49 protein-coding genes, 2 tRNA genes and 1 pseudogene (2 of these 52 only partly in view) are annotated in these 55,729 nt (G+C 68.7%); 24 read left to right on the forward strand and 28 right to left on the reverse strand.

All coding sequences use genetic code 11. The annotated features are described in order from the left end of the window. The 7 genes from cckA to AC2YHT_RS00585 all read right to left on the reverse strand — a co-directional run. Positions 1–858, reverse strand: the 5' portion of a protein-coding gene (gene cckA, locus AC2YHT_RS00555; RefSeq protein ID WP_487287674.1) for a cell cycle histidine kinase CckA. Its footprint begins 1,206 nt before the window's first position; the window shows 858 of its 2,064 coding nt (coding positions 1–858); its start codon is at positions 856–858; its stop codon lies off the left edge, out of view. 173 nt (positions 859–1,031) lie between these two features. Further along, positions 1,032–2,114: a flagellar biosynthesis protein FlhB gene (gene flhB / locus AC2YHT_RS00560; RefSeq protein WP_110120871.1), complete on the reverse strand. Its 1,083-nt coding sequence runs from the start codon at positions 2,112–2,114 to the stop codon at positions 1,032–1,034. A 9-nt stretch (positions 2,115–2,123) separates the two neighbouring features. Beyond that, positions 2,124–2,879, reverse strand: coding sequence for a flagellar biosynthetic protein FliR (fliR, locus tag AC2YHT_RS00565; protein WP_110120872.1), 756 nt, complete (start codon positions 2,877–2,879; stop codon positions 2,124–2,126). Positions 2,880–2,892: 13 nt separating this feature from the next. Next, positions 2,893–3,156, reverse strand: coding sequence for a flagellar biosynthesis protein FliQ (gene fliQ, locus AC2YHT_RS00570; protein ID WP_110120873.1), 264 nt, complete (start codon positions 3,154–3,156; stop codon positions 2,893–2,895). 546 nt (positions 3,157–3,702) lie between these two features. Beyond that, the gene (locus AC2YHT_RS00575) at positions 3,703–5,376 is read right to left on the reverse strand and encodes an alkaline phosphatase family protein (protein WP_487287675.1); all 1,674 of its coding nucleotides are present in this window, start codon (positions 5,374–5,376) and stop codon (positions 3,703–3,705) included. A gap of 58 nt (positions 5,377–5,434) precedes the next feature. Beyond that, positions 5,435–6,979, reverse strand: coding sequence for a glycine betaine ABC transporter substrate-binding protein (locus tag AC2YHT_RS00580; RefSeq protein ID WP_487287676.1), 1,545 nt, complete (start codon positions 6,977–6,979; stop codon positions 5,435–5,437). Next, positions 6,972–7,748, reverse strand: a complete 777-nt coding sequence (locus tag AC2YHT_RS00585; protein WP_487287677.1) for an ATP-binding cassette domain-containing protein — start codon at positions 7,746–7,748, stop codon at positions 6,972–6,974. The genes AC2YHT_RS00580 and AC2YHT_RS00585 overlap by 8 nt, the downstream gene beginning before the upstream one ends. Before the next feature lie 110 nt (positions 7,749–7,858). Here AC2YHT_RS00585 and AC2YHT_RS00590 point away from each other — a divergent pair, with 110 nt between their 5' ends. Continuing rightward, positions 7,859–8,032 carry a hypothetical protein gene (locus AC2YHT_RS00590; RefSeq protein ID WP_487287678.1) on the forward strand — a complete coding sequence of 58 codons (174 nt, stop codon included), beginning with the start codon at positions 7,859–7,861 and terminating at the stop codon, positions 8,030–8,032. A 188-nt stretch (positions 8,033–8,220) separates the two neighbouring features. Here the strand turns inward: AC2YHT_RS00590 and fliE are convergent, their stop codons facing one another. Genes fliE through flgB form a run of 3 tightly spaced genes read right to left on the reverse strand, consistent with a single transcriptional unit; the run spans position 8,221 to position 9,412 of the window. After that, positions 8,221–8,526 (reverse strand): flagellar hook-basal body complex protein FliE, encoded by a 306-nt coding sequence (fliE, locus tag AC2YHT_RS00595; protein ID WP_110120875.1) that lies wholly within the window; start codon positions 8,524–8,526, stop codon positions 8,221–8,223. An 11-nt stretch (positions 8,527–8,537) separates the two neighbouring features. Further along, the gene (gene flgC / locus AC2YHT_RS00600) at positions 8,538–8,957 is read right to left on the reverse strand and encodes a flagellar basal body rod protein FlgC (RefSeq protein WP_110120876.1); all 420 of its coding nucleotides are present in this window, start codon (positions 8,955–8,957) and stop codon (positions 8,538–8,540) included. An 11-nt stretch (positions 8,958–8,968) separates the two neighbouring features. Continuing rightward, on the reverse strand, positions 8,969–9,412 hold the full coding sequence (gene flgB / locus AC2YHT_RS00605; RefSeq protein ID WP_110120883.1) for a flagellar basal body rod protein FlgB: 444 nt from the start codon (positions 9,410–9,412) through the stop codon (positions 8,969–8,971). Between the two features lie 111 nt (positions 9,413–9,523). On the opposite strand from flgB, the gene AC2YHT_RS00610 reads away from it, so the two are divergent. The 4 genes from AC2YHT_RS00610 to AC2YHT_RS00625 are packed head-to-tail and all read left to right on the forward strand — an operon-like array spanning position 9,524 to position 11,859. Beyond that, positions 9,524–9,859, forward strand: coding sequence for a flagellar biosynthetic protein FliO (locus tag AC2YHT_RS00610; protein WP_487287679.1), 336 nt, complete (start codon positions 9,524–9,526; stop codon positions 9,857–9,859). Beyond that, positions 9,859–10,656 carry a flagellar type III secretion system pore protein FliP gene (fliP, locus tag AC2YHT_RS00615; protein WP_487287680.1) on the forward strand — a complete coding sequence of 266 codons (798 nt, stop codon included), beginning with the start codon at positions 9,859–9,861 and terminating at the stop codon, positions 10,654–10,656. The genes AC2YHT_RS00610 and fliP overlap by 1 nt, the downstream gene beginning before the upstream one ends. Before the next feature lie 40 nt (positions 10,657–10,696). Beyond that, positions 10,697–11,608, forward strand: coding sequence for a ribokinase (locus AC2YHT_RS00620; protein WP_487287681.1), 912 nt, complete (start codon positions 10,697–10,699; stop codon positions 11,606–11,608). Positions 11,609–11,637: 29 nt separating this feature from the next. Further along, on the forward strand, positions 11,638–11,859 hold the full coding sequence (locus AC2YHT_RS00625; protein WP_487287682.1) for a hypothetical protein: 222 nt from the start codon (positions 11,638–11,640) through the stop codon (positions 11,857–11,859). A gap of 16 nt (positions 11,860–11,875) precedes the next feature. Here the strand turns inward: AC2YHT_RS00625 and AC2YHT_RS00630 are convergent, their stop codons facing one another. The 6 genes from AC2YHT_RS00630 to AC2YHT_RS00655 all read right to left on the reverse strand — a co-directional run bounded on the left by AC2YHT_RS00630 (position 11,876) and on the right by AC2YHT_RS00655 (position 18,965). Beyond that, positions 11,876–12,640 carry an alpha/beta fold hydrolase gene (locus tag AC2YHT_RS00630; RefSeq protein ID WP_487287683.1) on the reverse strand — a complete coding sequence of 255 codons (765 nt, stop codon included), beginning with the start codon at positions 12,638–12,640 and terminating at the stop codon, positions 11,876–11,878. A gap of 260 nt (positions 12,641–12,900) precedes the next feature. Continuing rightward, on the reverse strand, positions 12,901–13,398 hold the full coding sequence (gene mopJ, locus AC2YHT_RS00635) for a motility/cell cycle regulatory protein MopJ (RefSeq protein ID WP_487287933.1): 498 nt from the start codon (positions 13,396–13,398) through the stop codon (positions 12,901–12,903). A gap of 224 nt (positions 13,399–13,622) precedes the next feature. Beyond that, a complete protein-coding gene (locus tag AC2YHT_RS00640) occupies positions 13,623–14,042 on the reverse strand; it encodes a Ros/MucR family transcriptional regulator (protein WP_487287684.1) in 420 nt (139 codons plus the stop codon). Positions 14,043–15,165: 1,123 nt separating this feature from the next. Next, complete coding sequence (locus AC2YHT_RS00645; RefSeq protein ID WP_110120886.1) at positions 15,166–16,377, reverse strand: DUF2336 domain-containing protein; 1,212 nt, start codon at positions 16,375–16,377, stop codon at positions 15,166–15,168. A 129-nt stretch (positions 16,378–16,506) separates the two neighbouring features. Beyond that, positions 16,507–17,391 carry a crotonase/enoyl-CoA hydratase family protein gene (locus AC2YHT_RS00650; RefSeq protein ID WP_487287685.1) on the reverse strand — a complete coding sequence of 295 codons (885 nt, stop codon included), beginning with the start codon at positions 17,389–17,391 and terminating at the stop codon, positions 16,507–16,509. A 236-nt stretch (positions 17,392–17,627) separates the two neighbouring features. Further along, positions 17,628–18,965 (reverse strand): cytochrome P450, encoded by a 1,338-nt coding sequence (locus tag AC2YHT_RS00655; protein ID WP_487287686.1) that lies wholly within the window; start codon positions 18,963–18,965, stop codon positions 17,628–17,630. A gap of 202 nt (positions 18,966–19,167) precedes the next feature. On the opposite strand from AC2YHT_RS00655, the gene AC2YHT_RS00660 reads away from it, so the two are divergent. The 3 genes from AC2YHT_RS00660 to AC2YHT_RS00670 are packed head-to-tail and all read left to right on the forward strand — an operon-like array spanning position 19,168 to position 22,271. Continuing rightward, positions 19,168–20,706, forward strand: coding sequence for an acyl-CoA synthetase (locus AC2YHT_RS00660; RefSeq protein ID WP_487287687.1), 1,539 nt, complete (start codon positions 19,168–19,170; stop codon positions 20,704–20,706). A 45-nt stretch (positions 20,707–20,751) separates the two neighbouring features. Next, positions 20,752–21,771, forward strand: a complete 1,020-nt coding sequence (locus AC2YHT_RS00665) for a nucleotidyltransferase family protein (protein WP_487287688.1) — start codon at positions 20,752–20,754, stop codon at positions 21,769–21,771. A 50-nt stretch (positions 21,772–21,821) separates the two neighbouring features. Next, entirely contained in the window at positions 21,822–22,271 is a 450-nt protein-coding gene (locus AC2YHT_RS00670) for a MaoC family dehydratase (protein ID WP_487287689.1), read from the forward strand. A 44-nt stretch (positions 22,272–22,315) separates the two neighbouring features. On the opposite strand, the pseudogene AC2YHT_RS00675 reads toward AC2YHT_RS00670, so the two are convergent. After that, positions 22,316–22,509, reverse strand: a pseudogene (locus AC2YHT_RS00675) (CsbD family protein). 79 nt (positions 22,510–22,588) lie between these two features. Continuing rightward, on the reverse strand, positions 22,589–23,467 hold the full coding sequence (locus tag AC2YHT_RS00680) for a trypsin-like serine peptidase (RefSeq protein ID WP_487287690.1): 879 nt from the start codon (positions 23,465–23,467) through the stop codon (positions 22,589–22,591). Positions 23,468–23,570: 103 nt separating this feature from the next. On the opposite strand from AC2YHT_RS00680, the gene AC2YHT_RS00685 reads away from it, so the two are divergent. The 4 genes from AC2YHT_RS00685 (at position 23,571) to AC2YHT_RS00700 (ending at position 28,217) form a co-directional block, all read left to right on the forward strand. Continuing rightward, positions 23,571–25,769 (forward strand): S9 family peptidase, encoded by a 2,199-nt coding sequence (locus tag AC2YHT_RS00685; RefSeq protein ID WP_487287691.1) that lies wholly within the window; start codon positions 23,571–23,573, stop codon positions 25,767–25,769. Between the two features lie 5 nt (positions 25,770–25,774). After that, positions 25,775–26,329: an N-acetyltransferase family protein gene (locus AC2YHT_RS00690; RefSeq protein WP_487287692.1), complete on the forward strand. Its 555-nt coding sequence runs from the start codon at positions 25,775–25,777 to the stop codon at positions 26,327–26,329. 49 nt (positions 26,330–26,378) lie between these two features. Continuing rightward, positions 26,379–26,747 carry a hypothetical protein gene (locus tag AC2YHT_RS00695; RefSeq protein ID WP_487287693.1) on the forward strand — a complete coding sequence of 123 codons (369 nt, stop codon included), beginning with the start codon at positions 26,379–26,381 and terminating at the stop codon, positions 26,745–26,747. A 78-nt stretch (positions 26,748–26,825) separates the two neighbouring features. After that, entirely contained in the window at positions 26,826–28,217 is a 1,392-nt protein-coding gene (locus AC2YHT_RS00700) for a hypothetical protein (RefSeq protein ID WP_487287694.1), read from the forward strand. A gap of 71 nt (positions 28,218–28,288) precedes the next feature. Here the strand turns inward: AC2YHT_RS00700 and AC2YHT_RS00705 are convergent, their stop codons facing one another. Together AC2YHT_RS00705 and AC2YHT_RS00710 are read right to left on the reverse strand one after the other, a co-directional pair. Continuing rightward, positions 28,289–28,726: a Ros/MucR family transcriptional regulator gene (locus tag AC2YHT_RS00705; protein WP_110120897.1), complete on the reverse strand. Its 438-nt coding sequence runs from the start codon at positions 28,724–28,726 to the stop codon at positions 28,289–28,291. 393 nt (positions 28,727–29,119) lie between these two features. Further along, a tRNA-Gln gene (locus tag AC2YHT_RS00710) sits at positions 29,120–29,193 on the reverse strand. Positions 29,194–29,379: 186 nt separating this feature from the next. On the opposite strand from AC2YHT_RS00710, the gene AC2YHT_RS00715 reads away from it, so the two are divergent. Continuing rightward, a tRNA-Pro gene (locus AC2YHT_RS00715) sits at positions 29,380–29,456 on the forward strand. A gap of 167 nt (positions 29,457–29,623) precedes the next feature. Continuing rightward, the gene (gene sppA, locus AC2YHT_RS00720) at positions 29,624–31,405 is read left to right on the forward strand and encodes a signal peptide peptidase SppA (protein WP_487287695.1); all 1,782 of its coding nucleotides are present in this window, start codon (positions 29,624–29,626) and stop codon (positions 31,403–31,405) included. A 1,047-nt stretch (positions 31,406–32,452) separates the two neighbouring features. On the opposite strand, the gene AC2YHT_RS00725 is transcribed toward sppA, so the two are convergent. Beyond that, entirely contained in the window at positions 32,453–35,275 is a 2,823-nt protein-coding gene (locus tag AC2YHT_RS00725; protein ID WP_487287696.1) for a TonB-dependent receptor plug domain-containing protein, read from the reverse strand. Positions 35,276–35,744: 469 nt separating this feature from the next. Between AC2YHT_RS00725 and AC2YHT_RS00730 the strand changes: the two genes are divergently transcribed. Together AC2YHT_RS00730 and AC2YHT_RS00735 are read left to right on the forward strand one after the other, a co-directional pair. After that, positions 35,745–36,272: a hypothetical protein gene (locus AC2YHT_RS00730; RefSeq protein WP_487287697.1), complete on the forward strand. Its 528-nt coding sequence runs from the start codon at positions 35,745–35,747 to the stop codon at positions 36,270–36,272. A 109-nt stretch (positions 36,273–36,381) separates the two neighbouring features. Next, entirely contained in the window at positions 36,382–36,792 is a 411-nt protein-coding gene (locus AC2YHT_RS00735; protein ID WP_487287698.1) for a TIGR01244 family sulfur transferase, read from the forward strand. Positions 36,793–36,800: 8 nt separating this feature from the next. On the opposite strand, the gene AC2YHT_RS00740 is transcribed toward AC2YHT_RS00735, so the two are convergent. Continuing rightward, positions 36,801–36,953, reverse strand: a complete 153-nt coding sequence (locus AC2YHT_RS00740) for a hypothetical protein (RefSeq protein WP_110121857.1) — start codon at positions 36,951–36,953, stop codon at positions 36,801–36,803. Between the two features lie 66 nt (positions 36,954–37,019). Here AC2YHT_RS00740 and AC2YHT_RS00745 point away from each other — a divergent pair, with 66 nt between their 5' ends. Then, complete coding sequence (locus tag AC2YHT_RS00745; protein WP_487287699.1) at positions 37,020–37,919, forward strand: MBL fold metallo-hydrolase; 900 nt, start codon at positions 37,020–37,022, stop codon at positions 37,917–37,919. Positions 37,920–38,077: 158 nt separating this feature from the next. Here AC2YHT_RS00745 and AC2YHT_RS00750 read toward each other — a convergent pair whose 3' ends face one another. Then, positions 38,078–40,129, reverse strand: coding sequence for a TonB-dependent siderophore receptor (locus AC2YHT_RS00750; RefSeq protein WP_487287700.1), 2,052 nt, complete (start codon positions 40,127–40,129; stop codon positions 38,078–38,080). A 51-nt stretch (positions 40,130–40,180) separates the two neighbouring features. On the opposite strand from AC2YHT_RS00750, the gene AC2YHT_RS00755 reads away from it, so the two are divergent. Continuing rightward, the gene (locus AC2YHT_RS00755) at positions 40,181–41,353 is read left to right on the forward strand and encodes an acetyltransferase domain-containing protein (protein ID WP_487287701.1); all 1,173 of its coding nucleotides are present in this window, start codon (positions 40,181–40,183) and stop codon (positions 41,351–41,353) included. Positions 41,354–41,711: 358 nt separating this feature from the next. Then, the gene (locus AC2YHT_RS00760) at positions 41,712–42,911 is read left to right on the forward strand and encodes a GAF domain-containing sensor histidine kinase (protein ID WP_487287702.1); all 1,200 of its coding nucleotides are present in this window, start codon (positions 41,712–41,714) and stop codon (positions 42,909–42,911) included. Positions 42,912–42,929: 18 nt separating this feature from the next. Here AC2YHT_RS00760 and AC2YHT_RS00765 read toward each other — a convergent pair whose 3' ends face one another. The 3 genes from AC2YHT_RS00765 to AC2YHT_RS00775 form a co-directional block, all read right to left on the reverse strand. Further along, on the reverse strand, positions 42,930–43,634 hold the full coding sequence (locus tag AC2YHT_RS00765; RefSeq protein ID WP_487287703.1) for a lysozyme inhibitor LprI family protein: 705 nt from the start codon (positions 43,632–43,634) through the stop codon (positions 42,930–42,932). A 139-nt stretch (positions 43,635–43,773) separates the two neighbouring features. Continuing rightward, positions 43,774–45,240, reverse strand: coding sequence for a GMC oxidoreductase (locus tag AC2YHT_RS00770; protein ID WP_487287704.1), 1,467 nt, complete (start codon positions 45,238–45,240; stop codon positions 43,774–43,776). Positions 45,241–45,420: 180 nt separating this feature from the next. After that, the gene (locus AC2YHT_RS00775) at positions 45,421–48,303 is read right to left on the reverse strand and encodes a long-chain-fatty-acid--CoA ligase (RefSeq protein WP_487287705.1); all 2,883 of its coding nucleotides are present in this window, start codon (positions 48,301–48,303) and stop codon (positions 45,421–45,423) included. Between the two features lie 283 nt (positions 48,304–48,586). Here AC2YHT_RS00775 and AC2YHT_RS00780 point away from each other — a divergent pair, with 283 nt between their 5' ends. Further along, positions 48,587–50,350 (forward strand): response regulator, encoded by a 1,764-nt coding sequence (locus AC2YHT_RS00780; RefSeq protein WP_487287706.1) that lies wholly within the window; start codon positions 48,587–48,589, stop codon positions 50,348–50,350. 125 nt (positions 50,351–50,475) lie between these two features. On the opposite strand, the gene AC2YHT_RS00785 is transcribed toward AC2YHT_RS00780, so the two are convergent. Further along, positions 50,476–51,975 (reverse strand): bifunctional aminoglycoside phosphotransferase/ATP-binding protein, encoded by a 1,500-nt coding sequence (locus AC2YHT_RS00785; protein WP_487287707.1) that lies wholly within the window; start codon positions 51,973–51,975, stop codon positions 50,476–50,478. A gap of 147 nt (positions 51,976–52,122) precedes the next feature. Here AC2YHT_RS00785 and AC2YHT_RS00790 point away from each other — a divergent pair, with 147 nt between their 5' ends. Both AC2YHT_RS00790 and AC2YHT_RS00795 read left to right on the forward strand, forming a co-directional pair. Further along, positions 52,123–52,743: a TetR/AcrR family transcriptional regulator gene (locus AC2YHT_RS00790; RefSeq protein ID WP_110118058.1), complete on the forward strand. Its 621-nt coding sequence runs from the start codon at positions 52,123–52,125 to the stop codon at positions 52,741–52,743. A 90-nt stretch (positions 52,744–52,833) separates the two neighbouring features. Next, positions 52,834–53,946 carry a lysozyme inhibitor LprI family protein gene (locus AC2YHT_RS00795; protein WP_487287708.1) on the forward strand — a complete coding sequence of 371 codons (1,113 nt, stop codon included), beginning with the start codon at positions 52,834–52,836 and terminating at the stop codon, positions 53,944–53,946. Between the two features lie 8 nt (positions 53,947–53,954). On the opposite strand, the gene pdxH is transcribed toward AC2YHT_RS00795, so the two are convergent. After that, a complete protein-coding gene (gene pdxH, locus AC2YHT_RS00800) occupies positions 53,955–54,623 on the reverse strand; it encodes a pyridoxamine 5'-phosphate oxidase (protein ID WP_487287934.1) in 669 nt (222 codons plus the stop codon). A 34-nt stretch (positions 54,624–54,657) separates the two neighbouring features. On the opposite strand from pdxH, the gene AC2YHT_RS00805 reads away from it, so the two are divergent. Then, on the forward strand, positions 54,658–55,035 hold the full coding sequence (locus AC2YHT_RS00805; protein ID WP_487287709.1) for a hypothetical protein: 378 nt from the start codon (positions 54,658–54,660) through the stop codon (positions 55,033–55,035). A 53-nt stretch (positions 55,036–55,088) separates the two neighbouring features. Continuing rightward, positions 55,089–55,729, forward strand: partial view of a DnaJ domain-containing protein gene (locus AC2YHT_RS00810; RefSeq protein WP_487287710.1) — the 5' portion only. 67 nt of this gene lie beyond the right edge of the window; the window shows 641 of its 708 coding nt (coding positions 1–641); the start codon lies at positions 55,089–55,091; its stop codon lies beyond the right edge, outside the window.

Genomic DNA, 55,729 nt, shown 5'->3' on the forward strand with positions numbered 1-55,729 from the left:
GATCAGATAGGCCACCAGCCGCCCTTCGGCGCGGTAGAGATAGAGGTGGGCGATGCGCGAGGGATCGCGGGCCAGCCGCACCTCGAAGGGCCCAGCCTTGCCCTCGGCCAGGCGGGTCTCGGCCTCGGTGCGCGACGGCGGGTCGATCAGCTCGCCCAGGGTCATGCCCGCGCGCACAGCGCCAGTCATGGCCGAGAGGGCCGGATTGGCCTCGAGCACTTGAGAGTTGAAGGGGTCCAGCCCCTCCAGCAGGGCGGCGCCGAACGGCGAGGCGCCGGAGAAGGCGTCCAGAGCGCGCGGCGGCGGCGCGGCCTGGGGAATGGGAACGGCGACGGGCGGCAGCGGAGCGGCCACCGGTTCAGCCGCGACGGGCAGGCGCACCAGCAGACGGCCGCCGGCCACGCGGGCCGCCACGGCCGGGCGCTCCTGGCCGGCCAGCACGACCAGGGCCTCGGCGGTCTCGCCCTTGCGGGCCCGGGTCAGGGCCGAGAACAGGGCGGCGTCCTTGGGCAGGCGGCGAGCCTCGCCCATGGTGTCGCGCCAGGCCTGGTTGGCCACCAGGATGCGGCCGTCGGCGACGGTCAGGGCCGCAGGCTCGCCAAGCGCCTCGATGAAGCTGTCGGCCACGTCCAGGCCGTTGTCGTGCGCGGCCGAGGCGCGGATCGCCACCAGCCCCAGGATCGCCACGCCGGCGACGCCGGCCAGCAGCAGCAGGCCGGCCAGGGTGGCGGGTCCGGCGCTCAGGGCCGGGGCCGTGGCGAAGCCAGCGGCCAGGACGAAGAAGATCGCCGCGCCCCAGATCAGGGGGTCGGCGCGGCGGCGGGCCGCCGTCATGTCTTTCGCGGGCGTCTCGGCCATGCCGACCGAAATCCTTCTGCAACTTGGCGGGGATGAAGGCCCCGACGATTCGTCCGGTAAGGATACTCCTTACGCGGCGCAAGAGCGCGTTCAGAAAGCAGGTCTCTGATTCTACGGCGAAAATGTGATGTCCCGATGATTCCGGACAAGCACCCGGAGGGTCAGGCGAGCCGTCAGTCGGCCCAGGCGCGCCGCTTGGCCTTCTTGTTGCTCATCACGAAGCCGATGACCTTGGCGACGGCTTCGAAGTGCTCGGCCGGGATCTGCTGGTCGATCTCGACGGCGGCGTAGAGGGCGCGGGCCAGGGGCGGATCCTCCAGCACGTGCACGCCGGACTCCTCGGCCAGGGCGCGGATCTTCAAAGCGAGCTCGTCGACGCCCTTGGCCACGCAGATCGGGGCCGGGGTCTCGCCCTGCTCGTACTTCAGCGCCACGGCGTAGTGGGTCGGGTTCATGACGACGACGGTGGCCTTGGGCACGGCCTGCATCATCCGCTGGCGCGAGCGCTGCATCTGGATCTGGCGGCGCTTGGCCTTGATGTGCGGGTCGCCGTCCGACTGCTTGTGCTCTTCCTTCACCTCGTGAAGGGTCATGCGCATGCGCTTGTTGAAGCGCATCCGCTGCCAGAACCAGTCGAAGCCGGCGGTGACCAGCAGGAAGATCAGCACCGACCAGAACAGCTTCTTGCAGAGGTCGATGGCCAGCGGGAGCATGGCCGCCGGATCCATGCCGACCAGGCCGATCACCTCCTTGGCGTCGGGCTTGAGCACGAACCAGGCGATGATCCCGGTGACGATGAACTTCACGGCCGACTTGGCGAACTGCATCAGGCCGTCCGGCCCGAAGATCCGGCCCAGGCCCTTCAGCGGGTTCAGCTTGGCGAAGTCCGGCTTCATCTTCTCGGCCGAGAACAGGAAGCCCGACTGGGCGATGTTGGCCGCAGCCCCCATGAAGCCCGAGACCAGCATCACCAGGATCAGCGGCGGCAGCGCCGCCATCACCACCTTCTTGGCGATCAGATTGGCGCCGCCCTCGACGTCCATCTGGCCGGCGTGGGCGATGAACGGCACCAGGGCCGAAACCAGGTCGCGCGCCAGCCAGCCGCCGGCGATGACCACGACGCCGAACGCGCCGGCCAGCGAGGCCAGCTGCGAGAAGTCGGGACTTTTGGGAACGTCGCCTTTCTTCCGGGCGTCCGAAAGTTTCTTCTGTGTCGGTTCTTCTGTTTTCGAGGCGTCGTCTGTGTCGTCGGCCACGGCGCCCTCCTAACTGAAGACGTTGAGCAGATCGCGGTAGCGATCGCTCCACACCATGGCGATGCCGCCCAACGAAAGGGCGAGCAACGAAAGACCCAGGATCACGCTGAGCGGCGAAGTGACGAAGAAGATCTGGAACTGCGGCATGACCCGCCCGACCAGACCCGTCGCCAGGTTGAAGACGATCGAGAACACGATCACCGGGGCGGCCAGCTGCACGCCCAGGGTGAAGCTCTGGGCCACGGTGCGCACCGCCAGGGCGGCGGCGTCGTTGACCGGCACGCTCTTGGTGAACGGGAAGAGGTCGTAGGACCGCGCCATCGCGGCGATGAACAGGTGATGCAGGTCGGTGGCCATGATCAGGGTCAGGCTCAGCATCGACAGGAAGGTGGCCACCGCCGTGCTCGACTGCACGCCCATAGGGTTGGTGGTCTGGGCGAACGACAGCGTGGTCTGCATCGAGATGATCTCGCCCGCCGTGGTCATGGCGCTCATGAACATCTTCAGCACCGCGCCGATCATCAGGCCGATCAGGATCTCGTGGATCAGCTGGCCGGCGAGACCGCCCACCGTGGTCGGCAGCGGACCGACGCCCTTGGCGACCGTCGGGGTGATGACCAGGGCGATCAGCAGGGCCAGGGCCAGGCGGATGCGCGGCGACACGGCCGTCTCGCCGATGCCCGGCATCAGCATCAGCATGGCCCCGATCCGGGCGAAGACCAGACCGGCGACATAGACCTGAGCGGTCGTCGCGAAGCTGTCCACGCCCCGCCCTTCCCTACATCGCCGCGATGCGGGCGGCGATCTGGCGCATGAAGCCCGACATCAGGGCTCCCATCAGCGGCAGGCACAGCAGCAGCGCGATGAAGATGGCGACGATCTTGGGCGCGTAGACCAGGGTCTGTTCCTGGATCTGGGTCAGGGCCTGGAAAAGGCCGATGGCCACCCCGACCACCAGGCCGACGATCAGCACCGGCGCGCAAAGCTGCAAAGTCAGCCAGATCGCGTCGCGACCCACGTCGAGGACTTCGGCTCCGGTCATGAACGGGCTTTCTGCGGGCGCTCTGGACGGTTTTGGTACGGCCCGCACCATGGGGTCGACATGGTTAACAGGGAGTTAGGGACTGTTAACACGACGCCCTTTCCGGTCGTAAGCCGGGCGCGGCGCTTGGTCGCTGCAAGGTTGCCCGCGGACCTGCGACATCCCGCCACACGGGTTTACCTAGCGGCGCCGCCCGATAGTTGCTGGCGAAACTATCCGATCGCGTACAGAATGCATCCATCAGTTGGGGAACTGTCATGCAATCGGAAATCAAGCTGCACTGGTGGCAGCGCCACCCGTTCGCCGGCCTGGCCATAGGCTGGGCCATCATCGCCTTCATCGGCGCCGACGTGCTGGGATTCGTGCTCGCGCGTTAGGACGACAGCGCTTTCCGACATTCCAAACACCGTAAAATCCCCGCGAAAGCGGGGACCCAGGTGTTTTATCGTCGAGCGCTGCGCGTTTCAGAAAAAGCCTGGGCCCCCGCTTTCGCGGGGGTTTTACGGAAAAGGGGGAACGCCGCCGGCGCTCCCCTTAAACCCTAGATCAGCAATCGTGACCCGCGCCCAGCGGCCGGCAGCGGCCGTCGATGGGCGTCGGAACCGGCACGCCGGTCACCGCCGCGATGGTCGGGGCGATGTCGACCGTCTCGATCGGCAGGATGCGTTCGCGGGCCTGCGCGCTCTTCCACCAGAACAGGATCGGCACGCGACGGTCGTAGTCCCAGGGCGTGCCGTGGGTGGCGACATAGGTCGCCGCCGCCGTGGCCGGCACCAGGTTCGGCTTGAAGGCCACCAGGATGTCGCCCGAGCGGCCCGGCCAGGCGCTACGGCGCAGGCGCTCCTTGACGCTGATCGTGTCGGGCGGCGTGCCCTTGGCGACCGGCGGGGTGGTCAGCAGGTCGTTGATCTCATAGGCCTCGGCCACCTCGGGGCGGCCGCGCACCAGGGCCAGGGCCGCCGAGGCGACGCGGGCGCGCTCCGTGGCCGGCAGCACCTTCTTGTCGGCGCCGACGATCACCAGGGTGTCGATGCCGCCCGGCGCGATCACCGGATCGTAGTCCAGCGCCAGATCGGTGCGCAGCTGGGCGTTCAGGCCCTTCAGCCAGGCCGAGGTGGCGATGCGGCTGACGTCATAGCCCTCGTCGTGCAGGCGCTCGGGGAAGTCCGAACCGCCGTGATCGGCGCTCAGCACCACCAGCACCTCGCCCTTGGCCTTCTCGATGCGCTTCAGGAACGTGTCCAGGCGCGCGTCCAGGCGGCTGAGGTGATCGCACATCTCCGGACCGCGCGTGCCGTAGCGGTGGCCGATGAAGTCGGTGGCCGACAGGCTGACGGTCAGCACATCGACCTGCGGGCCGTCGCCCAGGCCGAACTCGTCGCGCAGGGCGGCGGCGGCCTCCAGGGTCACGGCGTCGGTATAGGGGCTGGCGGCCAGGTCGCGCAGGGTCTCGGCCTCGTTGGTCGGCAGCGGGCGGGGCAGCTTGGCGTCCCAGGTGCGGTCGCCCGTGGTCCAGGTCTTTTCGAGCGCGGCGCAAGCCTTGTTCTCGTAGGTCCAGACGAAGGGCTTCTTCTTCTGCTCGGCGGCCAGGCGCGCGTTTAGCGCGGCCACGGGCGCAAGCTTGGTCGCCGCGTCCTCGCCGGGACGCACGAAGGTGTTGAAGCCGTAGCCGGCCTGGTACCAGAACGCGCCGTCGGCCTTGTGGCCGGCCATGGTGATCGCGCCGCGATCCTTGCCCGAGACGCCGTAGACGCGGCTCCTGGGCGACACCGCCTTCAGCCAGTCGCCATAGGTGCCGACCATCAGGTTCTTGTCGCTGACCGGGTCCTGGTCGGACGGCGCGGCCAGGGTCACCGAGGTGTCGAGCAGGCAGTACGACTTCTTGCCGGTCTCGGGGTCGTACCAGTTGTTGCCGACGATGCCGGTGCGGTTGGGATAGGCGCCGGTGAGCAGGCTGGAGTGGCCCGGGCAGGTCTCGGTCATGCCGTGCGACTGATAGCCGTTGGGATAGACCACGCCCTCGCGGCCCAGCTTGCCCAGGCCGCCCTTCCACTGGCCGCGCCACTGCTCGAACAGATTGGCGCTGAACTGGTCGATGGAGATCACCACCACCAGCTTGGGATTGGGCTTCACCTGGTCTGCCGCCTGAGCGGGCACGGAAGCGAATAGGGCGACGCCGGCCAGCGCCGAAAGCGCCGCCGTGTGGGTAAGCTTGCTCATGGCGTGCAACCTGCCCCATTCACAAAAGCGTCGCAAACGAAGCTTGGGCGGACGGTGTTCAGGGAATGTCGTCGCTCAATTCGCGCGCGACATCGGCCGGCGAGCGCTTGTCGCTGTCGCGATCGACGGCGTAATTGGCCTGCCGCATGGCCTGCACCGACAGGCTGCCCGACAGTTGCGCCGCCAGCGCCTTCAAGCGCGGATCATCCGCCCGCTTGGGCGACACCAGAAGCACCGCGTCATAGGGTGGCAACGCGCCCTTCGGATCTTCCAGCACTACCAGGTCGTCGGCGGCGATGCGCCCGTCGCTGGAGAAGGCCGAGATCACGTCAGCCTCGCCCGAGGCCAGGGCGCGGTACATGAAGGTCGGCTGGAACTGCCGCCGCGCCTTGAACCTCAGGCCATAGGCCTTTTCGACCGCCTTCCATTCCGGCCGCGAGAAGAACTCCAGGTCGCCGCCCATGACCAGATCCGGCGCTTTGGCGGCCAGGTCGACCAGGCTCTTCACGCCGAGCTTTTCGGCCTGCTGGCGCTTCATGGCGAAGGCGTAGGCGTTCTCGAAGCCCAAAGGCGCGGCCAGCACGACGCCGTCGCGGCGCTTCAGCTCGGTGCGCAGGGCGTCCAGCACCGCCTGGCGGCCGGGATTGTCGGTGCGATGCAGGACGTTGGCCCACAGGGTGCCGGTATAGTCGACATAGGCGTCGATCTCGCCGGCGGCCAGGGCGCGATAGGCCACGGCCGAGCCCAGATTGATCCGCCGCTCGACCCGCGCGCCCTGCCCTTCCAGCCGGCTCGCGATCAGCTCGGCCAGCACATATTGCTCGGAGAAGTTCTTGGCCCCGACCACATAGGCCTGCGGGCGCGGCGTCAGGGTCGGCGCGGCGATCGGCGCCAGCGCCGCGACGAGACCCAGACCGAGCGCCGCCAGCGCCCCGCCCCACAGCATGGGCCGGCGCTGCTCGATCCCGCGCCCGACCAGGCCCAGCAGCTGGTCGACCACCAGGGCCAGCGCCGCCGAGGCCGCGCAGCCGACCAGCACCATGTCCCAGGCCTCGGTCTGCAGCCCCGAGAAGATGTAGTCGCCCAGCGAGGTCTGGCCGACGGGCGTGGCCAGGGTCGCCCCGCCGATGGTCCAAACCGCCGCCGTCCGCACGCCCGCCAGGATCACCGGCGCGGCCAGCGGCAGCTCGACCCGCAGCAGGCTCTGGCGCGGCGTCATGCCCACGCCCCTGGCCGCTTCCGTCACCGCCGGATCGACGCCCGACAGGCCCGCCGCCGTGTTCCGCAGGATCGGCAGCATGGCGTAGAGCGCCAGGGCCAGCCACGCCGGCAGGAAGCCGAGGGCCGGAAAGCCGAAGCCAAACGTCGCCTTGGCCAGGTTCGAGGCCAGCAGCAACAGCGGATAGAACAGCGCCAGCAGGGCCAGGCTCGGCACGGTCTGCACCAGGCTCGCCGCGCCCAGCGTGATCCAGCGCAGCCCCGGCCGCTTGGCCGCGGCGAAACCCAGCGGCAGGGCGACGGCGAGGCCCAGCAAAAGGGCGGCCGCCGACAGCGCCGCGTGCCAAGCCAGGCGCTGGGGCAAAAGCGCGAGCAGCTCAGCCATCCAGCAGCGCCCTCACCCGCTCGGCCTGGCGGCGCGGGGCGGCCATCAGGGCCTCGACGCGCGGATCGGCGTGGCCGGCCATCAGGTCGCGCGGCGCGGCGTCGGCGATGATCCGCCCGTGCTCCAGCACCACCACACGGTCGGCCAGCAGCAGGGCCTCGGCCACGTCGTGGGTGACCATCACCGTGGTCAGCCCCAGGGTCTCATGCAGCCGCCGCACGTCGTCGCCCAGGGCGGTGCGGGTGATCGGATCCAGCGCCCCGAACGGCTCGTCCATCAGCAGGATCGACGGCCGCCCGGCCAGCGCCCGGGCCACGCCCACCCTTTGCCTCTGTCCGCCCGAAAGCGCTGAGGGCCTACGTCCGGCGAGCGCGCGCGGCAGGTCCACCAGGTCGAGCAGCGCGTCCACCCGCGCGGCGATCTCGGCCTTCGGCCAGCCCAGCAGATCCGGAACCACGCCGATGTTCTCGGCGACGCTCATGTGCGGGAAGAGGCCGATCTCCTGGAAGACGTAGCCGATCCGCCGCCGCAGGGCCGATCCGTCCAGCGCGCCGACCGCCTGGCCGTCCACCCGCACCACGCCCGTCGTCGGCGTCGCCAGGGCGTTGATGGTCTTGAGCAGGGTGGTCTTGCCCGCCCCCGATCCGCCGACCAGGGCCACGAACTGCCCCCTGGCGATCGACAGGTCCACGGCCTCCAGCGCCACGGCGTCGCCGTGCGTCTTGCCGACTTTCTCGAGAACGATGGCGGGGACTGGAGCGGAGCTCATGCCCCCTCACCTTCCGCGCTAGCGGCCGCTGCGACAAGCCGTCCCGCTTGCACCAAGCCAAATCAGACGCGTTAATACGGGTTAACGGGGGGCTGATCAGGAGCAGAACAATGGCCACGGCCCTATCCATGCGCGGTTTCAAGGCCCGCAAGCGCCGCAAGACTGTCCAGCGCCGCCTGCGCGTCGCCGTCGCCCTGATGCTGCTGGCCAACCTCGCCGTCTGGGCCGGCGTCGTCGCCGCCCTGCGCGGGATCGACGTGGCGGCGCTGCTGCCGCCGCTATAGATCCCTCTCGCCTGATCCCTCTCCCCTTGCGGGAGAGGGTGGCACCCGCGAAGGCGGGGGTCGGGTGAGGGGTCGCACGAACAAAAACGCCGCGACGGCCGATCGGCCAGTCGCGGCGTTTTGCGTCTGAGAAACCCCTCATCCGTCGGCTTGCGCCGACACCTTCTCCCGCAAGGGGAGAAGGGGCCTTAAATCGACATCCGCATGATCTCTTGATAGGCCGAGATCACCTGGTCGCGGATCGAGATCACGGTCTCCAGGCTGGCTTCGGCCGATGAGATGGCGGTGACGACGTCGATCATCTCGGCCTTGCCGGCGGCCTGCTGGGCGATCTTGTGCTCGGCCTGGCGCGACGACTGGACCGTGTCGGTCATGGCCGACTTCAGCATGTCGCCGAAGTCCATCTTCTTGGGTTCGCTGGAGCTCTTGCCCAGCGACAGCGGCGTCGAGCCGGTGGCGGCGTAGGCCTTGGAAGCGGCGAGCGCGGTGATCATCGCCTAGCCCCCTACTTCTTCAGGATGTCGAGCGTGCGCGACTGCATGCTGCGCGCGGTCTCGATCACGTTGAGGTTGGCCTCGTAGGCGCGCTGCGCCTCCTTCATGTCCAGCGCCTCGACCAGGGTGTCGACGTTGGGCAGCTTGACGTAGCCCTTGGCGTCGGCGGCCGGGTTGCCGGGGTCGTACTCGGTCTTGAAGGCGCTCTCGTCGCCATCGACGCGGATCATGTTGACGCCCTCGGCGCCCTCGACCTTGGTTGGGCGGAACACCGGCACCTGGCGGCGGTAGGGGTCGCCGCCGGCCGTGCGGGCCGTCGAATTGGCGTTGGCGATGTTCTCGGCGATGATGCGCATGCGGCCCTGCTGGGCCTTCAGCGCGCTGGCCGCCACGGCCATCGCCGCCGTCGATTGCGATCGAATTTCAGCCATCTAGCGCGTCCTCAACCGTTGGGCTTGCGCGAGGCGGTGCGGAGCATCGCCAGCGAGCGCTGATAGAAGGAAACCGCCGCGTCGTAGTTCATGCGCGCATCGGTCATCTTGAGCATCTGGTCCTCGAGGCTCACGGAGTTGCCGTCGAGGGTGGTCTCGCTGTCGGCGCCCGTCGGCGAGCGCCACGGGGTGGCCGTGGTGGCCGGCGCCATGTGGCCGCTGCTGGTCGCCAGCATCTTCACCGGGCCGACCGGCGCCGCGCCGCCGCCGCGATAGGACGAGCCTGTCGCCTGGGCGTCGAGCGAGGCCTGGAAGGTGTAGGCCTTCAGGTCCCGCGGCTGGTAGCCGGGGGTGTCGGCGTTGGCCACGTTCTGGGCGACGACCTTCTGCCGCTCGTTCAGATAGCCGAGCCGGCTCTTGAGCATCGCGAAGAGGGGAATGTCGTCGGGACCCATGCGGATCATGGTGAAGAAACAGGGTTAATTCGGCATTAATACCCGTAGGGCACACCAGGGATGCGGCGCCTCGCCGCGCCCTTTCTCTTCTTGGAATCCTGTCCGCGCGCCATGGACGTCTTTCTGCTCATCCGCGCCGTCGCCGCGCTGGCCGTCACGCTGGGCCTCATCGGCCTGGCCGCCGTGGCCCTGCGCCGATTCGGCCCCGACACCCTGAACCGCCTGGTTTCCAAGCGCCGCGAGCGCCGCCTGCAGGTGGTCGAGACCCTGGTGCTCGATCCCGCCCGGCGCCTGGTGCTGTGCCGCATGGACGGCGAGGAGCGCCTGGTGCTGCTGGGCGACGGCCGCCTGCTGGACTGGACGCCCGCCGGCGCCCCCGCGCCCTCTCCCGCCCTTTCTTCTACGCCTTCCGCCGAGACCCCCGCCCAGCCGGAGCCCGTGGCCTGATGAGCCTGCTCAAGTCCCTCACCGGCGCCCCCCCGCAGGACCTGCGCCGCGCCGCGGCCATCGCCGTGCTGGCCGCCCTCGCCACCACGCTCGGCCCGTCCTTGGCCATGGCCCAGTCGGCGGTCAACGTGAACCTGGGCACCGGCGCTGGCCTCACCGAGCGCGTCGTCCAGCTGGTCGGCCTGCTGACCGTGCTGTCGCTGGCCCCGTCGATCGTCATCATGACGACCTCGTTCGTCCGCATCGTCGTGGTGCTGGGCCTGCTGCGCACGGCGATCGGCGTGCAGCAGAGCCCGCCCAACCCGGTGATCATCAGCCTGGCCCTGTTCCTGACCGCCATCGTCATGGGCCCGACCTTCGAGCAGTCCTACGACGCCGGCGTCAAACCCCTGCTCGACAAGCAGATGGAGCTGCCGCAGGCCTTCGAGGCCGCCGGCGGTCCGGTGAAGACCTTCATGCTGCGCCAGGTCGACGAGGACGATCTGGCCCTGTTCATCCGGCTCTCCAAGATCGAGAAGCCCAAGGTCGCCCAGGACACCCCGCTGAAGGTGGTCACCCCGGCCTTCATGATCTCGGAACTGAAGCGCGCCTTCGAGATCGGCTTCCTGCTGTTCATCCCGTTCCTGGTCATCGACCTGGTGGTCGCCAGCGTGCTGATGAGCATGGGCATGATGATGCTGCCGCCCGCCACGGTCAGCCTGCCGTTCAAGCTGATCTTCTTCGTGCTAGTGGATGGCTGGCGACTCGTCTGCGGCAGCCTGGTGGAAAGCTTCCAGCGCGGCGCCGGCGGCGGCTGACGCTATACTCTTCAAAGACAAGAACAGAAGACCAAGACCGATGGGCGTTTTCGTACTGGGCTCGATCAATCTGGACGCCGTGGCGCGGGTCGACGACCTGCCGCGGCCGGGCGAGACGGTGGCCGGCCTGTCGCTGGAGCTGTTCCTCGGCGGCAAGGGCGCCAACCAGGCCGTCGCCGCCGCCCGCATGGGCGCGCCCACCCGCCTGATGGGCGCGGTCGGCAAGGACGACAGCGGCTCCAGCCTGAAGGCCAAGCTGGCCGGCTACGGCGTGCAGGTGGCCGACGTCGTCGAGCTGTCGGGCGCCCCCACCGGCCAGGCCCACGTCTGGGTGTCCAACAGCGGCGAGAACATGATCGTCGTCACCGGCGGCGCCAACATGATGATCACGCCCCAGCAGGTGGCCGCCACCCCGCTGGAGGGCCAGCGCGTGCTCCTGGCCCAGCTGGAGACCCCGGCCGCCGCCATCGAGGCCCTGTTCAAGGCCGGCGCGGCCAAGGGCGGCCTGCGGGTGCTGAACGCCGCCCCCGCCCTGCCCCAGGGCGCGGCCCTGTTCCCGCTGACCGACATCCTCATCCTGAACCAGACCGAGCTGGCCACCTATGCCCGCCTCGACCATGAACCGGCCAAGCTGGAAGAGGTCTCCAAGGCCGCCCGCAAGCTGATGAGCCGCCCGGACCAGACGATCATCGTCACCCTGGGCTCGGCCGGCGTCGCCGCCGTGCGTCGCGACGAGGCCTTCTTGGTCGAGGGCCGCAAGGTCAAGGCCGTCGACACCGTCGGGGCCGGCGACTGCTTCTGCGGCGCCCTGGCCGCGGGCCTCTCGGCCAATCTCGACCTGCGCGAGGCCGTCGAACAGGCCAACGCCGCCGCCGCCCTGTCGGTGCAGAAGCCGGGCGCCGCCCCGTCCATGCCGGGCAAGCGCGAAGTCGAGCAGTTCCTGGAAGGCTGAGGCCCTTCGGGCTGGAAGGAACCGGGCCGATGGAGGACCTGACGCCGAAACTAGGCTTCTGGATCGGGAGCATATTCTTCGGCACGGGCCTTGGCATGCTGATCTTCGCCGTCGGCGATCGGGGTCAGACATCGGAGCAGTGGGCGATGGAGGCCGGGGTCGATCTTGGCGTTTGGCTGACCCTGGGAGGGATTTTCCTCATCGGCGGCATGGTCCTGATCGCCATTTGCCGCTGGCCAGAGCGAAAATAGCGCTCCCCCTACACCCTCACTCCGCGAAGAACTCCACGATCGCCCGCGCGAAGGCCGGATTGGCCACCGCCGTGCGATGATCGCCGCCGACCAGCAGCGACCGCGCGCCGGGAATGGCGTCAGCCAGCCGCTCGGGCCGCACGGCCAGCGGGTCGTCGTCGCCGGCGACCACCAGGGTCGGGGCGGTGATGCGATCCAGGGCGATCGGCTTGGCGTGGACGACGCTGGCCTGGGCCGCCAAGGCTTTCCGATCAGCCCCGATGGCGTCGGCGAACAGCCGGAAGGGCACGGCGGCCGGATGGCGGATGGTCGAGGGATCCTCGGTCAACAGCGCCTCGACGATGGCGTCGCTGGGCACGTGGCGGGTGTCGACCCCGCCGGTGGCGACCACGCCCTCACCCACCCCGCCGGTGACCAGCCGGCGCACGCGCGGCTCCTGGCTGGCGCAAATCAGGGACACGATCGCCCCCATCGAATAGCCGGCCAGGTCGATGGCCGCCGCGCCCAGGTGGTCGATCAGCTCGGAGACGTCGCGGGCCATCCGCGCCTCGCCGTAGAAGACGGGGTCATGCGGTTTGTCCGACGCGCCATGGCCGCGCGCGTCGATCGCCACCACCCTGCGCCCCGCCGCGACCAGCGCGTCGACGACGCCCGGTCCCTTCCAGTTGATCAGGCCGCTGGCCGAAAAGCCGTGGTGCAGCACCACCGGCGGCCGCGTCTCGTCCTCGCCCCAGACCTGATAGGCGATCGACAGGCCGTCCGAGGTCTTGAAGCTGGGCATGTGATCCACCGCAATTCAAACAATCGTTTCGATTGCTAGCGCGACAGAGCGGCGGGCGCAACTTGAGGTCAAGCTTGGGGGGGCATGGGTCCAGATGTCGCGAGGAGCCCCCTCCCCCACCGAGCATCCCCGCGAAGGCGGGGATCCAAGCGGACTTTCAGGGTGAAGAGCGGCCGTGGATCATCCGCGGGCTCGGCTTGGATCCCCGCCTTCGCGGGGAAGAACGGAGTCTGGGAAAGTCCGGTGGGGAAGCTGGAGGATCAGGCCGCGCGGATGCCGCTGAACGAGCCTTCGGCCTGGGCGCCGACGATGGCGTCGTAGCCCAGGATCATGTCGACGTCCTTGCCGTTGCTGGCCAGCGGCAGGCGCAGCCACAGGATCGAGACGTGCGGCGCGCCGCGCCAGGCCAGGCTGTGCACGCCCACGCCCGGACGACGCTCGTCGACGACCTTGTCCAATTCCTTGCGCCAGTAGTCGGCGGCGGCGGTGTTGTAGACCTCGTCCAGCTTGCGGCCGGTGATCTCGCGGCCATAGACGCCGTAGAGGCCGGTGCCGGCCAGGCGCAGGCGATAGTCGCGCGGCTCGCGCACCACGTCGGTCAGGCTGACGGTCGGAAGCAGGCGCTTGATGCCGGAAGGTTGAAGATCGACACGCGCAGGCAGGTTCGCCCCACGGCGCAGGGACGCCCAGTATGCGAACATTTCCTGATGAGCGCGCGCCGCCGTGGCGGATGCGCTCAATTGCGCGGACATCTTCAGAGTCCTTAACAAGTCTTTGGAATCACGGTGATTCACCGCGCATTCACTATGTCTTAAGCACCGAATCGGCGGAAGCGAAAAATCGCGTTCGCCAACAAAGATTCTGCTGGCGAGTCAATCTGCAAGCACAACGCCCGGCCGCTGGGGCAGCGACCGGGCGTCGGATTTTTCGCGTAGCTTAACCACAACCAATTGATTGATTTAGGGTAAATGAACGCTCAGACTCACCCCTTGCGGGCGCCGCGGGTCCCTCGCCCGGCCTGACCCAGACCCATCTGCCGGGCCAGCTCCGAACGCGCCTTGGCGTAGTTGGGCGCAACCATCGGATAGTCCGACGGCAGACCCCACTTCTCACGGTAGTCCTCGGGGCTCAGATCGTACTGCGTGCGCAGGTGCCGCTTCAGCGACTTGAAGCGTCGGCCGTCCTCCAGGCAGACGATGTAGTCGGGCGTCACCGAGCGCCGCACCGGCACCGCCGGCTCCTTCGGCTCGGGCGCGGCCGCCTCCGGCGCGCCGACCGCCGCCAGGGCCGCGTGCACGCTGCGGATCAGGGCCGGCATCTCGGCCGTCGGCACCGCATTGCCGCCCACGAAGGCGGCGACGATGCTCGCGGTCAGCTCGACCAAGGGGATGTCTTCTTCCATGGCGCTCTCCCGTTCTCTCTGTTTTCTTTTATTCGACGCGCGCCGCCTCACGCGCGAAGTCCACATATGGATAAGCTTGCCAGTAAAACTGGGCAATAGCTGAATCCATGGAATATTGACTGACGGATAGCCGACACAAGCCGAACGACAACTCAAGGTCGTGAGTTGAAATTTGCATTTTCCGTACTATTGACTGAACACGTTCATCCAACTTGACCGATCGGACTAGTACTGCGTCGCTTTCTCAAGGAGGGGTACCTTCCCGCTTGCCGGAGAGAGGGGTCCGCGAAGCAGGGAAACGGATCCCCTCCTCCCGTAAAATCCCCGCGAAAGCGGGGACCCAGGTGTTTTATCGTCGAGCGCCGTGGGTTGCAGAAAAAGCCTGGGTCCCCGCTTTCGCGGGGATTTTACGGATTGGGGGTGCTGACGGGGATTGGCGAGCGTCTATCCCCGACGATCGCGCCAAAGACCCCAACCAATCCAGTCCCTTACAACTTTCTCACCGCTCTGGATCAGACGCGCTGAAACCCGCTGCATAATGGACCCCGTCCCGTCGCAGGGAGAGGGCGCAAGGATCCGGCCCGAAGCGTGCGACGGTGATGCGATCGAGCGGGGCTGAAGGAGCGGCGAGTGCCGGGCCTGAAGGCTTAAACGAGGATGGGGGACGTAAATCCATCCATCGGGAGTTTGCCTGTCATAGGCTCCCGCCCGTCCGAGGATCCGCTCCGGCGCCTTCTGTCTGCACGCGATGGCTAGCGAAGCTTACAGCCCGGTTCCGGGGAAGGCATATGCCGAAGGGGGTGAAGGGCGGAAAAGGCCCGCGCGCCCCGGCCTGAGGGATAACGATCGCGCGGGGCGTCAGAGCTTCGTCGAAACGGTATTCAAATCACAACTCCGGGCGAGGCCCGGACGCCCCGCGCCCTCTCCATCAGCTCAGCGGTTCACCGCGTGAGGGCGAAGCCGCACGCCAAGGAACCTCCCCCTGTGGGGGAGGCGGCCGAAGGCCGGTGGGGGGACGTTTTCAGCTTTCGAGCCGCTGGCCGATCCCGCGCCAACTCCCCCCCTCCGATCGCTGCGCAATCGCCTCCCCCACAGGGGGAGGTTCCGCAAGGGGAGAAGGATCCTACCGCCCGAAGTCCCGCGACAGGGCCAGCATCGCCGCCCGTTGCGGCACCGAATATTCGTCGATGGCGTCGGTGTCGCCGTCACGGATGGCCTTCAGCAGGGCCGGGGTCAGGGCCGAGGAGAGCGACCAGTTCCAGTAGCGCAGCACCGTCTGGGCCCGGTCGACGGCGATGGCGTCGAACACGCCCAGCACCCGCTCCAGCCCCGGCGACGGACCGCCATTGGCGTCGGTCTCGGGCCGGCGCAGACCGCGCCACAGGGCCCGCACCGCCGCGCGCGGCAGGCCTGTGGCCTTGCACAGGATGGCGATCGGCTCGCCGCCCGGATCGGTGAAGATCTTGGCGCCGGTCATCGGCTTGAGACCCGCCAGGTACGAGATTTCCTCGGCCGTCTCGCGGGTCAGGCCGGTCTGGGCCGCGGCGACGGCGTCCTCCAGGCTGTCGAACGGGCTCTTGGCGATGGCCGCCCGATTGCGTTGCCGGCGCTCGATGAACTGCAGCGCCTTTCTCGAAAGCGGGTCCTGCCAGCCCTCCTCCGAGGCCACGGCGAAGACGTCGCCGACGGCGTCCTGCAAAATCTCGCGCGAGACGGCGAAGCGCTGGAGGATCGTGCGCCGCGCCTCGGCGTCGGCCCACCAGAACATCACATAGGCGTGGCTGGGTCGCAGTTCGGCGCGCTTGAGCAGCAGGGCGATCAGGCCCGGATTGTCGCGCGTCATGGCCACGACGTTCTCGACGCCCTGGTGACTGAAGCGGGCCAGGTCGTTGCGCAGCAGGGCCTCGACCACCGGGATCTCGCCCATGTCGACCAGGGCGTCGGCCACCACCTCGCCCACGCCGCGGCGGATGGCGATCAGCCGGCGGTGCTCCTGGCTGGCGTGGTACAGGCAGTCGATCAGGTCGGCGTCCGACAGGTTGGGCGAGTTTTCCAGCAGCGCCCGGGCCACCATCACCTCGTCGCGCAGCAGCAGGCGCACCAGCGAGCCCGGCATGTCGCTCAGCGTCGCCAGGCGCCGGGCGACCTTTTCGCGCTCCTCGACCACCGCCTCGCGCAGCATCTCGACCAGCAGGTCGGCGCACATGGCGCGCTCGAAATTGTTGATCCGGCTGGCCGGCAGGCAGACCACGTCGGCCAGCCGCTTGAGCAGCGCGGCGCGCGACTTGGGCGGAACGGCGATCGGCTTGGCGAAGGGCGAAATCGGGTCGGTCATGATCTTCCTGGCGGCGAAGCCCCCATCGCCGGATTCGAAACTAGACGGGAAACGTCCTTATTTCGAATTAGCGCCAAGGATTCTCCCGCCAGGAGAATGTGCGGCGTACGGCCCTGCTCCGCCAGGGCCTCAGCGAAATTGTCGCGGCGCCCATTCCGGCCAGATGTCGGGCAGGTCGGTCGAGACGCGGTTGGGATAGGCCGGCGGGCGCTTCTCCAGGAACGAGGTCACCCCCTCCTTGGCGTCGCCCGAGGCGCCGCGCGACTGGATCGCCCGGCTGTCGGCCTTGTGGGCCTCCATCGGATGGTCGGCCCCGGCCATGCGCCACAGCAGCTGGCGGGTCAGGGCCACCGAGACGGGGGCGGTATTGTCGGCGATCTCGCGGGCCAGCGCCCTGGCCGCCGGCAGCAGGTCCTCGGGCGCGTGCAGCGAGCGGACGAAGCCGCGCTCCTTGGCCTCCGAGGCCGGGAACACGCGGCCAGTGTAGCACCACTCCAGCGCGGTCTGCAGGCCGACCAGCCGCGGCAGGAACCACGACGAACAGGCCTCCGGCGTGATGCCCCGCCGCGCGAACACAAAGCCGAACTTGGCGTCTTCGCTGGCCAGGCGGATGTCCATCGCCAGCTGCATGGTCGCCCCCACGCCGACGGCCGCGCCGTTCACGGCGGCGATCACCGGCTTGAGGCTGTCATAGATCCGCAGCGTCACCCGGCCGCCGCCGTCGCGATAGACGTCGCCGACCTTGCCCTCCTCGCGCTCCAGGGCCTGGGGCGAGGTGCGGTCGAAGGTGGCCCCGCCGCTCGACAGGTCGGCCCCGGCGCAGAACGCCCGGCCGGCGCCGGTTACGATCACCACCTTCACCGCGTCATCGGCGTCGGTGAGGTCGAAGACCTCGATCAGCTCCTTCATCATCCGGGCGGTGAAGGCGTTCAGCTTCTCCGGCCGGTTCAGGGTGATCGTCGCGATCCCGTCCTCGACGGCGTAGAGCAGGGTCTCGAAGGTCGGCTGCGACATGGGCGGGGCTCCCTGGATGATTTTAAACAACCGTATGACCGCTTGCCGCATATGCACAACCCCTCCCCCTCGCCTCCGCTCGTCATCCCGGCCGCAGCGAAGCGGAGAGCCGGGACCCAGGGGCCGGCGCAGTGCAGCGGCCATCGCAGCCGGCAAGCCAGTCGTCGCGCCCAGTCCCCTGGGTCCCGGATAAGCCCTGCGGGCTTTCCGGGATGACGGCGGTTTTTGGAGAAGGACTAAACGGCCCGCCGCACCCCCAGCTTGCTGATCGCATGCACGAAATTGTTCGCCGCGACCTCCATGCTTCCCGTCCATTCCAGGTCGGGGAACCGCGCCAGGATCTGGCGATAGGCCTCCTCCAGCTGGATCTGGGCCACGCGCTTGCCAAGGCAGGTGTGGGGGCCATAACCGAAGGCCACGTGCTTGCCGGCGTTGGCGCGGGTCACGTCCAGGCGGTCGGGATCGGCGAAGACCGCCGGATCGCGGTTGGCCGAGCCGTAGTACATCACCACCTTCTCGCCCTCGCGGATCGGCTGGCCGGCCACCTCGACGTCGCGCGTCGCCGTGCGGCGCATGTAGATCACCGGGCTGACCATGCGGATGAACTCGTCCACCGCGCCCGGCAGCAGCGAGGGGTCGTCGATCAGCCGCTGCTTCTGCTCGGGAAACTCGGTCAGCAGCTTCATCGCGCCCGACAGCGTGTTGCGCGTCGTATCGTTGCCGGCGAACACGATCAGCAGCCACGAACCGTCGAGATACTCGTCGGCCAGGAAGTCGCCGTCCACCTGGGCGCGGGCGATGGCGGTCATCAGGTCGGCCCGCGGATCCTCCCGGCGCTTGAGCAGCATGGTGCGGCCGTAGTCGAACATCTCCTCGATGTTCTCGTTGAAGTCGGCCACGAACTGCATCAGCTCCAGCGTCGGCGTGATCGGCGCCATGGCCTGCTGCACGGCCAGGTCCTGGGCGCGCTCCAGATAGTGCATCCAGCGCAGGAACTTGCCCCGGTCTTCGGGCGGCACGCCCAGGATCTCGCACAGGGTGAACAGCGGCAGGATCGACGAGAACCGCTCGACCATGTCGACCTCGGCGCCGCCGGCCAGCAGCGGCTCCATCTCGTCGAGCAGGCGCGTGACCTCGCCCCTCACCTTCTCGGTCAGGCCGCGCAGATAGCCGGCGGTGAAATAGGGCATGTGCTCGCGGCGCAGCTGCAGGTGATGCGGCGCGTCGAGATTGATCATGGTGTCCATGGTCGCCCGAAACAGCAGGGCGTGGCGCTTGTCGGGCGGTCCCATCGACATCAGGATCCCGCCCTTCTGCGACGAGAAGGTCTCCGGGTCGCCGTTCACCCGCATGACGTCCTCGTGGCGGGTGACGGCCCAGAAGCCCGGCCCGCCGAACGGCTCGGCATGCCACATGACCGGCGCTTCCTTCCGCATCCGCGCGAAGTCGGCGAAGGGCTGGCCCTTGGTGAAGCGGAAGATGTCGGCGAGGTCGACGCCCTCGAGGGTCGGATAGGTCGGCGCGGCGGCCGGCCCCGGCCGTCCGTCCACCGCCGTCTGGCTGATCAGTTCCATGCGCGCCTCCCGTTGAACATCGTTCTTTTGCGGTACGATCACCCAGGATGGCGTCGCCGCCAACGGCGCCCCTACGGCAACTTGCGCGACAGTTCGCGCTTGAAGCATGCTCCAGATGAACGCCGATCACGCGGGAACACGCGGACGGTCTCAGGGAGAGAAACGGCCGTGCTCGCCTTGGCGGGACGGCCCTGGAGGGTCCATGCATCCGAGCGTCCATGCCCTAACCCAGCCCGACAAGCCCGCCTTCGTGATGGCCGGCTCGGGCGAGACGGTGACCTATCGAGAACTCGACGACCGCTCGAACCAGGGGGCGCAGCTCTTCCGGTCGATGGGGCTGGGCGTCGGCGACGTCGTGGCCATCCTGCTCGACAACCATCCGCGCTACCTGGAGATCGCCTGGGCGGCCCAGCGGGCGGGACTCTATTTCACCTGCGTCTCGACCAAGCTGACCGCGCCCGAGGTCGAGTACATCGTCAAGGACTGCGGGGCCAAGGCGCTGATCGCCGGCCCGGCGCTGGACGCGGTGGCTCAGGCCCTCGCGCCGCTGATCCCGGGCGTGGCCCTGCTGCGGGTAGACGGCGCGCTCGCCCCCTATGGCGACTTCGATGCGGCCCGCGCGGCCATGCCGACGACACCGGTCGCCGACGAGACCTCGGGTTCGGACATGCTCTATTCGTCAGGCACCACGGGACGGCCCAAGGGCGTCAAGCCGGCCCTGAACGGCGCGCCGATCGACGCGCCGACGGCCCTGCAGATGATGGCCCAGCACCTCTTCAAGCTGGACGGCGACAGCGTCTATCTCTCGCCCGCCCCACTCTACCACGCCGCGCCGCTGCGCTGGTGCATGAGCGTGCACAAGCTGGGCGGCACGGTCGTGGTCATGGAGAAGTTCGATCCCGAAACCGCCCTGGCCCTGATCGAGCAGCACCGCGCCACCTGCGGCCAGTTCGTACCGACCCACTTCGTGCGGATGCTGAAACTGCCGGAAGCCGTGCGGACGAAATACGACGTCTCCAGCATGAAGTCGGCGATCCACGCCGCCGCCCCCTGCCCGATCCCGGTCAAGGAACAGATGATCGGCTGGTGGGGTTCGGTGATCTACGAGTACTACGCCGGCACCGAGGGCAACGGCTTCTGCTGGATCGACAGCAGCAACTGGCTGGAACGACGCGGTTCAGTGGGCCAGGCGGCGCTCGGCGAGCTACGCATCTGCGACGAGGCCGGCGATCCCCTGCCCGCCCGCGCCGAGGGCGTCGTCTATTTCGCCAACGGCCCGGCCGTGACCTACCACAACGCCCCTGAGAAGACGGCCGAGAGCTACAACAAGCACGGCTGGACGACGCTGGGCGACGTCGGCTGGGCCGACGAGGACGGCTATCTCTACCTGACCGACCGCAAGAGCTTCATGATCATCTCCGGCGGGGTGAACATCTATCCGCAGGAGATCGAGAACCTCCTGATCACCCACCCCCGCGTAGCCGACGCCGCCGTGGTCGGCGCGCCCGACGAGGAGATGGGCGAGAAGGTCGTGGCGGTGATCCAGCCCCTCGACTGGGACGACGCCGGCCCGGACCTTGTCGCCGAACTCCTGGCCTTCACCCGCGACAACCTCAGCCACGTGAAGGCCCCGCGCCAGGTCGACTTCGTCCGCGAACTGCCCAGACATCCGACCGGCAAGCTCTACAAGCGGCTGGTGCGGGACGCGTACTGGGGCAAGGGCGAGGGGCGGATCGTGTGAGGAAAAGTTATACGCAGATTTTCAAATTGCGTATAACTTAGCTCCATGATCGAGCGCCTGCCTCTTTCGGCCCACACTAGCTACGCCGAGCTGATGGAGCGCCTGCGCCTGGGCCGGGTCGGAGAATATCCGGCCGGCTCGTCGTTCGTATCCAAGACCGTGAAGGGCAGGATCTACTGGTACCTCCAGATGCCGACCGGCGGCGCCCAAAGCCGACGGCAGGTCTATGTCGGCCCCGACAGCGACGAACTGCGCGAGCGCATCGCCCGACACGGCGAGCATCGCGCCGACCAGGACGATCGCCGCAGGCTCGTCGCGGCGATCATCGCCTCGGGCGCTCCCCGCCCCGACCGTACCAGCGCGGAGATCATCCAGGCCCTGGCGGCGGCGGGCGCGTTCCGCCTGCGCGCCCTGCTGATCGGCACGGTCGCCTTTCAGACCTACGCCGCGCATATCGGCGTTCGACTGCCTGTCACCAGCCTGGCGACCATGGATCTCGACATCGCCCAGGACTTCGGCATCGCGTCGAACCTCGACGACACGCTCGATCGCCCCCTGCTCGACATCCTGAGAGAACTGGACCCTCGCTTCGCGCCGGTGAGCTACGCTTTCGACGCCAGCCGCACCACGAGCTACTCGCTGGGCGAACGCTATCGACTGGATGTCCTGACAACCAATCGAGGCGCGCCACGCGACGAGCCATCCTACCTGCCGACCTTGGGTAGTGACGCCGTTCCGCTGCCTTTCATGGACTTTCTGCTGCGCGATCCCGTCGAGACCGCCGTGCTCCATGGCGGCGGCGTGCTCGTCAACGCGCCTTCGCCGGCCCGCTATGCGGTCCACAAGCTGATCGTCAGCCGCGATCGCAAGGTCAATCCCGAGAAGGGGCTGAAGGACCGCCTGCAGTCGATCCAGCTGATCCGCGCCCTCGCCGAGGACGATCCCTACGCCTTGCGCGACGCCTATGCCGAGGCGCGCGGGCGGGGCGAGACTTGGCGAAAGCTGCTGGACGAAGCGGTCGGCCTGCTGCCCGACGACGCGCGGGCGACGCTCGAAGGCTTGTGACCCGGGCCGCCCCGTGATCTCATCCAAACAAACGTTTGGGAGAACGCCGCATGAAAGAGATCGCCTTCGCCGACATCGCCAGCCTGGTCGGCCAGGAGGTCGGGGTGTCCGACTGGGTCGAGATCAGCCAGGAGCGGGTCAACCAGTTCGCCGAAGCCACCGGCGACCACCAGTGGATCCACATCGACGTCGAGCGGGCCACCCGCGAGATCGGCGGGCCGATCGCCCACGGCTATCTGACCCTGTCGCTGATCCCGATGCTGGGCGCGGGCATACTGCACGTCAGCGGCGTCACGCGCGGCATCAACTACGGCTGCGACAAGGTGCGGTTCACCGGCATGGTGCGCGTCGGCAAGCGGGTGCGGATGCGCCAGAAGCTGGTCAGCGTCGAGCCGAAGGCCGGCGGCCTGCAGCTGAAGAACGAATGCACCATCGAGATCGAGGGAGAGGAGCGCCCGGCCTGCGTGGCCGAGACCATCTCGATCATCTACGGCGCCTAAGAGAAAGGCCCCGGGATCGCTCCCGGGGCCTTCGTCTGTTTGGCTTAAACCAAGCCTAGCGCTTGATCGCGTCGCCGATCTTGTCCTGGGCCTGGCCGACCTTGTTCTGGACGTCGCCCTTGAGCTTCTGGGCCGCGCCTTCGGCTTCCAGGCGCTCGTTGCCGGTGGCCTTGCCGACCGCTTCCTTGACGGCGCCCACGCCCTTATCGACGGCGCCTTCGACACGATTGGTGCTCATGGTCTGCTCCTGCTGGAATTGAACTCCCCATCCGAACGGGGGCCTTGGAGCAAAGGTTCCTAGCGTGACCGGAGCGGGATCAGCGGTTGTAGCCGGTCACCGCCACCGCCTCGACGGCGACCACGCCCTGCGCGGTTCCTTGCGCCGCCGGCGGAACCTGGACGACGGCCTGGGTCGGAGGCTTGGCCGGCGCGGCCTGGATCACCGGCGGGCCGGCGGCCTTGTCGAGCAGGGCCACGGTCTCGCGGATGTATTTGGCGTGGGTGACGATGCCGATCTCCAGGCGCTCGCCCGACAGCTCGACCTGCTGGGTCAGCATGCCGGCCACGAACTGCACTTCCTGGCTTTCGGTCGACCCCGGCCGGCGGCGCGCGCCCTCGGCCATGAACACCGGCCCGCCCGAATTGCCGGGGAACACCGAGAAGTCCATCAGGAAGGTCGGGAACACGCTGGCCGGCGCCAGCGGGTAGGAAGCCACTCGGCCCGAGCGCAGGATCGGGAAGCCCGCGGTGTTGGCCGACAGACCGCGCGGGAAGCCCAGCGCCATCATCTCGTCGCCGGGACCCAGGCTGTACTTGTTGAAGGTGTCGTCCTGGGCCAGCCAGGCCAGCGGAATGGCGGCCTTGGCGAATTCCGGCGGAGCCTCGACCTCGATGGCCGCGACGTCGCGGCTGGGATGCTTGATCCACAGCGGATGGTCGCCGTCGCGGATCTTCAGGGTGCGGGGGTCATAACGCCAGACGCCGTCCGTCCCCTGCACGCGATAGCCGATCTTGGCCGAGACCGAGGGCATCTTGTCGAAGACGTGGGCGGCGGTGACCAGGATGGTGCGCGGACGCCCCTCCGGCGTCGGGTCCTCGATGAGGAAACCGGTGCCGACCGTGCGCGAGCCGTCAGCGAGCGGCTGCTCGAGCTGCACCGTCGCCTGGATCAGATCGACCGACAGGTCCCACGCCATGAACGCCTCGTCTCCGATTCAACCTTTGACGCCGTAAGAGTTTGACCAGAGGCGCCCGCCGCAACAAGTTGGCGTTCTGACGCATCCGAGGGGGAATCTGTCCATGAACCGGCGCGAAATGATGACGAGCGCTGCCGCCGTCGCCGCCGCCTCCTCTACTGTCCTGATCCCCGGGAGTTCCATGTCCGCCACCGCCAAGCCCGTTCCGCCCGTCGCCAAGAAGATCCCCAAGCGCATCGAGCAGCTGGGGCGCGTGCGGGTCGACGACTACGCCTGGATGAAGGACGACAACTGGCAGAAGGTCCTGCGCGACCCGGGCCTGATCAAGGCCGAGGTCAAGGAGCACCTCACCGCCGAGAACGCCTACGTCAAGGCGATGCTGGCCCCCACCGAGGACCTGCAGAAGGCCATGTTCGAGGAGATGAAGGGCCGCATCAAGGAGGACGACTCCTCGGTCCCCGCCCCCGACGGCCCGTTTGACTACTATTCGCGCTTCGCCATCGGCGGCCAGCATCCGATCTATGCACGCCGAGCCAGAAATACGAATGAGGGCGGTAAGACCGACGGCGAGGAAGTGCTGCTCGACAGCGACGCCCTGGCCAAGGGCAAGGCCTACAGCCAGGTGGCGGCCGCCGAGCACAGCCCCGACCACAAGCTCTTCGCCTATGCCGAAGACGCGCAAGGCTCGGAAGTCTTCAAGATCTACGTCAAGGACCTGGCCACGGGGCAGATCCTGGCCGAACCGGTCGAGAGCAGCACCGGCGACTTCACCTTCTCGCCTGACAGCCAGTGGCTGTTCTGGACCCACCGCGACGACAACGGCCGTTCCGACAAGATCTATCGCCGCCCCGCGCGCGGCGGGCTGAAGGACGACGTGCTCGTTTATGACGAGCCCGACGACGGCTTCTTCGTTAGCGTCAGCGTCACCGGTTCGGACGCCTTCATCGTCATCAGCGCCGGCGACCACGAGACCTCCGAGACCCTGCTGATCCCGGCGAGCGACGTCGCCGCCAAGCCGAAAGCCGTCGAGCCGCGCACGCCGGGCCTGCGCTATTCGGTCGAGCACTGGGACGGCAAGTTCGTCATCCTGACCAACGCCGACGACGCCATCGACTTCAAGCTGGTCGAGGCCCCGGTCGACAATCCGGGCCGCGCGCACTGGAAGGACTTCGTCTCCCACAAGCCCGGGACCTTCATCACCGGCCACGCCGCCTACAAGGAGCATCTGGTTCGGGTCGAGCGGGTCAACGCCAACACCCGCATCGTCATCACCGACCGCGCGACCAAGGCCGAGAAGCCGATCGTCGTCGACGAGCAGGCCTATGTGCTGAGCGTCGAGGGCGGCTACGAGTTCGACACCCCGACCCTGCGCTACGTCTACCAGTCGCCGACCACGCCCCGGCAGTGGTTCGACTACGACATGCGCACCGGCGACAAGGCGCTGCGCAAGACCCAGGAAATCCCCTCGGGCCACGATCCTTCGAAGTACGTGACCAAGCGCCTCTATGCGAAGGCGCCCGACGGCGCCGAGGTGCCGGTGACCGTGCTGATGAAGAAGGACGTCAAGCTGGACGGCAAGGCGCCGCTGCTGCTCTACGGCTACGGCAGCTACGGCATGTCGATGGATCCGTCGTTCTCGATCCGCAACTTCAGCCTGGTCGACCGCGGCTGGATCTGGGCCATCGCCCACGTGCGCGGCGGTTCGGAAAAGGGTTACGGCTGGTTCCTGGACGGCAAGAAGTTCAAGAAGAAGAACACCTTCACCGACTTCATCGCCAGCGCCGAACACCTGCACGCGGCCGGCTACGGCGCAAAGGGCCGCACGGTGGCCTATGGCGGCTCGGCCGGCGGCATGCTGATGGGCGCGATCACCAACCTGCGGCCCGACCTGTGGGCCGGGATCATCGGGGCGGTGCCGTTCGTCGACGTGCTCAACACCATGAGCGACACCTCCCTGCCGCTGACCCCGCCGGAGTGGCCCGAATGGGGCAATCCGCTGGAGGACAAGGAGGCCTACGACTACATCGCCAGCTATTCGCCGTACGACAACGTCACCGCCAAGGCCTATCCGGCCGTGCTGGCCACCGGCGGCCTGTCGGACCCGCGCGTCACCTACTGGGAGCCCGAGAAGTGGGCCGCCAAGCTGCGCGAGCACACCACCAGCGGCGATCCGATCCTGCTGAAGATCAACATGGAGGCCGGCCACGGCGGCGCCTCGGGCCGCTTCGACTTCCTCAAGGAGATCGCGCTCGACTACGCCTTCGCGGTGTGGGCGATCGACAAGGGCTGGACCAAGGCCTGATCCGAATGTCCGAACTGACGATCCGCCCCTCCACCGACGCCGACGTCTCCGCGATCACGGCCATCTACGGCTGGAACGTGCTCAACGGCCTGGGCACCTTCGAGGAGGTTCCGCCCGACGAGGCCGAGATGGCCCGTCGGCGCGCGGCCTTCCTCGATCGCGGCCTGCCCTACCTGGTCGCCGAGCAGGACGGAAAGGTGCTGGGCTACGCCTATGCCGGTCCGTTCCGGCTGCGGGCCGCCTATCGCTACACCGTCGAGGACAGCATCTATGTCGCCCCCGATGCTGCCGGAAAGGGCGTCGGCAAGGCGCTGCTCAGGGCCTTGATCGAGATCTGCGAAGGTCTGGGCCTGCGCCAGATCTGCGCGGTGATCGGCGACAGCGGCAACGCCGCCTCGATCGGCGTGCACGCCTCGCTGGGTTTCGAGCACAAGGGCGTGTTCCCGGCCATGGGCTACAAGTTCGGCCGCTGGGTGGACCTCGTCTGGATGCAATTGCCGCTGAATGGCGGCGGCGACACGCCTCCGGACGCGCCGGGACTGTCGCTGAGCGGCGTGTGACATTGCGGGATGGTTGCGCCGCGTCGCGACCATCCCTAGTTTCCCGACCATGCGCGGGCTCCGCCTCCTTCTTCTGGCCCTGATCGCGGTGGCTTTCGCCGCCGGCGGGATCATGCGCGCCGCGCCGGCCCAGGCCTCGGCCATGCCCGCCTGCCACGAGATGGCGATGGACGGCATGGGCATGGCCCCCATGGACGGGGACGCCGCCGAGCACGCCCCCGCCGACAAGGACGCGGACCACAAGTCCAAGCCCGGCGCGATGGCGACCAGCTGCTGCGTCGGCTGCCTGCCGGCCGGCCAGCGCGTCGCCGCTGGAGAGCTCGCCTCGCGAACGGCCGGCCCTGTTGAGTTCTCCGCCCTCAGCCAGTCGCTCGACGGCCTGAACGCCGCGCCGGAACCGCGCCCTCCGCGCGCCTGATCGCAAGACCGCGCGCCGACGCAGGCGCGCCTTTTCTCAAAACGTCTTACGATCACAGTTCCCAAGAAAGGCAGTCCCATGACCGCCCTCTCCTTCCGCGCGCGGCTGCTGGCCGGCGCGTGCACGATCGCGAGCTTGACGCTCGCCACCGCCGCCATCGCCCAGGATCATACCGGCCACGCCATGCCCGCCGAGGCGGCTCCGGCTGAAGCCGAACCGCCGGCCGATCCGCATGCGGGCCACCACATGGCCATGCCCGAGGCCGGCCAGCCGATGGACGACGACCACGCGGGCATGGACATGGCCTCGCCTATGATGGTCAGCCCGCTGGGCGCCTATTCTATGACCCGCGACGCCGGCGGCACCGCCTGGCAGCCCGACGCCACGCCGAACTTCGGGATCATGAAGCACAGCGGCGAGTGGATGCTGATGGGCCACGCCCTGCTGAACGGCGTCTATGTCGACCAGGGCGGGCCGCGCGGCGGCTCCAAGGCCTTCGCGGCCGGCATGTTCATGGGCATGGCCCAACGGCAGGTCGGCCCGGGCATGCTGGGCTTCAAGGCCATGGTCAGTCCCGACCCGTTCATGGGCAAGAGCGGCTATCCGCTGCTGATGGCCGTGGGCGAAACGGCCGACGGCGAGCATGCGCTGGTCGATCGCCAGCATCCGCATGACCTCTTCATGGAGTTGTCGGCGAGCTACAGCCTGAGCGTCGGCGAGAAGTCGGACGTCTATCTCTACGCCGGCCTGCCCGGCTCGCCCGCCTATGGTCCGCCGGCCTTCATGCACCGGGCCTCGTCGATGGACAGCCCGGAAGCGCCGATCAGCCACCACTGGTTCGACTCGACGCACATCACGTTCGGCGTCGTCACGGCCGGGTTCTCGCACGACGACTGGAAGATCGAGACCAGCGCCTTCCGCGGTCGCGAGCCCGACCAGAAGCGCTACGATATCGAGACCGGCCAGCTGGACAGCGTCTCGGCCCGCCTGTCGTACAATCCGACGCCGAACTGGGCGTTGCAGACCAGCTGGGCGAAGATCAACAGCCCCGAGGCGCTGGATCCAGACAAGGACGAGGCCCGCGCCTCGGCCAGCGCGCTCTACGCCCGGCCTCTGGGCAAGGACGGCTCGATCAGCGCCACCCTGGCCTGGTCGCGCAAGGACCGGATCCCGGGCGACGCCCTGCAGGCCTGGCTGGCCGAAGGCTCGGTGAAGCCGAACGGCCGCTGGACGATCTTCGCCCGCGCCGAGCAGGTGGAGCAGGACGAGCTGGCCGACCACCACGGTTCGCACTCGGGCGAGGCCTATACGGTCCGCCGCGTGTCGCTGGGGGCCATCCGGGACTTCCAGATCGCGGAGAGCGTCAAGTTCGGGATCGGCGGGCTGGTCAGCGCCTACGATGCGCCCCAAGCGCTGGGCTATGACGACCCGATGGGCGGCATGGCCTTCGTCCGGTTGCGGATCGGGTAGGTAGAAAAAAGAAAGCCCCGCTGTCTCCAGCGGGGCTTTCGTGTTCTCGGGGTCTCTAGAAGACCGAAGGATCAGGCCTTGCGGGCGCGAGCCTTGCCGGGGGCCTTGGCCTTGCGGCCGCCTTGACCCAGGCCGAGGGCCTTGGCCATGGCCGAGCGGGCTTCGCTGTAGGCCGGGGCGGTCGTCGGGTAGTCGGCCGGCAGGCCCCACTTCGACTTGTATTCGGCCACGGTCATGCCGTGGGTGGTCAGGTGACGCTTCAGAGTCTTGTACGGCTTGCCGTCTTCGAAGCTGATCAGGGCGTCCGGCGTGATGCTCTTACGGATCTGGGCCGGAGTAGCCTTGGTAACGGTTTCGGCCACCGGGGCTTCCGGCGAGCCAATTCCGGCCAACGCGTCGTGCGTCGCCCGGATCAACGCAGGCAGGTCAGAGACCGAAGTCGTGTTGTTGGCCACATAGTTGGCCACGATTTCGGCGGTCAGCTCGATCAGGGTCGCTTTGTCTTCCACGGCGTCACTCCACAATGACTTTAAATTTGGAAATACACCCGCCCTACGGAATTACAAGTACACAAATACGCGGCAGCGCTGCCAACGCTCCACAAAAACAGGCTTTATTTCGTGGAAACAATGAGGAGCACCGTTCTGCGGAACCATATCCGGCTTCGCATGCGCACACGTTCAAGTGCAGTTTACGCAGGGCAACCATCTCGCGGACGCGAAAACCGGCCAGAATCACGTCGCACTGCACATAAATCGGCGTGGAATTGATGTTCGGAGATTCTGCGCGGCCCGCACGCGAGGCGTCCGTGCACTGACCGACAGACGCACAGATCACGTCAAACGGCTTGGCGCTTCGCCAGGAGGCGTTTTCTACCAAGATAGGAAAGAAAAAGGGGGAAGTGGCTGGGGAACTAGGACTCGAACCTAGAATGACGGTACCAAAAACCGCAGTGTTACCATTACACCATTCCCCAGCAGGAACGGCTGCCGACCCAGGGGGCCGCGGCGAGGCGGTGGAGATAGCTCAGGATTCGGACGGTGGCAACGCCCTCCAAATTCTTTTTTTGGGTCCATTTTCGCGCTTGCGACTCTCCGCACCGCCTCCTATAAGCCGCCTCCCAAGTCGAGCGCGGCCACGCGGCCAGCCCGGCAGGGAAAGTCGGAGTGTGGCTCAGTCTGGTAGAGCACTGCGTTCGGGACGCAGGGGTCGCAGGTTCAAATCCTGCCACTCCGACCATCTTCTCTCCCGAGAAAATCCCCCCCATTTGAATGAAGTCGTCGCAAGACGACGCAGGTTGCACGCTGTTCATTTGACCGCGTCGCGACAGTCGCTAGCTTGTGCTCGCGCGCGATGGTCGCCGTCGCGCTCTGGATTTCGCCCCTGGATTTCTCGACGGGAACCCGATGAAGCAATTTCTCATGACCGTGGCCGGCGTTTTCGTCGGACTGGTGCTCTTTCTCGTCGGCGTCCCCTTTATCCTGATCGTCCTGGCGGCCGGCGCCGCCCGCCCCGCTCCCGTCCCGTCCCAGTCGGTGGTGCAGCTGGACCTGCGCGGCGGCCTTTCCGACCAGGACTCGCAGAACCCGTTCGCGGCCTTCGGCGGCGGCGGCGGCCGGTCGGTGATGAACGTCATCGAGGTGCTGCGCCGCGCCGAGACCGACGACAAGGTCAAGGGCGTGCTGGTGCGCCTGCCCGAGGGCGGCATCGCCCCGGCCTCGGCCGATGAACTGGCCCAGGCCTTCAAGCACTTCCGCAGCGTCGGCAAGAAGCCGATCTTCGCCCACAGCCAGGGCCTCTATCCCTCGGGCATGTCGACCTCGACCTATCGCCTGGGCGCGGCCGCCAGCGAGTTCTGGATGCAGCCCGACAGCTCGCTGCAGGCCGTGGGCCTGTCCAGCGAGACGATGTTCTACAAGCGCCTGTTCGACAAATACGGCGTCAAGGCCGACTTCCAGCAGCGCTATGAATACAAGAACGCGGTCAATCCCTACCTGCACGACGACTTCACGCCGGCGCACCGGGAAGCCACCCTGTCGTGGATGGGCTCGGTCTATTCCAGCGCCCTCACCGCCGCCGCCCAGGACCGCAAGCTGGACCCGGCGCGCCTGATCAAGGCGATCCAGGCCGGCCCCTACAGCGCCCAGCAGGCGCAAGGCCTGGGGCTGATCGACAAGGTCGGCCAGGTCAAGGAGGCCCAGGACGCGATGCTGACCCGCGCCGGCAAGGGCGGCAAGCTGATCGAGTTCGACGACTACGCCTCGCGCTCCAAGAAGGACGCGGCCAAGACCGGCCCGGCCATCGCCGTGATCGGCGCCGAGGGCCCGATCGTCACCGGCTCGACCGCCCAGTCCTCGCCGTTCGGCGGCGACAGCACGATCTATTCGGACGAGGCCTCCAAGGCGATCTACGACGCCATCGACGACAAGGACGTCAAGGCGATCGTCTTCCGCGTCTCCTCGCCCGGCGGCTCGGACACGGCTTCGGAGCAGATCCTGGCGGCCGTCAGGGCCGCCAAGGCGGCCGGAAAGCCCGTGGTGGTCAGCATGGGCACCTACGCGGCCTCGGGCGGCTACTGGATCAGCAGCCAGGCCTCGTCGATCGTGGCCCAGCCCTCGACCCTGACGGGCTCGATCGGGGTGTTCGGCGGCAAGTTCGCCCTGGGCGAGGCCCTGTCGCGCTTCGGCGTCGACACCCGCCAGGTGACGGTGGGCGGCGACTACGCCGGCGCCTTCGGCACCAGTGAGGGCTTCACGGCCGACCAGAAGGCCCGCTTCTCGGCCTGGATGGACCATATCTACGACGGCTTCATCGCCCGCGTCGCCGAGGGCCGCAAGCTGCCCCAGGAGCGCGTGCGCGAGATCGCCAAGGGCCGCGTCTGGACCGGCGCCCAGGCCAAGGAACTGGGCCTGGTGGACGAGCTGGGCGGCTTCTACGACGCCGTCGAGAAGGCCAAGGCCCTGGCCGGCCTGAAGGGCGAGGTTCGCCTCAAGAAGGTGGGCGGTCCCAAGTCGCCGTTCGACGCCCTGGAACGCGCCCTGGGCGTCAGCTCGGCCTCGATGCGCACGGTGGCCGCCGCGGCCTGGATCCTGGGCGATCCGCGCTCCCAGGCGATCCTGGACGAGATGGCCAAGACCCGCCTGCGGGCGCAGGGCGCCAGCGTGCTGGCCGATACGCCGGTGCATTGATCCCTTCCGGGCTTTGCTGGACTGACGAAGGCCGCTCCGAAAGGAGCGGCCTTTTTCCTTCTCCCCTTGCCGGAGAAGGTGGCGGCGAAGCCGTCGGATGAGGGGTCTCTCAGATGGGAGACGCTCCGCCCGGCCTGACCGCTGCACGCGGCTTTGAGTTCTGAGAGACCCCTCACCCGACCCTGCTCCGCAGGGCCACCCTCTCCCGCAAGGGGAGAGGGCACGGCTTCTCGGCCTCCCGTGAAAACTCACGAAAGTTGTTGGGGAGGCGCGGAGCGGCCGGGCGGAGCCCGGAGACCGTGAGGTGTTTTAGCGTTTCGGCTTCGTCTGACCGCTCCGCCGCACCGTAGGCTCGAAGGACCGGGGGCGCGGGTGCTTTTTCAACCCTGGACCCGGTTGTCCCTCGGACGGGCAGGATCAATAGCTCCGCGGTAATCCGGCGGCGCCTCGGCTGATCCTGTTAGGCCGGTTTGAAACGATCCCGACCCTGTCGACCCGCAAGTCTCGTCACGGAACGGCTGGCGGCCCAATCACGCCTTCTGAGCGATCCTGCAAACCCGCCCTTCCCATGACGCAACAAGCGGCCCCGCTCGATGCGATCCACAGCCGCGAACTCGGGCCGGTACCAAGAGCCCTCCCCATGGCTGGGATGGGGATGATTATGGGGCGGCTCGAGCAGGTGGGGGTAAGTTGGGATTATAAAGTTGTAGGGTGTTGAGTTCGCTGGACTCTTTTACGAGTACGCCGTGTGAGTGGTGTGCGTAAGGCCGCCCCAACTCCGTAAAATCCCCGCGAAAGCGGGGACCCAGGCTTTTTCTGAAACCCGTGGCGCTCGACGATAAAACACCTAGATCCCCGCTTTCGCGGGGATTTTACGGGAGAGAGAGGCCAGGCACGGAGCCCAGTCCCCCCCCCCCTCCACCACTTCGCGCCCCCTCCCCCCGTTGCACGGGGGCGGACAAACAAAAACGGCGGGTCCCGGGGGACCCGCCGTCGATGCCGTCGGTCCCGGCGGCCCGAAGGTCGCCGGGATGAACGCCGGGCTGCTTAGAAGCGCAGCTTGGCGCCGAGGAAGTAGGAACGACCGTAGATGTCGTAGTTGTTCGGGTCGGTGTTGCCGTCCGGAGCGTTGTCGAACACCGGCGGCTTCTTGTCGCCGAGGTTACGCACACCGCCGAAGACTTCGACGTGGTCGTTGACGTTCCAGCGAGCCGAGACGTCGTGGTAGAAGAAGGCGTCGACGGTGGTGTAGCCGCCGTCGTCGAAGTCCGCGATGTTGCCCTGGTTGTCCATCTCACCGATGTAGGTGCCGGTGTAGGCCAGGCGGACCGGACCGATGTCGTAACCGACGCGCAGGCTGGCCTTCCATTCCGGCAGGGTCGCCGAGATGTTGTAGGCGCCGATCGTGCCCTTGTACTCGACACCATCCAGCTCGTAGCTGTCGAGGTAGGTGGTCGACAGGTCGAACTGCAGCTTGTCGCCCCAGACGCCGCCGGCCCACGGCACGTTCCAGCCGTACGAAACGGCGATGTCGATGCCCTTGGTCTGCAGCGCCGACACGTTGCCGAGCGGAGCGCGGGCCTTCAGGTTGCCGGCCTCGTCACGGTAGATGTAGGGCAGGTTCAGACGGCTGTCGAAGCAGGCCGCCGAGGTCAGGTTGCCAGAGGCGAAGCAGGCGCCGACGATGCCCGAGACGCCGCCCTTGATGGTGCCGATGTAGTCGTCGATCTTGATGTCGTAGTAGTCGACCGTAGCGCTCAGGCCCGAGATGAAGCTCGGTTGCCAGACGACGCCGAAGGTGACGGTTTCCGACTTTTCTTCGTTCAGGCTCGGGTTGCCGTAGAAGAACGATTCCGTCTGGGCGTTCAGCGCGACGAAGCCGGCGGTGACCGGGTTGTAGCCGAGCTGCTGGGTGCAGAAGGTGACCGTCGAGGCGCTCAGGGTGATCGGAGCGCCCGTGCTCGGGTTACGCGTGCTGCAGGGGTCGAGAACGGCCGGGAAGCCCTGGTCGTTGGTCTGGTACAGCTCGAACACCGACGGGGCGCGGCTGGCCTTCTGGAACATGGCCCGCAGCTTCACGTCGTGGATCGGCTTGTACTCGACGCCGACCTTGTAGCTGTAGACACTGCCCACCGACGAGTAGTCGGAGTAACGGGCGCCCAGTTCCAGGCCCAGATAGTCGACGCCGGTGACGTCGGCGACCAGCGGGACGATGGCTTCGGCATAGAGTTCGCCGACGCTCGAACCACCGCCGACGGCGCGTTCGGCGTTGAAGCCGAAGATGTCGCCCGAGTTCTTGGCGGCATCCGGGGTGAAGGCCAGGGTGTCTTCACGCCATTCGGCGCCGACGGCCACCGACAGGTCGCCGGCCGGCAGCTTGAACAGCGGGCCGGTCGCGTAGACCGAACCGACGTTGCGTTCGAACACGGTCAGGTCCGAGAAGTTCAGGCGGATGAAGTCCGCACCGGCCTTCGAGATGTTGCCGGCGCCGAACAGGTTGACCGGGGCGCAGGTCGGGAACAGGGCCAGCGAGGCGTTCGAGCAGCTCGTGGTGCTGGCGCCCGTACCCGAGGCGATGGCCGCCGCGAGCTTCGAACGCGAGACGTCGTTCTGCACGCCGACGCGGAATTCGGTGCGGCCGAAGCTGTAGAAGGCTTCGCCGGTCCAGCCCGAACCCAGGTCGGCCTTCAGACCGAGGTTGATCTGGTAGAGGTCCGAATCGCGGGTCTCGATACGGGCGCCCACTTCGGCCATGCGGCGGTCGACGTAGACGACGCCGGTCGGATCCGGACGGGTCGCCAGGATCGCGGCGAAGGCCGGGTTCACGAAGGCGTTGTTGTACGGAACCTTGATGCCGGTGGCCGGGGTCGGCGCCAGCTGGGCCGAGTTACGGCTGTCCGAGTAGAAGAGTTCGGCGGTGGCGGTCAGCCAGGGCGCGATCTCGTAGTTGCCGAGCGTGGTGATGTTGAAGCGCTCGCCCGGCGACATCAGGTTGTTGACCGGCGAGAAGTTGTAGCGGTCGCCAGCCAGGGTGTTGACGAAGATGCGCGGGGTGCCGTCGGCGTTGAACGCGTAGCGCTGGAACGCCGAGCTGGAGACGCTGCCGCCGTAGGGGTTGACGGCGACCTTGTTGGCCGCGCCGGTCACGCCCGTGCCCGAACCGCCGGCGTTGGAGACCAGCGACCACGGACGGTCCGCGCTCGGCAGGATCTTGTCGCGGCTGTAGTAGTTGGCGTAGGCGGTGACGTTGCCCTTGCCGTCCGGCGTGTTGGCGCCGATCAGCACGTAGCTGTTGGTGGTCTTGCCGTCACCGATCTCGGTGCCGCTCCACTGGGTGCCGACTTCGACGCCTTCGAAGTCCTTCTTCAGCTGGAAGTTCACGACGCCCGACAGAGCGTCCGAACCGTACACGGCCGAGGCGCCGCCGGTGACGATCTCGACCTTGTCGATCAGGGCGGTCGGGATGTTGTTGAGGTCGACGGTGTTCGAACGCGTCGACGGGTTCATGCGGTGGCCGTTGACGAGCACCAGAGTACGCGACGCCCCCACGCCACGCAGGTCGACGGTGGCCGTGCCGTCCGACGGGTTGTTCGAGGCGGCGCTGAGGCCGGGCATCACCTGCGGCAGGCGGTTCAGCACGTCTTCGGTGGTGGTCGAACCGGCGGCCTGGATGGCCTCCGAGCTCACCGTCGAGATCGGGCTGTTGGCCACGTAGTCCTGGCGGGCGATGCGCGAACCGGTGACGACGACGGCTTCGATTTCGGTCGGTTCGTTTTCCGGCGCGGTCTGGGCCGAGGCCACGCCAGCGCTGGCGGCGGCGATCGCCAGGCCGCTGATGATGGTCGTCGTCAGCAGGCGCTTACGCGTCATCTGAGTCTTCAATGGAATCCCTCCGAGAACGGGCTGGGCCTGGCGATATCGCCGGTCCGTCGCCCATGTCTTGCAATCCCAGGCTGCCCTCAGCCCGGTTGGAGGGGACGTTAGGAGCGCCCGCTCGGAGCGGTCAATTCCGATTACCGTTATGTAACGTGAAGCATCCTTTCTGTCGCAAATTGAACACACCATTGTCGCCTTAGCGGCAGATCGCCGCGCTTTCGCGCCGCATGGCGTGCTCAAGCTTGCGAGACATGGCCCCAACGAGACGTTTGGGCGGTAAATCTCTCCGCTTTGAAATTGCGGTAATATCGAAATATGTTGTCGTGACACACGAAAACGCGGGGCGATGTTTCCTCGGCGGAAACCGGATCGGCCACCTTTCGGACACATTTCCACCGCGTGTCTTCCGCGCCACGCTCGGCCGCGCCGGCCCGCGGCTCCCAACCCACGTCGGATCTTCCTCATGCGACTCATCCGCTTGCCGCTCGCGCTTCTCGTCCTCGCCTCGGCGCCCGCCGCGCTCGCCGCGCCCGCGCCCGCTCAACCTGGAGCTTTGGGCGCGGTGACGGCCTGCCGGGCGATCCCCGAAGCCGCCGCGCGCCTGGCCTGCTACGACAAGGCGGCCGCAGAACTCGCCGCCGCCAACGCCTCCGGCGAGATCGTGGTGCTGGATCGGCAGAAGGTGGAGAGCGTCAAGCGCGAGGCCTTCGGCTTCAACCTGCCCAAGCTCGACCTGTTCGGCGGCAAGGGCGACCAGGGGCCGACCAGCCTCGACCGCATCGAGGGCGTGGCCAAGCAGGCCTGGCAGAACGGGGCCGGCGGCTGGACGATCGTGCTCGAGGACGGCGCCAAGTGGGACCAGGTCGGCCGCGATCCGGTGCGCCGCGCGCCCAAGGCCGGCTCGAAGATCTCGATCCGCCGGGCCTCGATGGGCAGCTTCTTCCTGAACGTCGACGGCCAGACGGCCATCCGGGCGCGGCGGATCGACTAGGGAGCGGGCGCCTGAAGGAACTAGGAAGGAACTAGAAGGACTTGCCCAAGGAGCGCGCGCCGCGCATCTGAAGGGTTCGAGACGTTCCTTCCAGAGGCTTCAAGCGCCCATGACCGACTTCCGCCGCGTCACCGACAGCCTGTCGGTCAGCCCCCAGATCACCGTCGAGGACGTGGCCCGGGCCAAGGCCGAGGGCTTCGCCCTGATCGTCAACAACCGTCCGGACGGCGAGGATCCCAGCCAGCCGACGGGCGCGGAGATCGAGGAAGCGGCCAAGGCCGCGGGCCTTTCCTATGTGCACGTGCCGGTGCGCGGCGGGCCGACCCAGGAGCAGGTGGACGCGGTGCGCGAGGCGGTCGAGGCCGCCGGCGGGCCGGTCCTGGCCTTCTGCCGCTCGGGCACCCGCTCGATCGTCACCTGGTCGATCGGCCAGGCCCTGTCGGGCGCGGCCGATCGGGAAACCTTGGTGCGGCAGGGCTATGAGGCCGGCTACGACCTCTCCGGCGTGCTGCCGCACTAGTCAGGGCCTCAGTAGCCGCCCAGCGTGGTGACGCGGGCGGCCATGGGGCTGGGTTCGGGCTCGCACGAGGCCAGCACGAACTGCGCCGCAATGAGACACAGCACGGCGAAGCACGCGCGCTGGAGCCGTTTTGAGACAAAAATCGCCGCGTCGGCCGCCATGATCCGTACTCCACAGGGTTTACGGTTCGTTAAGCGCAAGACCGGCGCCGCTCAGGATGGGTCGCGATGATCCCCTTCGTCCGAGAGATCGAGTTCGAGTACGGCCGCTGTGATCAGGTCTCGCCACTGATCCGGCGGGTGATCGCCGACAATCCCGGGCCGTTCACCTACACCGGCACGGGGACCTACATCGTCGGCCGGGGAACCGTGGCGGTGATCGACCCGGGTCCGGACCTGCCGGCCCACCTGGACGCCCTGCTGGCGGCGATCGCGGGCGAGACGGTCAGCCACATCCTGGTGACCCACCACCACGCCGACCACTCTCCCCTCGCCGGCCCCCTGGCGGAGCGGACGGGGGCGCGGATCTGGGGCAAGCCGGCGCCGGCCGTACTGGTCGCCGAAGAGACGGGCGTGAAGCTCGACGCCGAGGACGACGGCCACTTCCGGCCCGACATCGAGATCGCCGACGGCGACGTCTTCGAGGGCCCCGGCTGGACGCTGGAGGCGATAACCACGCCCGGCCACACCTCCAACCACGTCTGCTTTTCGCTGAAGGAGGAGAACGCCCTCTTCAGCGGCGACCACGTCATGGGCTGGTCGACGACGGTGATCACCCCGCCCGACGGCGACATGGGCGACTATTTCGCCAGCCTGGCCAAGATCCAGGCGCGGGGATTCGAGACCCTGTGGCCGACCCACGGCTCGCCGGTGCGCGAGGTCGCCCCGTTCCTGCAGGCCTATGTCGATCACCGCCGGGCGCGGGAAGCGCAGGTGCTGGCAACCCTGGCGAACGGCCCGGCGCGGATCCGGGCGATGGTGCCAGTGCTATACGCGGCCGTGGACCCCAGGCTGCATCCGGCCGCGGCCCTGTCGATGCTGGCGCACCTGATCCAGCTGGTGCGCGAGGGGCGGGTGGCGTGCGATGGCGAGCCGGGGCTGGAGAGTGAGTATCGGCTGGCGGGGTAGCGCCGTCGCCCCTCCCCCTCTTCGCCTCCCTCGCCCTTGTGGCGAGGGCCCATGCCGGCGACCGCTCAGACCTGGACCGTTCGATAGAGGTCTGAGCGGCTGAACGATGGGTCCTGGGCACAAGGCCCAGGAAGGCAAAGAAAAGGGATCGGCTAACGTTACAGCCGCGCCCGCACCGTCGCCCGCAGCGTCCGTGGCGCGCCGGGGAAGATCCAGACGGGGCTGTAGGAGCTCTGGGCGTAGTGCTCGTCCAGCAGGTTGTCGACCTCCAGGCGGGCGTCGAGCCTGGGGGTGATGGCGTATTCCACCGCCGCCTTGGCCTTCCAGTAGGACGGCAGGATCAGGCCCGAACCGTCCAGCGCCCCGGCCCGGTCGCCGACGTAAGAAGCGCCGACCGTCAGCGACCACTTGTCGAACCGGCCGACGGCGAAGGCGCCGCCCGAATGCTCGGGCACGTTCAGCACCGCGTCGGTGGCGAAGGCGACGTCGTCGGCGACCGCGTCGGTCCAGCTGTAGTTGACGACCACGCGCCAGGCGGCGCTGACCTCGAACGAGCCGTCCAGCTCGACGCCCCGGCTGGTCAGCTTGCCGACCGGAGCCAGGAAGCTGGCGTCCACTGGGTCGTTGGCCAGGATGTTGCGCTTTTCGATGTCGAAGACCGAGACCGCCACATCGACGCCTGGCCAGGCGCCGGCGAGGCCCAGCTCCCAGCCCCTGCCCTTCTCGGGCGCGAAGCCCTCGCCGGTGCGGCCCGTGCCGGAATTGAGCAGGAATGAGCGGCCGTAGCTGGCGTGGGCGGTCAGGGCGTCGGTCAGGCGGTAGCGGGCGCCGAAGCGGTAGTCGACCGGCGAGCCTTCGCCCCGGCCCACGGCGCCGGTGCGGTTGTTGCAGATGGTCTGGCGATAGCGATCGACCCGCGCGCCGGCGAAGACCCCCAGGCGGTCGGAGACCTGCCACAGGTCCTGGGCGTAGAGGGTCGCTACTCGCCGGGTCTCGCGGTTGTCGGTGAAGGGCAGCAGCGACAGCGCCGTCCCGCCATAGACCGGCGCGTCGATCGAGATGGCGTAGGGCGCGGCGGCGCTGGGATTCCGGCGCAGCAGGCCCTCGTGGTAGTCGAGGGTGTAGCCCTTCACGCCGATGTTCAGGTGATGGGCGCCGAGGCGGCCGTCGAGTTCGACGCGGCCCGACAGGTCCTCGACGCTGTAGTCGCGCTGGCGGCGCTGGCGCCACAGCTCGCGGCCGACCAGCCGCGACTGGTCGCTGGAGAAGCCCTGCATGTCGCCGGTGCGATAGCCCGCGCCCGCCGTCAGCCGCCAGTCGGGCGACAGTTCGTACTCGCCGGTGAGCTGGTGGCGCTCGTTGCGGAAGCGGGTCGTCCCGTCGCCCGGCTCGCCGAAAAAGCGCGAGCGCGGGATGGCCAGGGCGTCGCCGTTGACCGCCGGCACGCCGCGATCGAAGGGCGCGTCGAAGACGGTGAACTCGCCGACATAGGTCAGGCGCAGCGCGTCGGTGGGCCGCCAGGTCAGGGACGGGGCGATGGCGCGGCGGTGCAGGTCGACATGGTCGCGCCAGCCGTCGCTGCGCTCGTCGGCGACGACCAGGCGGGCGGCGATGGTGTCGCTGAGCGGGCCGGTCAGGTCGAGCTCAGCCCGGCGCAGGCCGTAGGAGCCGACGGTGGCCGCCACGCTGCCGCCCATCGTGAACTGCGGGGTCTTGGAGACGATGTTGACGCGGCCGGCCGGGTCGATGTCGCCGAACAGGGCGCCGGCCGGGCCCTTGAGGATCTCGATCCGCTCGGCCGTGGCCGGATCGCGGGGCGGCGCCAGGCCCCGATTGGCCAGGAAGCCGTCGACATAATATTCGGCCCCGCCGTCGGGCGTGCCGAGGAAGCCGCGGATGGCGAAGTTGTCAAGAAAGCCGCCGCGATTGTTCTGCTGGCTGACGCCGCTGGTCAGCTCGAGGGCGTCGGCCAGCCGGCCCGCGCCGACGGCGTCGAGCAGGTCGCGCTCGACCGAGCGGCTGGAGGGCGAGGTGGCCTGGGTGATCTCGCCCGCGCCCAGGGTGGCGTCGCGGGCCGCGCCGCGCCGGCCCAGGATGACGATCTCGCCCACGGCGTGGGGTTCGGCCTCGACGGCCTCGGTCGATGGCGAGGGCTCGGCAGCCGATAGGGCCAGCAGGCACGCGCTGACGCAGCTCCACGACAGGGGCAAGATGCAACTCCATTTGTAATGTTATTACATATCAGCTATGCCGCAGACACGATGCTGTCAACCGCCCCCTCCCCCGTCCTTTCCTCCAATCGGATCGTCGCCATCGACGCCCTGCGGGGCCTGGTCATGCTGCTGATGATGGTCGACCACGTGCGGGAGTTCTTCTTCATCCACGCCCAGGTTTCCGACCCGATGGACGTGGACGCGACGCAGCCCTCGCTGTTCTTCACCCGCCTTTGCGCCCACCTTTGCGCGCCGGTGTTCGTGGCCCTGACCGGCCTTGCCGCCTGGCTTTACGGTCGCAAACAGGGCGGCGAGGATCCGCGCGCGTCGGCGAGGGCGGCCAGCGGCTTCCTGTTCAAGCGCGGCCTCTTCCTGGTGTTCCTGGAGCTGACCTTCGTCAGCTTCGCCTGGACCTTCGACCTGACGCCGAAGACCTATTACCTGCAGGTGATCTGGGCGATCGGCCTGTCGATGATCGCCCTGGCCGCGCTGGTGCATCTACCGCGCGCGGCGATCGCCGCGGTGGGGCTGGCAGTCGTGCTGGGCCACAATCTGCTGGACCCGATCAGCATCGCGCCGGGCCAGCCCGGCCATGCGCTGTGGGCGATCCTGCACGATCGCGGCTTCATCGACCTGCCGTGGGGCGCACGGGCGCGGACCTCGTACCCGCTGCTGCCGTGGATCGGCGTCGCGGCGCTGGGCTACGCCATCGGTCCGTGGTTCGTGGCGACCTGGCGCGACCGCCGCAACCGCCTGCTGCTGACGGGCGTCGGCGCCCTCACCTTGCTTCTGCTGCTGCGCAATCTGAACGGCTATGGCGAGACGCCGTGGGTTCACGGCCCCGACGCCGTGCGCACGGCGATGAGCTGGCTGAACTTCACCAAGTATCCGCCCTCGGCCGACTTCCTGCTGCTGACCTTGGGGATCGGGGCGCTGCTATTGGCGGGGCTGGAGAAGATTCCGTCCCGGCTGCTCGCCCCCTTGGCGGTGCTGGGGAGCGCGCCGTTGTTCTTCTACCTGATCCACCTCTACGGCCTGCACCTGCTGCAACTGGCGGCGGTCGCGACGCTGGGTCCGAACCAGGGCGAGGTCTGGAGCCTGCCGGGCGTCTGGGCGATCTGGCTGACGGCGGCGCTGGTCGCGATCCCGTGCTGGTGGGCCTGCCGCTGGTTCGGACCGGTGAAGCGCGCCAGCCGGCAGCCGTGGATGAAGTATCTCTGAGCGTCCCTCTCTCTTTGAGAGAGGGAGGGGCCCACGCCGAAGGCGTGGGAGGGTGAGAGGTTACACTCTCACCGGATAAGGCGCGGCAGTTCGGCGTCGGTCCCGGCCACAGATCCGGATATTCGGAGAGCCACGCTCGGCGACGATGTTGCGGGTCTCCAGGCTGCTTGGCCCCCTCCGAGTTTCCCCTGGCCGGCGGTGAAACCTCTCACCCTCCCACCGCTTCGCGGCGGGCCCCTCCCTCTCTCTCAGAGAGAGGGGTCGCGGGAGACGCCCCCCCCCTCGACAGACCCTCGCCTCCTAGGCGAAATAACCCCGCGGCGTTCCTCCCGCGCCGAGGCGGTCAGCGTAAGAGTTCATGTTCACCAGCGACGAGAACGCCCGGCTGGCGGCGCTGCACGAATACGGCCTGGTCGACACCCCGCCGGAGGCCGCGTTCGACCGCATCACCGCCCTGGCGGCCGAGCTGTTCGACATGCCGATCGCCGCCATCACCCTGATCGACGCCGACCGGCAGTGGATCAAGTCGATCGTCGGGCTGGAGCCGGGCGGCACGCCGCGCGAGGACGCCTTCTGCCACTACACGATCCAGTCGGACGAGGTGACCGAGGTGCTCGATCCGGAGCACGACGAGCGCTTCCACGATAATCCCTTCGTCACCGACGACCCGAACATCCGCTTCTACGCCGGCGCGCCGCTGCGCCTGCCCAGCGGCCATCGCCTGGGGGCGCTGTGCCTGATCGACCGCAAGGCGCGCCCGCCGCTGTCGGCCGAGGAAAAGCGCCGGCTGGAGGCCCTGGCTCAGATCGTCGTCACCGAGATGGACCTGCGGCTGCTGGCCGCGCGCAGCGAACTGCTGACCCGCCAGGCCCAGGCGGCGACCGAGGCCAAGAGCGAGTTCCTGGCCAACATGACCCACGAGCTGCGCACGCCGCTGACCAGCGTGATCGGCTTCAACGGCCTGCTGGCCGCCTCGCCCAACCTGCCCGACAAGGAGCGGATGCTGGCGACCAAGGCCAAGGGCGCGGGCGAGAAGCTGCTGACCATCGTCAACGACGTGCTGGACCTGGCTCGCCTGGAAGCCGGGGCGAACGACCTCGCCGACGCGCCGATCGACATCGATCAGATCGCGCGCTCGGCCGTCGAGCTGTTCGCCGAACGGGCCCAGGACAAGGGCGTGGCCCTGACGCTGGAGATCGGGCCGGACCTGCCGACGGTGCGCGGCGACGCCGCCCGCCTGCGCCAGATCCTGGTCAACCTGTTGGGCAACGCCCTGAAGTTCACGCAAGGCGGCGAGGTCTCGCTGCGGGTGGCCGCGCGCGACGGCGCCCTGGACCTGGCGGTCGGCGACACCGGCGTCGGCATCCCCGCCGACCAGCTGGACCGCATCTTCGAGCGCTTCGAGCAGGTCGCCGGCACGGCCCAGCAGTTCGGCGGCACGGGCCTGGGCCTGGCCATCTCCCGCCGCCTGGCCCGCCAGATGAGCGGCGAGATCACCGTGCAGAGCCGGCCGGGCGAGGGCTCGACGTTCACAGTGACTCTGCCGGGAGCGGCTTAGGGACGCGCCGCCTCCCCGTCAGTTCGCGTAGACGGTCGGTTCGGGCATCAGCGGCGGCGTGCTGTCCATGAACTGCAGCCAGTTCGACCAGACCAGCCGGGCCCGCGACTTCGTGACCACCTGCCAGCAGTTTTCGTACATGGCGCCGCGAATGGTGCCCCCGCTGAACCAGGTGTAGACGGCGGAGCATTCCGCCTTACGGAAGGCCTCCCAGGCCGTCTGGGAGGCGTCGAACTCGCCTAGCGCCGCCTTCGTCGCCTCCCCAGAAAATTCGTCCTGGGCCTCCTGCGTCAGGCGCTTGCGGGCCGCCGCGACGTATCGGGCGAGTTCACGGTCGGCGCGGCGGGAATATTCGGCCTGGCATTCGTTGATCTCGATCGTGGAGCCGGCGCGTTCGCAGATCGCCGGCTTGTCGGAGATCGCCCCCAGCGCCTTGATCCGCCGCTGATAGAGGCCCGACAGGCAGGCCGCATCGGTGCAGGCCTCTCGCTGCTTCAGCCAGGCGACCTGCTTGTCCTTCAGCGCCGCAGGATCGGCCGAGCGATCGAGCGCCCCGCGATAGGCGCCCTCAAGCTGGGTGTCGAACGAGTCGAGGTCCGGGGTGTCGCAGATCAGGCGTTCGATCCGGCTCGCGGCCTTCTTGCAGTCGAAGCTGGCGGCCTGCGCGACCCCGCCCCAGAGCAGGAACACGCCGACTAGGCCGACGGCGAGGCCCGGCCGCATCGCAGCGGGTCCGAAGAAACGCCGCGCCGCCGCCCAGGGCTCACAGAGACCGAACACGCTCGCCATCAAGTTCCCCCGTCGCTCCACTCGCGCGAAGGTTAGCGTCGCGAACGCCCGCTTTCCATAGCGGACGGCCCTCCTATCCCACCGCCCGCCCCAGGTGCTCGGCCAGGCGGATCGACAGGGCCACGATGCTGAAGGTCGGGTTGGAGATGCCGCCCTGCGGAAACACCGACGAGCCGGCGACATAGAGATTGTCGAGGCCGTGGACCTTGAGGTCGGCGTCGACCACGCCGAGGGCCGGATCGGCCGACATCCGCGTCGTGCCGATATGGTGGCCGTTGACCACCAGCTGGCTCTTCAGGTCGTCCCACGACGGATAGTAGATCTGGCCGCCCAGAGGGCCGATCGCCTCCTGGAACAGGCCGGTCGAGATCTCGTAGGTCGCCTGGTCGCCGTCGCCGACCTCCCAGCGGATCCTGGTCTGCGGCTGGCCGAACACCGGATCGACCGTGTCGGCCAGGCTGACGAAGCTCTCGTCGTTGGGCAGCATCTCGAAATAGTAGGAGGCGGTGTAGGGGCGGAACCAGCAGCTGCCGATGCCGTGCGCGCGCTGGGTCTCCGCGCTGGGCGAGAACCGGCCCTGGACGGTGACGCCGTTCGGGTCGCTCCAGGCGCCGGAGCCGGCGCCCCGCAGTGCCTCGCCGGTCAGCAGCCGCGTCTCGGCCTCGTTCAGGAAGGTGTTGCGCACGCCGATGGCGTTGCTGTTGCTCAGCGGGTGGCACTGGAAGTAGCGGCCGACCTGGCCGTGCGCATTGCCGGCGTCCGACAGCAGCAGCTGGCGGGCGTTCTCGACGGCGCCGCAGGCCAGGACATAGGCGTCGGCCTTGATCGTGAACTCGGTGGCCTTGGTCGGCGGAGAGCCCGTGTTCAGCGAGGCCACGCGCAGGCCCTGCACCACGCCGCCGGCGTGGCGGATCTCCAGCAGGCTGGCGTTGACGATGACCTCGGCGTCGCTGTCGCCGATCGTCACGCCGTCGAAGGTGCGGGTGGCGAAGTTCAGATAGGCCTTGCCCATGAACTGATACATCTCGGTGTCGAAGCCGGGGATGTCGGGCACCTCGGCGCGCAGGACGCCGGCCCAGTATTCGGCGGTGAAGTCGTCGCTGTAGAGGGCGCACAGCGCGGCCGCCTGGGCGTAGTAGGGCTTCAGGTCCTCGTAGGTGATCGGCCAGCCGGGAAAGCCCGGCCGCGCCTCGAAGCTGATTGGATCGAGCGACCGCGACTGGCCGCCCCAGTGGGACGAGGTGCCGCCGAACACCCGCTCGCGCTCCCAGGCCCGGCTCGACTGGCCCCAATAGGGCAGGACCAGGAACTCGCGCTCATTGGTGGCGAACAACCCCTCGGCCTGGCCGGCGTAGAGCAGCGACTTCTCGGGCCAGCTTTCCTTGTAGGGCACGTTGCGGCCGCCCTCGATCAGCACGACCTTGTAGCCGGCCTTCTGCAGCAGCCAGGCCGCCGTGACCCCCGCCGGGCCCGTGCCGATGACGCACACCTGGGCGGAGATGACGCCGCCGTCGCCGATGTCCTTGCCGTCCGTGATCATGAGAGCCTCCCGATCGCTCTCATGTAGAATGCGGCGAATTACCCTTCTTGGTTGTACAAATAGTCACAAGCCCCCTTGATGGGGAGGGTTGGGTGGGGGGTGACCAGCGGTGTTGGCGGCTGAACCACCGCGTCACCCCCATCCCCGGCCCTTCCCCCATCGAGGGGGAAGGGAGAGAGATCAGCCCTTGATCGCCTTCAGCACGCTGGTCACGCGGCCGCAGTTGCGGCCGAGGTCGCCGCCGGCGTCGCGGGCGAGGGAGCGGACGTCGACGCGGGCCCCGGCGCTGTCGGGGCGGACGCGGACGACGAGGTCGTCCTTCATGCCGTACCAGAAGCTGGCGCCGGCGGCCTCGATGCGGCCGTCGTTGGGATCGTCGGTGACCAGCTTGAGGCCCTTGGCCTGGACGGCGGCCTTGGCGGCCTCGTAGGCGTCGGCCGGCGTGCGGTCGAGCACCAGGGTCCTGGCGGCGGGACAGGTCTCGGCGTTGACCTCGGCGACTCGGCGACCGGCGAACAGTTCGGAGCCGACCGGCAGGCTGGGATCGTCGAGCACCGGGGCGGCGGCCTCGCCGCGCGCGGCCAGCACCGCCTCGGAGAAGCCCAGCGGGGCCTTCCAATCGGTGGCGACGTCGCCGACGGGGGCGGCGCGGCCGCCGACGCCGGTGGCCAGGAACAGCACGCCGAGGGTGGCGATGGTGATGGCCAGGGCCAGCAGGGCCCGCTTCCAGTGGCGCTGGATGCCGCCAATCATCGCCACGACGACGCCCAGCGCCCCGGTGCCGAGGCTCAGCCAGGCGACCAGCGGCGCCAGATCGCGGGTCATCAGGTCGTAGGCGATCGCCTTGTCGAGCAGACCAAAGCGCGCGCCCAGCGCCCCGACCACGATCAGCGCGGCCGGGACCAGGGCGATGACCACCGCCCCGATCAGGATCGGCGCGGCCCAGCCGCCCTTCCCGCCCGTCTGGGTCTTGGCGGCCTTCGCGGTCTTCGCTTTACGGCCCTTGGAGGGCTGGATCGGCATGGCCAGCGGCGCCTCTTCGGCCACGAACACCGGCGGGGCGTCGAAGGCCGTCTCGGGCGTCGGCTCCAGCGGCTTGGCCTCGGCCTCGACCAGCGGCTCGTGCGGGAAGACGTCTTCCGGCGCGGGCGGCTCGGCGGGCTCGACCGCCTCGGCGACGTGCGCGACCGGGGTCGCCTCGGGATCGGGCAGCGAAGCGGCCAGGGCCTCGGCGCTGATCGGCTCGGCTTCGGCCTGGGCGGCCAGCACCTCGGGTTCGTGGACGGGCTCGACGGCCTCAACGGCTTCTGGCGCCACGTCTTCCGGCGTTTCGACCGGATCGGGCGCATAGAGCACCGGCGCGCCGGCGCCGTCGGCGGCGGCCAGGGTGGCGGTTCCGGCCGCGGCGGCGGCGATGGTCGGCAGGACGTAGTCCTTCATCCGTTGGCGGATGACCTTCTTGTCGATCTTGCCGGTGGCGCCCAGCGGGATCTCGTCGACGAAGACGACGTCGTCGGGCATCCACCACTTGGCGATCTTGCCCTGCAGGAAGTCGAGGAACTCCTCCTTGGTGGCGGTCTCGCCTTCCTTCAGCTTGACCAGCAGGATCGGCCGCTCGTCCCACTTGGGATGCGGCACGCCGATCACGGCGGCCAGGGCCGCCTTGGGATGGCCGACGGCGATGTTCTCGATCTCGATCGTGCTGATCCACTCGCCGCCGGACTTCACGACGTCCTTGGCGCGGTCGGTGATCTGCATGAAGCCCATCTCGTCGATGGTCGCCACATCGCCGGTGTCGAAGAAGCCGTCGGCGTCGAGGATCTTGCCGCCGGCGCCCCGGAAGTATTCGGCGGCGATGATCGGGCCGCGGATCTTGAGATGCCCGAAGGCCTTGCCGTCATGCGGCAGGGCGTTCCCGTCGTCGTCGGTCAGCTTCAGCTCGACGCCCATCGGCGGGCGGCCCTGCTTGAGGCGATAGGGCATCTGCTGGTCGTAGGGCAGCTTTTCCAGCGCGTCGGTCATGGTCGACAGCGTGCCGACCGGCGAGGTCTCGGTCATGCCCCAGGCGTGGACCACCTCGACGCCGTACTTCTCGTGGAAGGCGCGGATGATGGTCTCGGGACAGGCCGCGCCGCCGATGACCACCTTCTTCAGGGTCGAGATCGTGCCGCCCGTGCTTTCCAGGTGCTGCAGCAGCATCTGCCAGACGGTGGGCACGGCGGCCGAGAAGGTGACGCCCTCGGTCTCGAGCAGCTCGTGGATCGCCGCCCCGTCCATCCGCGCGCCTGGCATGACGATCTTGGCGCCGGTGGCCGGGGCCGAGAACGCCACGCCCCAGGCGTTGGCGTGGAACATCGGCACCACCGGCAGGATCACGTCGCGCTGCGACAGGCCCATGACGTCGGGCTGCATGGTGATGAAGGTGTGCAGGAAGTTCGAGCGGTGCGAGTACATCACCCCCTTGGGGTCGCCCGTCGTGCCCGAGGTGTAGCAGAGGCCGGCGGCCGTGCCCTCGTCGAACCCGCCCCAGACGCAATCGGCCGACTGCTCGGCGACCAGGTCCTCGTAGCAGAGCAGGCCCTTGAAGTGCGGGGCCTCGCCGGCCAGGCGGAAGTCGGTCGGCATGTGGTCGCGGTCGGTGAACACCACCACGTGCTCGACATTGGGCAGGCGCGGAATGATCCCGGCGATGATCGGCAGGAAGGTCAGGTCGGTGAAGATCACCTTGTCGCCGCCGTGGTCGGCGATCCAGGCGATCTGCTCGGGGAAGAGACGCGGGTTGAGCGTGTGGCACACCGCGCCGATGCCCATGATCCCGTACCAGGTCTCGATATGGCGGGCGGTGTTCCAGGCCAGGGTGCCCACACGGTCTCCGGGCGTGATCCCCAGCGACAGCAGCAGGTTCGACACCCGCTTGGCGCGGCTCTGGATCTCGGCGTAGGTCGTGCGGACGATGGGCCCTTCGACCGACCGGGTGACCACCTCGCGGCCGCCGTGCCACTGGGCGGCGTGGTCGATGATCTTGTCGAGCGTCAGAGCGCCATGCTGCATCAAACCTTGCATCGAAACCGCTCTCCCGCGTCCTGCTTATCGTTGTTCAGGAGAGGCTAGCGGCCGTCGCCGCCCCGCGCAACGCATGGCGCGCCCTGAGCGAACCTTGGGAGAGCCCCTCGCTCTCCCAGGTGGCGAGCGGACTTTGCGCCCGTCTGCACGCAAGTGTAGAGTTATACCTTCACCACACGGCCGCGCTGATCGGCCGCACCGCCCGTTCACTCCCAGAACGCCGTTTTGCGGCTAGCTTCAGCGGGACTGTTTTTGACCCGCGTAAGAAACGGGAGCGCAAGCCTTGAGATGGCTCGACGCGCTAGGCGCAGATGAACGGCTGGATGAAGTAGCGGCGGACACCCACCGCCTGATGACCGTGCGCGTCGTCTCGGCGGCCGTGGTCGCCGTGGTGGTCGGCGCGGCCCTGGGGCCGGTCATGGCGGTGACCTGGTTCGCCTGCCTCACCGCCTGCGAGACCCTGGCCTGGACGGTGACCCGCCGCTTCAAGCCCGACATGCCGACCACCGACCGGCTGCGCGCGGCCTTCGTGCTGGCCTCGATCCCGATCAACGTGGTGTGGACCTGGCTGGCGGTCTCGCTGTGGCTGTTCCCGGACGCCGACCTGCGGATCGCCGCGCTCGGCGTGTGCGTGGGCGGCATCATCTTCACCCAGAACTTCCGCCACCAGCCGCTGAGCCTGCTGGTGATCACCGCCGCGCCGCCGTTGGCCAGCCTGGTGATCTTCCCGTTCTTCCTGCATGCCCCGCACGGGGTGGGCCATCCGACCAACAAGTGGGCGCTGGTCATGGTGGTGGCCACCACCATCAACGCCATGCTGCTGAACCGCGCGGCCGCTCGCCGGATGGACGCCCTGACCCGCGGCCTGCGGCAGGAAAAGGAGCGCGCCCTGGCCGCCTCGCAGGTCAAGTCGGTGTTCGTGGCGACCATGAGCCACGAGATGCGCACGCCGATGAACGGCCTGCTGGGCCTGGCCCACGCCCTGAAGGGCACCGATCTGGACGAGCGCCAGCGCGACTATGTCGATCTGATGCTGCAGTCGGGCGACAGCCTGATGCAACTGCTGACCGACGTGCTCGACATCGCCCGCCTGGACGCCGGCGAGACCGAGCTGACGCCCTGCGACTTCGACCTGCACGACCTGGTCCACGCCGTGGCCGACGCCTGGACCGACATGGCCATGGCCCGCGGCCTGACGGTGGACGTGCGCATCGATCCCTCGACGCCGCAGCGCCTGCACGCCGACGCGGCGCGGATCCGCCAGGTGCTGGGCGGGCTGATGTCCAACGCCCTGAAGTTCACGCGGCTGGGCGGGGTGACGATCGAGATTTCGAGCCAGGGCGACGCGCCGGACGGGCTGGAGACCGTGGCCGTGCGGATCACCGACACCGGGCCGGGGATCGACCCGGCCTATGCTGAAAGGATCTTCGAGAGCTTCACCCAGGCCGACGAAACCATCTCGCGCGCCCATGGCGGCATGGGGCTGGGCCTGACCATCGCCCGGGCCCTGGCCCGGCGGATGGGCGGCGACCTCAGCCTGGAGCCCGCCCAGCGCGGGGCGCGGTTCCTGTTCATGATCCGCGCGCCCCAGCCGGCGCCCCCGCCCCTGCCCGCCGCCGTCCCCGAAACGGCCAACGAGGACGACGAGGTTGTCCCCCGCGTGCTGATGGCCGAGGACAATCCGATGAACCAGATGGTCGTGCGGCTGATGCTGGAGGCCGCCGGCGTCGACCTGACGGTGGTCGAGGACGGCCGCCAGGCCCTGGAGGCCCTGCGCGCCTCGCGCTTCGACTGCGTGCTGATGGACATCAACATGCCGGTGATGGACGGGGTCACCGCTCTATCGGAAATCCGCTCCGGCGCCGCCGGCCCGGCCGACACCCCGGTGATCGCCCTGACAGCTTCGGCCATGACCGGCGACCGCGAACGGTTCCTGAAGCTGGGCTTCGACGAGCACCTGGGTAAACCGGTCAAGCCGATGGACCTGATCGCGGCCATCGTCGCGACCCTGGACCGGACGCCCCCGCCCCAGGCGGCGGTGGGATAGCCGCCTGCGGCGGCCCCCTCAGTCGCTCCGCGACAGCTCCCCCAGAGGGGGAGCATCTATTCAGCGAAATCCTCCCCCTCTGGGGGAGGTGGCCCGGAGGGCCGGAGGGGGTCCCGCGGAGCGGGTTACCCCATCTGTTCCGCCAGGGCCCGCGCCTCGTCCTCGAACGCGCTGACCGTATCGACCCGGCGCCAGTCGATGTCGCCCGTATCACGCACCAGCTGGCTTTCCAGCACGGCGACGTCGGCGTCGGAGGCGTCGTTGACGCGGGCGGCGACGCGGGCGCGGAGGACTTCGGCCGGGGCTTCCAGCCAGACGCCCTGGAAGGCGACGTCGAGCTTCTTGGCGAGCGCCTCGGCGCGGGCGCGCTGCTCGGGCTTGATGAAGACGGCGTCGACCACCACCGAGCGGCCGGCCCGCAGCACCAGTTCGGCGTCGCGGAACAGCTCGTCATAGACCTTGTCGCTGACCTCGGCGGTGTAGGCCTCCTTGGGCAGACGCTGCAGGGTCGGCGCGTTCCACAGGCGCTTGCGGATCTCGTCGGTGCGCAGCACCACCGCCCCGGGGGCCGCGCCCAGGCCCGGCGCGCAGACGCGGGCGAAGGTCGACTTGCCCGAGCCCGACAGGCCGCCGGTGGCCACCAGGCTGACCGGCTTGGGCGCCAGGTGCTCGATGGCCGTGGCCAGATAGGCGCGCGCGGCCTCGTCGTCGCCGGTATAGGCCCAGACGTGGGTGCGCACGGCGGCGCGGACACTGAGCATCAGCGGCAGGGCGGCCAGGCCGGTCCACAGCCCCTCGCCGAAGGTGCGGGCGGCCTCGTCGAGATAGGCGTTCAGCACCCGGCCGGCGGCGTCGCGCCGGCGGCGGAAGTCCAGGTCCATCAGCAGGAAGGCCAGATCGTACTGCACGTCGATGTCCGACAGGGCGTCGTTGAACTCGATGCAGTCGAAGAGGATCGGCTTGCCGTCCTCGATCAGGATGTTCCCCAGATGCAGGTCGCCGTGGCAGTGGCGAGCGAAGCCCTCGGCCGCGCGGGCGTCGAGCTGCGGGCCCAGGCGCTTGAGGGCCAGGTCCGTCTCCTCGACCAGCCGCTCGACGGCCTGGGCGCCCAGGCGAGGCGCCAGGCCCCGCAGCAGGTTGGCGTTTGAGGCGATGGTGTAGCCGAGCGCCGAGACGCCGCCGCCCTGCGGGCGCAGCGCGGCGCCGGCGTGGAACTGGGCGATGGTGCGGCCCAGCGATTCCTCCAGGGCGTCGTCGATGGCCCAGGGCTGGGAGGCCAGCACGGCCTCGCCGTCGAAGCGGCGCATCTCGAGCGCGTACTCGACGACCTCGCCCTGGCCGTCGATCTCGATCCCGCCGTCGGCCGACCGGGTCAGCTGGCGCACGGCGCGATAGATGTCGGGGGCGGCGGCGCGGTTGAAGGAAAGCTCGCGCTGCAGCGACCAGCGGCGCAGCTCCAGGGTCGAATAGTCGAGGAAGCCGAAATCGACCGGCCGCTTCACCTTGAAGGCGGACTCGCCCACCAGGAACACCCGAGCGCACGAGGTCTCGATCGTCTGGTCGGCCTTCGCGCCGAGCCAGGCCGCGATTTCCTGTTCGCGCGCCGCTTCCGCGTCCTTGATCACGCCGTCCAACCTCGTCTTCGCCCGCCCCGATCGGCGGCGCCGGGGCGTCCCATAGCGCAAAGTTCGCTGCAAGTCCTCGCGGACGCTTGCTACATCTACTTAGACGATAGTAGCGTTTGATAACCACAGTCTGATGTTGAGGCCACCATGCTCATCGGCTCCGGCCTGAAGCGCTCCGAGCACAAGAAGGCCGAGATCCTGGCGGCGGCGCGCGAGATCTTCCTCAAGGAAGGCTACGCCGACGCGGGCATGGAATCGGTAGCCCGCGCCGCGGGCGTCTCGACCGCCACGCTCTATGCCTACTTCCCAAGCAAGGCCGAACTGTTCCGCACCGTCGTCGTCGACAGCGTACGGAGCATGGCCGAACCGGTGCGCGAAAGCGCCAATGCGGTCGGCGACGCCCGCGCGCGGCTCACCGCCCTATCCCGCGCCTACGCCACCTTCTTCGCCACGCCGGAGACGCGGGCGATGTTCCGGATGGTGACCGCCGAACGAAGGCGGTTCGAGGGGGTGGCCGACCACTTCCTGGGCGCGGCGCGCGAGTCGCTGGGCGGGGCGGCCATCCAGGTGGTCAAGGAGCTGACCGCGTCCGGCGACCTCAAGGTCGACAAGCCCTCCTGGGCGGCCGGCCAGCTGATGGGCATGCTCGACCACGCCACCCTGGTGCTGGGCCTGTCGGCAGGCGACGACGTGCAGCCCGACCGGCCGGTGAACCAGATCGCCGAGGACGCGGTCGAGACCTTCCTGGCGCGATACGCGACCAAGTAGGGTCCCCATGACGAACGTCCGTCGCCGCCTTAGGCTGGCGGTGACGGCGGCGCGTTACGCGCGCCGTCTTGGGGGCTGGAGGGGGAAGTCATGCCGACGAGGATCGCGATCGCCGGGGCTGTGGCCCTGGCCGCATTGGCGCTGTGCGGGTTCGCCGCCCAGGACGGCTATTTCGGCGAGCCGGACGGCCGCAGCGACGGCGATCCGCAGTTCGCCAGGAGTCAGGCCCTGTGCCGGGCCGTGCGCGACCGCGCCCCGCCGCCACAGGACGTTCCCGACGCGGCGACCGCCCGGACGCTGAAGGGCTGCTCGTCCGAGGCGCTTTACTACGGGATCGGCATGGCGGCCGATCCGGTCAAGGCCCGCCAGTGCGCGATCCTGGAAATGAAGACCGGCGAAAAGCCGTACGAGCCGTTCGCCGGCGCCGGCATGCTGATGACCATCTACGCCAACGGTCGGGGCGCGAAGAAGGACCTCGACCTGGCGGTGCACATGGCCTGCGCCACCTGGGGCGCGCCGGTCGACAGCGACACCCTGGTGCAGGCGCTGGACGTCCGTCGCCGGGGCGGACCAGCGGACGAGCCCTTCGATTACTGCCGCGACGTGGTTCCCGGCTCGTCCAACGTCTCCGCGCCGGTCTGTCTGGCGCACGGGGCGCGGCAGGCGCAGCCGGTGCGCGCCGCGAAGCTGGCGGTGCTGACCCGGGGCTTCTCGCCGGCGGCCCGCCAGGCCTACGCGGCGCTGAACGCGGCCGAGGCGCGGTTCGTCGAGGTGCGGCAGGCCAACGAATCCCCGCCGGGCGCGATGAACCGGGGCGTTCCGCTGCGGATCTCCGAAGACGCCCATGACTTCCATGTCGAGCAGCTGGAACAGCTGTCAGGCGCGGCCCGCGTCACCGGCGTGGGCGAGCATCGGGAATACGACGGCAGTCTCAACCGCGTGTACGCGGTGGCCATGGGCGAGCTTCCGCCCCGGCAGCCGGGACAGCTCGGCGAGATCACCCGCGAAGGCGTGCGCGAGACCGAGCGGGCCTGGATCGCCTATCGCGACGCCTGGCTGGCCTTCGCCCCGGTCGCCTGGCCCAAGGCCTCGACCGAAGCGCTGGCGGCGCGGCTGACGCGCGATCGCGTCGGCCAGCTGGCCTGCATCCTGGCCGACCACGACATCGACCCGAACTATGCCGAGCGCTGCTCGGGCTACTGAGGCTCAGGTCAGGGGAACAGCCGCTTGGTCGTCCAGGCGCCGTCGACGCGGTCGTAGACCAGGCGCTCGTGCAGGCGGAACGGGCGGTCGCGCCAGAACTCGATGACCTGCGGTACGATACGGAAGCCCGACCAGTGGGGCGGGCGCGGCACCTTGCCGATCAGGCCGTGCTTGAGGCCCATCTCGGCCACGCGGCGCTCCAGGGCCAGGCGGTCGGGCAGCGGCCGCGACTGGTCGCTGGCCCAGGCGCCCAGCTGGCTGTGGCGGGCGCGGCTGGCGAAATAGGCGTCGGCCTCGGCCTCGCTGACCGGCTCGACGACGCCGCGCACCCGCACCTGGCGGCGCAGCGACTTCCAGTGGAACAGCAGGGCGGCCTTCGGGTTGGCGGCCAGCTCCACGCCCTTGGCGCTTTCCAGGTTGGTGTAGAAGACGAAGCCGCGGCTATCGACCTCCTTCAGCAGCACCATGCGCGAGTCGGGCATGCCGGACTCGTCGACCGTCGAGACGGTCATGGCGTTGGGATCGTTGGGCTCGGACTTGCCGGCCTCGGCCAGCCATTCGCCGAACAGGTGGATCGGATCGCCCTCCGGCAGCAGCGGCGGCGGGGTCGCGGTGGTCACCTGGGAGACGTAGTCGTCCTCGCTGGGCGAGGCGGGGATCAGCGGCGCGTCGGTCATGCCCTGGATATAGGCCCGCGCGCGTCCGGGGGCCATGCTTGACCTGGGCCTGCTCGCCCCTCAGTTTCGCCGCATGACGCTAGCAACCCGCGCCCGCCTCGCCTGGATCCCGTTCGCGCTGTGGATGGCGATCAGCGCCTTCTGGCTCGTCGACAGGCTGCGGACCCGACCGCCGGAGGATCTGCTCGACTGGTTGAGCTGCATCCTGATCTATGGCGGCGCCTTCGTCGCCGGCGTGTACGCGGCGGTGCAGGAGGTCAAGCGCTGGGCGCTGAGGGCGCGGACCGAGGGCCCCTCCACCCATGTGCCCATCACCTGGCACAAACGCAGCGGTTCCTGGCTGGTCATCGGCATGGTCACCGTGATGGTCGTGATGTTCGGAAGCCTGGCGCTGATCGCCGCACGGAGCTGACCGAAAGTCTTAACTTAACCCGGCGTTGACCAAGTCCGCGCGAGGGTCGCGGCATGACCGCCGCCTCGGCCCCTTCCCTGTCCCTTTCCGCCGCCCGCGCCATTCTGGGCGTCGCGCCCGGCGCCGACGAGCGCGAGCTGCGCGCGGCCTATCGCGAGGCCGCCAAGCGCGCCCACCCCGACCGTCCGGGCGGCGACGCGGTCCTGTTCCGCGACGTGCTGGCGGCCTATCGCATGCTGCAGGGCGTGGATGCGCCCGCGCCCATGGGCTTTCCGCCCGCCACCGTCGAGACCCCGGCCATGCCGAGCCAGGCCTGCCTGGACATCGACGCGGCCTTCGCCTTTTCCGGCGGCGCCTTGGAGGCCCGGATCGGTGATCGCCGCCTGCGCCTGACCCTGCCCGCGGGCCTTCGCCAGCGCGACACCGTGCGCGTCGGCAACACCCTGCTGACCGTGCGCATCAAGGCCGATCCCGCCGCCCTGGTGCGCAGCCACGACCTGTGGCTGACCGTGCAACTGGACGCCCAGGTCCTGGCCGAAGGCGGCCGCGTGGAGCTGGACACGATCATCGGCCCGCGCACCGTATGGATCTCGACCAAGGCCGCCGAGCGAGGCCTGGTGCGCCTCAACGGCCAGGGCCTGCCCGCGCGCGGCGCCCATCCGGCCGGCGACCTCTTCCTGCGCCTGGAGCGCAC

Source organism: Caulobacter sp. SRI_008, assembly GCF_057586355.1.

Excerpts from the sequence above, each read along its gene's own strand:
- fliQ (WP_110120873.1), bottom strand. The coding sequence starts at position 3,156 with ATGACCGGAGCCGAAGTCCTCGACGTGGGTCGCGACGCGATCTGGCTG.
- AC2YHT_RS00575 (WP_487287675.1), bottom strand. The coding sequence starts at position 5,376 with ATGAGCAAGCTTACCCACACGGCGGCGCTTTCGGCGCTGGCCGGCGTC.
- AC2YHT_RS00580 (WP_487287676.1), bottom strand. The coding sequence starts at position 6,979 with ATGGCTGAGCTGCTCGCGCTTTTGCCCCAGCGCCTGGCTTGGCACGCG.
- AC2YHT_RS00585 (WP_487287677.1), bottom strand. The coding sequence starts at position 7,748 with ATGAGCTCCGCTCCAGTCCCCGCCATCGTTCTCGAGAAAGTCGGCAAG.
- AC2YHT_RS00590 (WP_487287678.1), top strand. The coding sequence starts at position 7,859 with ATGGCCACGGCCCTATCCATGCGCGGTTTCAAGGCCCGCAAGCGCCGC.
- fliE (WP_110120875.1), bottom strand. The coding sequence starts at position 8,526 with ATGATCACCGCGCTCGCCGCTTCCAAGGCCTACGCCGCCACCGGCTCG.
- flgC (WP_110120876.1), bottom strand. The coding sequence starts at position 8,957 with ATGGCTGAAATTCGATCGCAATCGACGGCGGCGATGGCCGTGGCGGCC.
- flgB (WP_110120883.1), bottom strand. The coding sequence starts at position 9,412 with ATGGGTCCCGACGACATTCCCCTCTTCGCGATGCTCAAGAGCCGGCTC.
- AC2YHT_RS00610 (WP_487287679.1), top strand. The coding sequence starts at position 9,524 with ATGGACGTCTTTCTGCTCATCCGCGCCGTCGCCGCGCTGGCCGTCACG.
- fliP (WP_487287680.1), top strand. The coding sequence starts at position 9,859 with ATGAGCCTGCTCAAGTCCCTCACCGGCGCCCCCCCGCAGGACCTGCGC.
- AC2YHT_RS00620 (WP_487287681.1), top strand. The coding sequence starts at position 10,697 with ATGGGCGTTTTCGTACTGGGCTCGATCAATCTGGACGCCGTGGCGCGG.
- AC2YHT_RS00625 (WP_487287682.1), top strand. The coding sequence starts at position 11,638 with ATGGAGGACCTGACGCCGAAACTAGGCTTCTGGATCGGGAGCATATTC.
- AC2YHT_RS00630 (WP_487287683.1), bottom strand. The coding sequence starts at position 12,640 with ATGCCCAGCTTCAAGACCTCGGACGGCCTGTCGATCGCCTATCAGGTC.
- AC2YHT_RS00640 (WP_487287684.1), bottom strand. The coding sequence starts at position 14,042 with ATGGAAGAAGACATCCCCTTGGTCGAGCTGACCGCGAGCATCGTCGCC.
- AC2YHT_RS00645 (WP_110120886.1), bottom strand. The coding sequence starts at position 16,377 with ATGACCGACCCGATTTCGCCCTTCGCCAAGCCGATCGCCGTTCCGCCC.
- AC2YHT_RS00650 (WP_487287685.1), bottom strand. The coding sequence starts at position 17,391 with ATGTCGCAGCCGACCTTCGAGACCCTGCTCTACGCCGTCGAGGACGGG.
- AC2YHT_RS00655 (WP_487287686.1), bottom strand. The coding sequence starts at position 18,965 with ATGGAACTGATCAGCCAGACGGCGGTGGACGGACGGCCGGGGCCGGCC.
- AC2YHT_RS00660 (WP_487287687.1), top strand. The coding sequence starts at position 19,168 with ATGCATCCGAGCGTCCATGCCCTAACCCAGCCCGACAAGCCCGCCTTC.
- AC2YHT_RS00665 (WP_487287688.1), top strand. The coding sequence starts at position 20,752 with ATGATCGAGCGCCTGCCTCTTTCGGCCCACACTAGCTACGCCGAGCTG.
- AC2YHT_RS00670 (WP_487287689.1), top strand. The coding sequence starts at position 21,822 with ATGAAAGAGATCGCCTTCGCCGACATCGCCAGCCTGGTCGGCCAGGAG.
- AC2YHT_RS00680 (WP_487287690.1), bottom strand. The coding sequence starts at position 23,467 with ATGGCGTGGGACCTGTCGGTCGATCTGATCCAGGCGACGGTGCAGCTC.
- AC2YHT_RS00685 (WP_487287691.1), top strand. The coding sequence starts at position 23,571 with ATGAACCGGCGCGAAATGATGACGAGCGCTGCCGCCGTCGCCGCCGCC.
- AC2YHT_RS00690 (WP_487287692.1), top strand. The coding sequence starts at position 25,775 with ATGTCCGAACTGACGATCCGCCCCTCCACCGACGCCGACGTCTCCGCG.
- AC2YHT_RS00695 (WP_487287693.1), top strand. The coding sequence starts at position 26,379 with ATGCGCGGGCTCCGCCTCCTTCTTCTGGCCCTGATCGCGGTGGCTTTC.
- AC2YHT_RS00700 (WP_487287694.1), top strand. The coding sequence starts at position 26,826 with ATGACCGCCCTCTCCTTCCGCGCGCGGCTGCTGGCCGGCGCGTGCACG.
- sppA (WP_487287695.1), top strand. The coding sequence starts at position 29,624 with ATGAAGCAATTTCTCATGACCGTGGCCGGCGTTTTCGTCGGACTGGTG.
- AC2YHT_RS00725 (WP_487287696.1), bottom strand. The coding sequence starts at position 35,275 with ATGACGCGTAAGCGCCTGCTGACGACGACCATCATCAGCGGCCTGGCG.
- AC2YHT_RS00730 (WP_487287697.1), top strand. The coding sequence starts at position 35,745 with ATGCGACTCATCCGCTTGCCGCTCGCGCTTCTCGTCCTCGCCTCGGCG.
- AC2YHT_RS00735 (WP_487287698.1), top strand. The coding sequence starts at position 36,382 with ATGACCGACTTCCGCCGCGTCACCGACAGCCTGTCGGTCAGCCCCCAG.
- AC2YHT_RS00740 (WP_110121857.1), bottom strand. The coding sequence starts at position 36,953 with ATGGCGGCCGACGCGGCGATTTTTGTCTCAAAACGGCTCCAGCGCGCG.
- AC2YHT_RS00745 (WP_487287699.1), top strand. The coding sequence starts at position 37,020 with ATGATCCCCTTCGTCCGAGAGATCGAGTTCGAGTACGGCCGCTGTGAT.
- AC2YHT_RS00755 (WP_487287701.1), top strand. The coding sequence starts at position 40,181 with ATGCTGTCAACCGCCCCCTCCCCCGTCCTTTCCTCCAATCGGATCGTC.
- AC2YHT_RS00760 (WP_487287702.1), top strand. The coding sequence starts at position 41,712 with ATGTTCACCAGCGACGAGAACGCCCGGCTGGCGGCGCTGCACGAATAC.
- AC2YHT_RS00765 (WP_487287703.1), bottom strand. The coding sequence starts at position 43,634 with ATGCGGCCGGGCCTCGCCGTCGGCCTAGTCGGCGTGTTCCTGCTCTGG.
- AC2YHT_RS00770 (WP_487287704.1), bottom strand. The coding sequence starts at position 45,240 with ATGATCACGGACGGCAAGGACATCGGCGACGGCGGCGTCATCTCCGCC.
- AC2YHT_RS00775 (WP_487287705.1), bottom strand. The coding sequence starts at position 48,303 with ATGCAAGGTTTGATGCAGCATGGCGCTCTGACGCTCGACAAGATCATC.
- AC2YHT_RS00790 (WP_110118058.1), top strand. The coding sequence starts at position 52,123 with ATGCTCATCGGCTCCGGCCTGAAGCGCTCCGAGCACAAGAAGGCCGAG.
- AC2YHT_RS00795 (WP_487287708.1), top strand. The coding sequence starts at position 52,834 with ATGCCGACGAGGATCGCGATCGCCGGGGCTGTGGCCCTGGCCGCATTG.
- pdxH (WP_487287934.1), bottom strand. The coding sequence starts at position 54,623 with ATGACCGACGCGCCGCTGATCCCCGCCTCGCCCAGCGAGGACGACTAC.
- AC2YHT_RS00805 (WP_487287709.1), top strand. The coding sequence starts at position 54,658 with ATGCTTGACCTGGGCCTGCTCGCCCCTCAGTTTCGCCGCATGACGCTA.